The 53,453-nt window shown below is 71.6% G+C and carries 54 protein-coding genes and 1 tRNA gene; 24 read left to right on the top strand and 31 right to left on the bottom strand.

Annotated elements, in window-relative coordinates; all coding sequences use genetic code 11:
* The 3 genes from LEL83_RS13160 to galU form a co-directional block, all read right to left on the bottom strand.
* The coding region (locus LEL83_RS13160; RefSeq protein ID WP_225559151.1) for a hypothetical protein at nt 1–967 on the bottom strand (967 nt) is incomplete at its 3' end.
* Between the two features lie 99 nt (nt 968–1,066).
* On the bottom strand, nt 1,067–1,726 hold the full coding sequence (locus tag LEL83_RS13155; RefSeq protein ID WP_225559150.1) for a GNAT family N-acetyltransferase: 660 nt from the start codon (nt 1,724–1,726) through the stop codon (nt 1,067–1,069).
* Nucleotides 1,727–1,813: 87 nt separating this feature from the next.
* Entirely contained in the window at nt 1,814–2,704 is an 891-nt protein-coding gene (gene galU, locus LEL83_RS13150) for a UTP--glucose-1-phosphate uridylyltransferase GalU (RefSeq protein ID WP_198656799.1), read from the bottom strand.
* Between the two features lie 113 nt (nt 2,705–2,817).
* Here galU and LEL83_RS13145 point away from each other — a divergent pair, with 113 nt between their 5' ends.
* The 3 genes from LEL83_RS13145 (at nt 2,818) to mscL (ending at nt 4,279) form a co-directional block, all read left to right on the top strand.
* Nucleotides 2,818–3,402, top strand: coding sequence for a 5-formyltetrahydrofolate cyclo-ligase (locus LEL83_RS13145; RefSeq protein WP_225559149.1), 585 nt, complete (start codon nt 2,818–2,820; stop codon nt 3,400–3,402).
* A 1-nt stretch (nt 3,403) separates the two neighbouring features.
* Nucleotides 3,404–3,703 (top strand): FmdB family zinc ribbon protein, encoded by a 300-nt coding sequence (locus LEL83_RS13140; RefSeq protein ID WP_225559148.1) that lies wholly within the window; start codon nt 3,404–3,406, stop codon nt 3,701–3,703.
* Between the two features lie 75 nt (nt 3,704–3,778).
* Entirely contained in the window at nt 3,779–4,279 is a 501-nt protein-coding gene (gene mscL / locus LEL83_RS13135) for a large conductance mechanosensitive channel protein MscL (protein ID WP_225559147.1), read from the top strand.
* A gap of 158 nt (nt 4,280–4,437) precedes the next feature.
* On the opposite strand, the gene LEL83_RS13130 is transcribed toward mscL, so the two are convergent.
* Together LEL83_RS13130 and LEL83_RS13125 are read right to left on the bottom strand one after the other, a co-directional pair.
* Nucleotides 4,438–5,025 carry a CDP-alcohol phosphatidyltransferase family protein gene (locus tag LEL83_RS13130; RefSeq protein ID WP_225559146.1) on the bottom strand — a complete coding sequence of 196 codons (588 nt, stop codon included), beginning with the start codon at nt 5,023–5,025 and terminating at the stop codon, nt 4,438–4,440.
* Nucleotides 5,026–5,445: 420 nt separating this feature from the next.
* The gene (locus LEL83_RS13125; protein ID WP_372454460.1) at nt 5,446–9,303 is read right to left on the bottom strand and encodes an AAA family ATPase; all 3,858 of its coding nucleotides are present in this window, start codon (nt 9,301–9,303) and stop codon (nt 5,446–5,448) included.
* Nucleotides 9,304–9,411: 108 nt separating this feature from the next.
* Here LEL83_RS13125 and LEL83_RS13120 point away from each other — a divergent pair, with 108 nt between their 5' ends.
* From LEL83_RS13120 to LEL83_RS13110, 3 genes are read left to right on the top strand one after another with little or no spacing between them, the layout of a single operon-like run.
* A complete protein-coding gene (locus LEL83_RS13120; RefSeq protein WP_225559145.1) occupies nt 9,412–10,284 on the top strand; it encodes an HpcH/HpaI aldolase/citrate lyase family protein in 873 nt (290 codons plus the stop codon).
* Nucleotides 10,285–10,294: 10 nt separating this feature from the next.
* Nucleotides 10,295–10,768 (top strand): DUF6264 family protein, encoded by a 474-nt coding sequence (locus LEL83_RS13115; RefSeq protein ID WP_372454459.1) that lies wholly within the window; start codon nt 10,295–10,297, stop codon nt 10,766–10,768.
* Between the two features lie 54 nt (nt 10,769–10,822).
* Nucleotides 10,823–11,701: an aldo/keto reductase gene (locus LEL83_RS13110; RefSeq protein WP_225559144.1), complete on the top strand. Its 879-nt coding sequence runs from the start codon at nt 10,823–10,825 to the stop codon at nt 11,699–11,701.
* Nucleotides 11,702–11,801: 100 nt separating this feature from the next.
* On the opposite strand, the gene LEL83_RS13105 is transcribed toward LEL83_RS13110, so the two are convergent.
* Both LEL83_RS13105 and LEL83_RS13100 read right to left on the bottom strand, forming a co-directional pair.
* Nucleotides 11,802–12,272 carry a hypothetical protein gene (locus LEL83_RS13105; protein ID WP_225559143.1) on the bottom strand — a complete coding sequence of 157 codons (471 nt, stop codon included), beginning with the start codon at nt 12,270–12,272 and terminating at the stop codon, nt 11,802–11,804.
* Nucleotides 12,272–12,679, bottom strand: coding sequence for a hypothetical protein (locus LEL83_RS13100; RefSeq protein WP_198656809.1), 408 nt, complete (start codon nt 12,677–12,679; stop codon nt 12,272–12,274). Before LEL83_RS13100 ends, LEL83_RS13105 begins: the two co-directional genes overlap by 1 nt.
* A gap of 112 nt (nt 12,680–12,791) precedes the next feature.
* Here LEL83_RS13100 and LEL83_RS13095 point away from each other — a divergent pair, with 112 nt between their 5' ends.
* Nucleotides 12,792–13,757, top strand: coding sequence for an NAD(P)H-quinone oxidoreductase (locus LEL83_RS13095; protein ID WP_225559142.1), 966 nt, complete (start codon nt 12,792–12,794; stop codon nt 13,755–13,757).
* On the opposite strand, the gene LEL83_RS13090 is transcribed toward LEL83_RS13095, so the two are convergent.
* From LEL83_RS13090 to LEL83_RS13065, 6 genes are all read right to left on the bottom strand, one after another.
* Nucleotides 13,754–14,515 (bottom strand): amino acid ABC transporter ATP-binding protein, encoded by a 762-nt coding sequence (locus LEL83_RS13090; protein WP_225559152.1) that lies wholly within the window; start codon nt 14,513–14,515, stop codon nt 13,754–13,756. The two genes, LEL83_RS13095 and LEL83_RS13090, sit on opposite strands and share 4 nt — an antisense overlap.
* 50 nt (nt 14,516–14,565) lie before the next feature.
* Nucleotides 14,566–15,444, bottom strand: a complete 879-nt coding sequence (locus LEL83_RS13085) for an amino acid ABC transporter permease (RefSeq protein ID WP_225559141.1) — start codon at nt 15,442–15,444, stop codon at nt 14,566–14,568.
* A 4-nt stretch (nt 15,445–15,448) separates the two neighbouring features.
* Nucleotides 15,449–16,273: an ABC transporter substrate-binding protein gene (locus tag LEL83_RS13080; RefSeq protein WP_225559140.1), complete on the bottom strand. Its 825-nt coding sequence runs from the start codon at nt 16,271–16,273 to the stop codon at nt 15,449–15,451.
* A gap of 81 nt (nt 16,274–16,354) precedes the next feature.
* Complete coding sequence (locus LEL83_RS13075) at nt 16,355–16,873, bottom strand: cupin domain-containing protein (RefSeq protein WP_225559139.1); 519 nt, start codon at nt 16,871–16,873, stop codon at nt 16,355–16,357.
* Nucleotides 16,870–18,255 carry an amidohydrolase family protein gene (locus LEL83_RS13070; RefSeq protein WP_225559138.1) on the bottom strand — a complete coding sequence of 462 codons (1,386 nt, stop codon included), beginning with the start codon at nt 18,253–18,255 and terminating at the stop codon, nt 16,870–16,872. The genes LEL83_RS13075 and LEL83_RS13070 overlap by 4 nt, the downstream gene beginning before the upstream one ends.
* The gene (locus LEL83_RS13065) at nt 18,252–20,018 is read right to left on the bottom strand and encodes an adenosylhomocysteinase (RefSeq protein WP_225559137.1); all 1,767 of its coding nucleotides are present in this window, start codon (nt 20,016–20,018) and stop codon (nt 18,252–18,254) included. The genes LEL83_RS13070 and LEL83_RS13065 overlap by 4 nt, the downstream gene beginning before the upstream one ends.
* A 49-nt stretch (nt 20,019–20,067) precedes the next feature.
* Here LEL83_RS13065 and LEL83_RS13060 point away from each other — a divergent pair, with 49 nt between their 5' ends.
* The 6 genes from LEL83_RS13060 (at nt 20,068) to LEL83_RS13035 (ending at nt 24,241) form a co-directional block, all read left to right on the top strand.
* The gene (locus tag LEL83_RS13060; protein ID WP_225559136.1) at nt 20,068–20,340 is read left to right on the top strand and encodes a glutaredoxin family protein; all 273 of its coding nucleotides are present in this window, start codon (nt 20,068–20,070) and stop codon (nt 20,338–20,340) included.
* A 125-nt stretch (nt 20,341–20,465) separates the two neighbouring features.
* Nucleotides 20,466–21,320 (top strand): amidohydrolase family protein, encoded by an 855-nt coding sequence (locus LEL83_RS13055; RefSeq protein WP_225559135.1) that lies wholly within the window; start codon nt 20,466–20,468, stop codon nt 21,318–21,320.
* Nucleotides 21,321–21,362: 42 nt separating this feature from the next.
* Nucleotides 21,363–22,277: a fumarylacetoacetate hydrolase family protein gene (locus LEL83_RS13050; protein WP_225559134.1), complete on the top strand. Its 915-nt coding sequence runs from the start codon at nt 21,363–21,365 to the stop codon at nt 22,275–22,277.
* A complete protein-coding gene (locus LEL83_RS13045; RefSeq protein WP_225559133.1) occupies nt 22,277–23,092 on the top strand; it encodes an SDR family NAD(P)-dependent oxidoreductase in 816 nt (271 codons plus the stop codon). Before LEL83_RS13050 ends, LEL83_RS13045 begins: the two co-directional genes overlap by 1 nt.
* 100 nt (nt 23,093–23,192) lie before the next feature.
* The gene (locus tag LEL83_RS13040) at nt 23,193–23,870 is read left to right on the top strand and encodes a FadR/GntR family transcriptional regulator (RefSeq protein ID WP_198656818.1); all 678 of its coding nucleotides are present in this window, start codon (nt 23,193–23,195) and stop codon (nt 23,868–23,870) included.
* Nucleotides 23,871–23,965: 95 nt separating this feature from the next.
* Nucleotides 23,966–24,241 carry a GlsB/YeaQ/YmgE family stress response membrane protein gene (locus LEL83_RS13035; RefSeq protein WP_056071734.1) on the top strand — a complete coding sequence of 92 codons (276 nt, stop codon included), beginning with the start codon at nt 23,966–23,968 and terminating at the stop codon, nt 24,239–24,241.
* A gap of 92 nt (nt 24,242–24,333) precedes the next feature.
* On the opposite strand, the gene LEL83_RS13030 is transcribed toward LEL83_RS13035, so the two are convergent.
* The 7 genes from LEL83_RS13030 to LEL83_RS13000 all read right to left on the bottom strand — a co-directional run bounded on the left by LEL83_RS13030 (nt 24,334) and on the right by LEL83_RS13000 (nt 31,657).
* The gene (locus tag LEL83_RS13030; protein ID WP_225559132.1) at nt 24,334–25,296 is read right to left on the bottom strand and encodes an aldo/keto reductase; all 963 of its coding nucleotides are present in this window, start codon (nt 25,294–25,296) and stop codon (nt 24,334–24,336) included.
* A complete protein-coding gene (locus LEL83_RS13025; RefSeq protein ID WP_225559131.1) occupies nt 25,293–25,613 on the bottom strand; it encodes an L-rhamnose mutarotase in 321 nt (106 codons plus the stop codon). The genes LEL83_RS13030 and LEL83_RS13025 overlap by 4 nt, the downstream gene beginning before the upstream one ends.
* Nucleotides 25,613–26,938: an alpha-L-fucosidase gene (locus LEL83_RS13020; protein ID WP_225559130.1), complete on the bottom strand. Its 1,326-nt coding sequence runs from the start codon at nt 26,936–26,938 to the stop codon at nt 25,613–25,615. Before LEL83_RS13020 ends, LEL83_RS13025 begins: the two co-directional genes overlap by 1 nt.
* A 121-nt stretch (nt 26,939–27,059) precedes the next feature.
* Nucleotides 27,060–27,962: a carbohydrate ABC transporter permease gene (locus tag LEL83_RS13015; RefSeq protein ID WP_225559129.1), complete on the bottom strand. Its 903-nt coding sequence runs from the start codon at nt 27,960–27,962 to the stop codon at nt 27,060–27,062.
* Nucleotides 27,955–28,923, bottom strand: coding sequence for a carbohydrate ABC transporter permease (locus tag LEL83_RS13010; RefSeq protein ID WP_198656824.1), 969 nt, complete (start codon nt 28,921–28,923; stop codon nt 27,955–27,957). Before LEL83_RS13010 ends, LEL83_RS13015 begins: the two co-directional genes overlap by 8 nt.
* A 91-nt stretch (nt 28,924–29,014) precedes the next feature.
* Nucleotides 29,015–30,250, bottom strand: a complete 1,236-nt coding sequence (locus LEL83_RS13005; RefSeq protein WP_225559128.1) for an ABC transporter substrate-binding protein — start codon at nt 30,248–30,250, stop codon at nt 29,015–29,017.
* Nucleotides 30,251–30,319: 69 nt separating this feature from the next.
* Nucleotides 30,320–31,657: an enolase C-terminal domain-like protein gene (locus LEL83_RS13000; RefSeq protein WP_225559127.1), complete on the bottom strand. Its 1,338-nt coding sequence runs from the start codon at nt 31,655–31,657 to the stop codon at nt 30,320–30,322.
* A gap of 193 nt (nt 31,658–31,850) precedes the next feature.
* Here LEL83_RS13000 and LEL83_RS12995 point away from each other — a divergent pair, with 193 nt between their 5' ends.
* Nucleotides 31,851–32,306 (top strand): hypothetical protein, encoded by a 456-nt coding sequence (locus LEL83_RS12995; protein WP_225559126.1) that lies wholly within the window; start codon nt 31,851–31,853, stop codon nt 32,304–32,306.
* Between the two features lie 33 nt (nt 32,307–32,339).
* On the opposite strand, the gene LEL83_RS12990 is transcribed toward LEL83_RS12995, so the two are convergent.
* Both LEL83_RS12990 and nadE read right to left on the bottom strand, forming a co-directional pair.
* On the bottom strand, nt 32,340–33,785 hold the full coding sequence (locus tag LEL83_RS12990) for an SPFH domain-containing protein (protein ID WP_198656828.1): 1,446 nt from the start codon (nt 33,783–33,785) through the stop codon (nt 32,340–32,342).
* 118 nt (nt 33,786–33,903) lie between these two features.
* Nucleotides 33,904–34,731 carry an NAD(+) synthase gene (nadE, locus tag LEL83_RS12985; RefSeq protein ID WP_225559125.1) on the bottom strand — a complete coding sequence of 276 codons (828 nt, stop codon included), beginning with the start codon at nt 34,729–34,731 and terminating at the stop codon, nt 33,904–33,906.
* 106 nt (nt 34,732–34,837) lie between these two features.
* Here nadE and LEL83_RS12980 point away from each other — a divergent pair, with 106 nt between their 5' ends.
* A complete protein-coding gene (locus tag LEL83_RS12980) occupies nt 34,838–35,275 on the top strand; it encodes a MarR family winged helix-turn-helix transcriptional regulator (protein ID WP_198656830.1) in 438 nt (145 codons plus the stop codon).
* Between the two features lie 265 nt (nt 35,276–35,540).
* Nucleotides 35,541–36,983: an MATE family efflux transporter gene (locus LEL83_RS12975; RefSeq protein ID WP_225559124.1), complete on the top strand. Its 1,443-nt coding sequence runs from the start codon at nt 35,541–35,543 to the stop codon at nt 36,981–36,983.
* A gap of 98 nt (nt 36,984–37,081) precedes the next feature.
* On the opposite strand, the gene LEL83_RS12970 is transcribed toward LEL83_RS12975, so the two are convergent.
* The 3 genes from LEL83_RS12970 to argG all read right to left on the bottom strand — a co-directional run bounded on the left by LEL83_RS12970 (nt 37,082) and on the right by argG (nt 39,590).
* The gene (locus tag LEL83_RS12970; protein ID WP_225559123.1) at nt 37,082–37,672 is read right to left on the bottom strand and encodes a copper resistance CopC family protein; all 591 of its coding nucleotides are present in this window, start codon (nt 37,670–37,672) and stop codon (nt 37,082–37,084) included.
* Between the two features lie 41 nt (nt 37,673–37,713).
* Entirely contained in the window at nt 37,714–37,881 is a 168-nt protein-coding gene (locus tag LEL83_RS12965; protein ID WP_198656833.1) for a hypothetical protein, read from the bottom strand.
* Nucleotides 37,882–38,147: 266 nt separating this feature from the next.
* The gene (gene argG, locus LEL83_RS12960; protein WP_198656834.1) at nt 38,148–39,590 is read right to left on the bottom strand and encodes an argininosuccinate synthase; all 1,443 of its coding nucleotides are present in this window, start codon (nt 39,588–39,590) and stop codon (nt 38,148–38,150) included.
* A gap of 225 nt (nt 39,591–39,815) precedes the next feature.
* Between argG and LEL83_RS12955 the strand changes: the two genes are divergently transcribed.
* Entirely contained in the window at nt 39,816–40,100 is a 285-nt protein-coding gene (locus tag LEL83_RS12955; RefSeq protein ID WP_198656835.1) for a hypothetical protein, read from the top strand.
* Nucleotides 40,101–40,211: 111 nt separating this feature from the next.
* Here the strand turns inward: LEL83_RS12955 and LEL83_RS12950 are convergent.
* The 4 genes from LEL83_RS12950 to LEL83_RS12935 form a co-directional block, all read right to left on the bottom strand.
* Nucleotides 40,212–40,286, bottom strand: a tRNA-Arg gene (locus LEL83_RS12950).
* A gap of 162 nt (nt 40,287–40,448) precedes the next feature.
* The gene (locus LEL83_RS12945) at nt 40,449–40,943 is read right to left on the bottom strand and encodes an HNH endonuclease (RefSeq protein WP_198656836.1); all 495 of its coding nucleotides are present in this window, start codon (nt 40,941–40,943) and stop codon (nt 40,449–40,451) included.
* A 352-nt stretch (nt 40,944–41,295) separates the two neighbouring features.
* Nucleotides 41,296–42,336, bottom strand: coding sequence for a C40 family peptidase (locus LEL83_RS16295; RefSeq protein ID WP_308009911.1), 1,041 nt, complete (start codon nt 42,334–42,336; stop codon nt 41,296–41,298).
* A gap of 177 nt (nt 42,337–42,513) precedes the next feature.
* Nucleotides 42,514–43,209, bottom strand: a complete 696-nt coding sequence (locus tag LEL83_RS12935) for an iron-dependent transcriptional repressor DtxR (RefSeq protein WP_198656838.1) — start codon at nt 43,207–43,209, stop codon at nt 42,514–42,516.
* A 207-nt stretch (nt 43,210–43,416) separates the two neighbouring features.
* Between LEL83_RS12935 and serC the strand changes: the two genes are divergently transcribed.
* Nucleotides 43,417–44,535 (top strand): phosphoserine transaminase, encoded by a 1,119-nt coding sequence (gene serC / locus LEL83_RS12930; protein ID WP_225559122.1) that lies wholly within the window; start codon nt 43,417–43,419, stop codon nt 44,533–44,535.
* 100 nt (nt 44,536–44,635) lie between these two features.
* Here the strand turns inward: serC and LEL83_RS12925 are convergent, their stop codons facing one another.
* Nucleotides 44,636–45,430 carry a DUF3027 domain-containing protein gene (locus LEL83_RS12925; protein WP_225559121.1) on the bottom strand — a complete coding sequence of 265 codons (795 nt, stop codon included), beginning with the start codon at nt 45,428–45,430 and terminating at the stop codon, nt 44,636–44,638.
* A 4-nt stretch (nt 45,431–45,434) separates the two neighbouring features.
* Nucleotides 45,435–45,812, bottom strand: a complete 378-nt coding sequence (locus tag LEL83_RS12920; protein ID WP_198656841.1) for a cold-shock protein — start codon at nt 45,810–45,812, stop codon at nt 45,435–45,437.
* A gap of 55 nt (nt 45,813–45,867) precedes the next feature.
* On the opposite strand from LEL83_RS12920, the gene LEL83_RS12915 reads away from it, so the two are divergent.
* From LEL83_RS12915 to LEL83_RS12890, 6 genes are all read left to right on the top strand, one after another.
* Complete coding sequence (locus LEL83_RS12915; protein ID WP_225559120.1) at nt 45,868–46,167, top strand: hypothetical protein; 300 nt, start codon at nt 45,868–45,870, stop codon at nt 46,165–46,167.
* A 28-nt stretch (nt 46,168–46,195) separates the two neighbouring features.
* Nucleotides 46,196–47,959: a helicase-associated domain-containing protein gene (locus LEL83_RS12910; RefSeq protein ID WP_225559119.1), complete on the top strand. Its 1,764-nt coding sequence runs from the start codon at nt 46,196–46,198 to the stop codon at nt 47,957–47,959.
* A gap of 46 nt (nt 47,960–48,005) precedes the next feature.
* Complete coding sequence (locus tag LEL83_RS12905; protein ID WP_225559118.1) at nt 48,006–49,700, top strand: DNA repair helicase XPB; 1,695 nt, start codon at nt 48,006–48,008, stop codon at nt 49,698–49,700.
* A gap of 143 nt (nt 49,701–49,843) precedes the next feature.
* The gene (locus LEL83_RS12900; RefSeq protein WP_079237230.1) at nt 49,844–50,539 is read left to right on the top strand and encodes a response regulator transcription factor; all 696 of its coding nucleotides are present in this window, start codon (nt 49,844–49,846) and stop codon (nt 50,537–50,539) included.
* Between the two features lie 78 nt (nt 50,540–50,617).
* Complete coding sequence (locus LEL83_RS12895; RefSeq protein ID WP_225559117.1) at nt 50,618–52,303, top strand: sensor histidine kinase; 1,686 nt, start codon at nt 50,618–50,620, stop codon at nt 52,301–52,303.
* 191 nt (nt 52,304–52,494) lie between these two features.
* Nucleotides 52,495–53,445, top strand: coding sequence for a hypothetical protein (locus LEL83_RS12890; RefSeq protein WP_225559116.1), 951 nt, complete (start codon nt 52,495–52,497; stop codon nt 53,443–53,445).
* Nucleotides 53,446–53,453 lie beyond the last annotated feature (8 nt).

The raw sequence follows: 53,453 nt of genomic DNA, 5'->3' as shown, positions 1-53,453 counted from the left end.
CGGCGGTCGGCGCCGCCGGAGCCGCCGGAGCCCGGAGCCCGAGCCGCTCGGCCAGGCGCCCCTGGTCGTGCGCGGACAGCGACGCGGCGGCCTCCTCGAGCTCGGGCCGCATCCGGGACACGCGCGCCAGCGACGGGTCGGACTCCCCCGCACGGATGGCTGCCGCTTCGGCCTCGGCCTCGGCCTTGGCGGCGGCGACGCGCTCCTTCAGACGGGCGGCGAGCTCTGCGGACGACTCCGGCGAGGCGGCCGGTGCCGTGGGGCGCTCGACGTACAGCGGCTTCGGCACGCGGTTCGGCGTCCAGGTGCGGTCCGCCGTCGGTGCGGCGGGCTGGTCGGTGGAGAGCGGCGGGGCCGGATCCGTCCAGGTGGTCGTCGGCCGGGAGGCGCGGCTCGCGCCCGCCTCGGACGCCGCGATCCGCTGCTTCCGCGCCGTCGCCACCTGGTGCAGCTGCGCGAGGACCGCTGCGGATCCCCCCGCGGCGACCAGGCCCGCGACGCCGATGAGCCAGAGCGACGGTGCCACGACGAAGGTGACGAGCGCGACGACGACACCGAGGGTGCCGAACAGGGTCGCTCCGAGCCGGGACCGGCGCATCCGCATCGCGGTCAGTGCGGGTACCGAGGACGCCCGCTCGAGCACGGGCGCCTGCTCGGCGAGGCGACGGGTGATCTCCCGCTGGCGAGCGGCCTCGTGCGCGCGGACGATCGCGGTGCGCTTCGCCTCTTCGGACCGGGCGACGCGCTGCGCCTCGGCCAGGGACTTCGCGTTGAGCTCGACGCGGACCTCGTCGGGCAGCTCGGCCGTCTGCGCGAGGATCCGCAGGGTCTGCTGCAACCGGATCGCGTTCCGCTCGGTGGCGAGGTACTGGCGACGGGCGGCCCACGACGGCATCAGGTAGACGAGCCAGAGCACGGCCGCGACGAGCAGGACGATGCCGCCACCCCACGAGCCGATACCTGCCATGCGAACACGGTAGGGGCGGGCACTTCCCTGTCGCGTGATTGCCGGACGCGTGTTGCGCGTGTCGCGGCGGAATCCGTGGGACGTGCCCCGGGCCTCCCGTCAGAGCCGCGGTGTCGTGTGGATCGGCAGCGACGCCTCGTCGCGCGCACTGCGCGGGACCGAACCGACCCCGGGCGGTACGCGGCCCTGCACCCAGCGGTCGAGCACGCCCTCGCGGACCTCCTCGGCGACGAGGGCGAAGCAGAAGTGGTCGCGCCAGTCGCCGTTGATGTGGATGTACCGGCGGCGCAGCCCCTCGTACCGGAAGCCGAGCTTCTCGACGACGCGCAGGCTCGGGGCGTTCTCGGGTCGGATGCAGATCTCGATCCGGTGCACGCCGAGCGACCGGAAGCAGTGGTCGACGGCGAGGGCGACCGAGATCGGGGTGACGTTGTGCCCGGCGGCGCCCTCGACCACCCAGTAGCCGATGGACGCGCTCGCGAGTGAGCCGTAGGTGATGCCGGAGACGTTGAGCTGGCCGACGAAGCGGCCGTCGAGCTCCATCGCGAACGGCAGACCGAGACCCGCGCGGGCGTTGGCCTGGAGCGCGCGGATGCTGCCGCGGACGTCGGTGGAGGCATGCCCGGAGGGGTTCGTGGCCTCCCAGGTGCGGAGCCACGAGCGGTTGGTCGCGAGCGCCGCGTCGAGGTCGCGGGTGTCGCGGAGCCGGAGGGGGCGGATGGTGACCCGCCCGTGGGACAGGGTCGGGATCGTCGTCATCGCTTGCTTCCTCCGGGGTCCCGCCGCTGTGCGGGGCGGGGAGTCCCGCCCGGGTCCGGGTGCACCGAACCCGAGCGGGATGGCCGACTATTCGCCCGCGTTGAACTCCTTGAGCCACGACTTGAGGTCGGGGCCGAGGTCGTCGCGGTCCGAGGCGAGCTGCACGATCGCCTTGATGTAGTCCAGCTTGTCACCGGTGTCGTACCGGCGTCCACGGAAGACGACGCCGTACACGCCGCCGGTCCACTCCTCGGCGCTCGCCATCTTCATGAGCGCGTCGGTCAGCTGGATCTCGCCGCCCTTGCCCGGCTCCTGCTTCTCGAGGACGTCGAAGACCTCGGGACGGATGACGTACCGGCCGATGATGGCCAGGTTCGAGGGCGCCTCGCCCTGCGCCGGCTTCTCGACGAGACCGGTGATCTTCACGACGTCGTCGGTGTCGGTCTGCTCGACCGTGGCGATGCCGTACAGGTGGGTCTGCGACTCGGGGACCTCGAGGAGGGCCACGATGGTCGCGTTCTTCTCGCCCTGGACCTCGATCATGCGCTGGAGCAGCGGGTCGCGGGCGTCGATGATGTCGTCACCCAGGAGCACGGCGAACGGCTCGCGGCCGACGTGCATCTTGGCGCGGAGCACGGCGTGACCGAGGCCGAGCGGGTCGCCCTGGCGCACGTAGTGCATGTCGGCGAGGTCCGTCGACTGGTTCACCTTCTGCAGCTTCTCGTGGTCGCCCTTCTTCTTGAGGGTCTCCTCGAGTTCCGACACGTGGTCGAAGTGGTTCTCGAGCGCGTTCTTGTTGCGCCCGGTGATCATCAGCACGTCGGTGAGCCCGGCACCGACTGCCTCTTCCACCACGTACTGGATGGCCGGCTTGTCGACGACGGGGAGCATCTCCTTCGGCATCGCCTTGGTCGCGGGGAGGAAGCGGGTGCCCAGGCCAGCGGCCGGGATCACCGCCTTCGAAATCTGGAAGCCCATGCTCAGACCGTATCCGATCCCCCTTTCCAGGGCATGTCATCGCTCCTGGGGACACGCGTTCGGCGCGGTTCCCGGCGGGAAGCCGCAATGCGAGCCTCGGTAGACTCCTGCGCATGACCGCCGATCTCGGGAACGAGAAGCGCGCCCTGCGAGCCGAACTCCGGCAGCGGCGGCGCACCCGGACCACGACCGAACGCGACGCGGACACGCTCGCGCTCACCGAGACCCTGCAGCGCTTCGCCGAGGAGCGGCAGGTCGAGTCGATCGCGCTGTACCTGTCGGCGTCGGACGAACCGAACGTGCGGCCGTTTGTGAACTGGGCGTTCGAGCGGGGCATCCGTGTCCTGCTGCCGATCACCCGCGAGGACGGACTGCTGGACTGGGCGGTCGGCGACGGAACCTCGGAGACGGAGAGCCTGCTCGGCCTGCCCGAGGTCGTCGGCGAGGTGCTGTCCCCCCTGGCGATCAACGGTGTCGACGCCATCCTGACCCCCGCCGCAGCGGTCGGACACGACGGCGTGCGGATGGGCTGGGGCCGCGGCTACTACGACAAGACCCTCGGGTCCATGGCGAACCGGCCGCCCGTCTATGCTGTGATCTTCGACGCGGAGTACCTCGACGAGGTCCCGCGCGAACCCCACGACGAACCCGTCGACGGCATCATCACGCCGTCACGCATCATCACGTTCCGGAGCTGACGTGCCCACCTACTCGTACCGTTGCACCGAGTGCGACAACGCGTTCGACATCAAGCAGTCGTTCTCCGACGCCACCCTGACGGAGTGCCCGGTGTGCGGCGGCGCGCTGCGGAAGGTGTTCTCCCCCGTCGGCGTGACGTTCAACGGCGGCGGCTTCTACCGCACCGACTCCCGCGCGACGCCGAAGGCCGAGGGCTCGTCGTCGTCCGCTTCGGCATCGTCGTCCGACGCGAAGTCGTCCGCGTCGACGCCCGCGAAGACCGAGTCGAAGCCGAGCACGCCGAAGCCCGCAGCGTCCTGACGAGGGCTGCGCTCCCCGGATAGGTTGGGCGCGTCGCCACCCGGCGGCCGTCCTCGACCCGGAAGGAGTCCCTGCATGAAGGGCTTCAAGGAGTTCCTGCTCCGCGGCAACGTCATCGACCTGGCGGTCGCCGTCGTCATCGGTGCGGCGTTCACCGCGATCGTCACCACGATCGTCAACGCGCTGATCAACCCGCTCATCGGCGCCGTGTTCAACGCGTCGAGCCTGGATCGGGCCCTCATCGTGAAGATCCCCACGGTGTCCGGCGGGAACGCCGAGATCCTGTTCGGCGCGATCATCGGTGCCGTGCTGAACTTCGTCATCGTCGCGGCCGTCGTGTACTTCGCGCTCGTCGTGCCCGTCAACCACCTGAAGAAGGCGGCGTTCGAGCGGGTCAAGAACGACGAGCAGCAGACCCCGCAGGACGTCCCGCCCACCGACGTCGAGGTGCTGCTCGAGATCCGCGACCTGCTCCGGCCGCAGAGCGCCGGCAGCACGGGGACCGGTACGGGTGCGCACATCGCCCCGTCGACCGCGCCCGAGGGCCCCGGCATCGGCGGCTCGACGAAGCTCTAGCCGCGTCGTCCCCGGCGACGGCGCCGTGATCGCGCCCTGCCACGGTCATCGCGCCCCGACTCTTCGGGGCGCGATGCCCGTTCGGGGGCGCGATCATGTGCCACCGACCGCAGCCGGCGACAGAGGCGGCAGCGGCAGCGGCGGCAGCGCCGCCAGCGTCAGCGCGCGACGGGGGCGGCGCGGCGCTTCGCGAACATCGCCACCGCGTACTGCACACCCGCGAGCACGTGCCCCACGGTGCCGAGGTACACGAACACCAGGGCCACGACCCGGACCCACGGCGCGTTCTCGTCGACGGTGTGCACCGCCGAGAACAGCAGCACCGGCAGCCCGACGAACAGCAGGGCCGAGCGGATCTTGCCCGTCCACGTGACGTCGAGGTCCGGGTTGCCGTGGAACAGCACGCTCGACAGGACCACGAGCACCAGGTCGACCAGCACCACGACGGCGACGACCCACCATGGCAGCAGCCCGACGAGCACCAGGGACAGCACGGTCGCGATGATCGCCAGGCGGTCCGCCACGGGGTCGATCGCCTTGCCGAGCTTCGACCCTTGGTCGAACCGGCGTGCGATGAAGCCGTCCGCCCAGTCGCTCACGCCGATGACGACGAGCGTCACGAGCGCCCAGCCCGGGTGGCCGGCGACGACGAGCCACACGAACACCGGGATCAGCAGCAGCCGGATCAGCGAGATCAGGTTCGGCCAGGTCTGCCAGTCGGGGCGCTGCCGCGCGGTGTCAGTCATCAGGGGTCAGGCTACCGGTTACCAGTGCGGGGGGACGTCGCGCCGGAGCTGGTCGTCGTTCTCGCCGTCGCGGTGCCGCGCCGGTTCCGGCGGCGGTGCCGGGTCGTAGCCCGCCACCGGCTGGGTGGTGACGCGCCTGCGGCGCCGCACCGGGCCTCCCGACGGGGTGTCCGTCTCGCCTCCGTCAGCGGTGGGGCGAACGGGAGGCGCGGCTGACGACGCGTCGTCGGCCCGCGTCCACGACCCCACCAGCTGGTCGGTCTCCGGCGTCACCGGACCGGCGGGCCGCGAGGCCCGGCGGCTCGGCCGGGCCGTCACCGGCGTGCGGGGCCGATGACGGGCACGCGGGGATCGAGATCCTGCGTGGTCACCGGCGTGCGGGGCCGATGACGGGCACGCGGGGATCGAGATCCTGCGTGGTCACCGGCGTGCGGGGATCGGGGGGATCGAGATCTCCTGCGTGGCCCCGCGGTCGACACCGAGCACGGCGGCGACGGTGTTCGCGACGCGGTCCGGGTCGGAGAACAGCTGGAACGCGTGCACGCGCACGTAGTGCCAGCCGAGTCGGCGGAGCACCTCGGGGCGCAGGCGCAGCGACTCCCGCAGCGAGCCCTTCACCAGCGACGCGTCGGTCTCGATCGTCACGCAGACCCCGCCGTGCGCGGCGACCAGGCCGAGCTTGCCGCGGTGGCCGAGCGCGACCGGGATGCCGCGCATCTCGAGGCGCCGGGCCAGGTCGACGAGCAGCGGGTCGGAGTCGTCCGGCACGTACTCGGCCGTCGTGCGCGCACGCACCTCGGCCAGGATCTCGGCGAGGGCGACGGTGCCGTGACCCATCCGCTCGGCCTCGATGTCCGACGGCTGGAAGCAGGTCACGATGACCATCGACCGGCGCGCGCGCGTCATGGCGACCGCGAGCAGCCGCTCACCGCCGGGCTTGCCGAGCGGACCGAAGTCGCGCAGCACACGGCCGTGCGGGGTCCGGCCGTAGCCGATGGAGAACACGACGCGGTCGCGGCTCTGCGCCACCGACTGCTCGAGCGTCGCCACGATGAACGGCTCGGCGCGGTCGCCGATGACGAACTCGGTCAGGTCCTTGTGGCCCTGGGCGGCGGTGAGCACGGCCTGCTCGACGCGGACGGCGTGCTTCGCCGACGCGGTGATGACCATGAGGGACTCGGTCGGACGGGTGCGGGCGTGGTCGAGGACGAGCCGGACCACGCGGTCCACCTCGGCGTCGACGCTCTCCACCGCACCGGACTCGGGGTCGGGCACGGCCTTGCCGTCGCTGACGTAGTCGAGCGCGATCGAGCCGTGGCCCAGGAACGAACCGGCCCAGGGCAGCGACTCGATCCGGCCGCCGTAGAAGCGACGGTTGACGAGCTCGGCCAGGTCCTCGCCGCCGGCGCGGTACGAGCGCGTGAGCGACAGGGTCGGCAGCAGCGTCGACAGCTTGGCCAGTGCGGAGTCGGCGTGGAACGCGTCGAGCGTGCCCTCGTCGACCTGCAGGGCGCGGTGCTCGGGGTCGACCGCGATGCGGAACGGCGACGGGGTCTGCGTGACCGGGTCACCGAACACGACGGTCTGCCGGGCTCGACGGACGGCGCCGACGGTCTCGGCGATCGTCACGGCACCGGCGTCCACCAGGATCACGGTGTCGAACGGCATGGTGTCGGCGATCTGCGAGACCTCGTACGGGCTCGCGAGCCAGACCGGTGCGATCGACCGGGACAGGTGTGGCGCCGAGTCCTGCAGCAGCCGTGAGGTGATCGCACCCTCGCGCAGCTGCGTCTTGAGCGCCGTCGCCTCGTCCGGCCAGTCGACGAGACCGACCTTCCAGTTCTCGGCGAGCTGCCACGCCAGCCCCTGCGAGACGCCGGCGGCGTGGGCGTCGTCGACCAGGCGGAAGTCGGCCTCGACCCGGTCGAGCATGTCCGTGTTGGCGCCGAGCAGGGCGCGGTCGGACTCGAGCATCGTCTCGAGCGCGGACTGCCACCAGGCGAGTTCGAGTTCGGCGGGCACCTGCACGTCCGGCACGTGCCGGTTCGCCAGGTCGGTGATGAGCGGCTCGAGCTGCAGGTCGCGGAGCGTCTGCATGAGCTCGGTGCGCTCCTGCAGGTTGTGCAGGACGTCGGACTCGGCGGCGAGCTCGGCGACGGTCGGCACGAGCTGGTCGACGGGCGTGTTGGCGAGCTGGCGGTCGCGGTCGGTGCGGCCCAGCGGTTCGTCCAGGCGCGCGAGGTCCTCGGCGACGTTCGAGAACAGCACCTGCACGTCCGCGATGCCGGTGGGCACCTCGGGGTTCACGCCGGCGGCGACGTAGCGCTGCCACAGCACGCGCTGCTGCTGCACGCGGGTCAGGGCCTCGTGCAGGTCGGAGACGTGCACGCCCGGGCGGACGTACTCGCGGGCGAGCTTCTTGAGCCGGCGGCGGTTCGTCGACGACATCGGGGCGCCCTCGCCGCGGGGTGCGGTGGCGGCCACGAGCTCGGACACCGAGCGGTCGAACACCACCGGCAGGAACCGGTCGAGCGTGTCCCGGATCTCGGTGAGCAGACGCAGGTAGATGCCGAGCTCGTTGATCGTCGTGAACTGCCGCATGTGGGTCGTCGCCACCAGGTCGTGAGCGCGGCGGAGCAGCGTGGGCAGGCCGTCGGCGTCCAGGTCCTTCGCGATGCGGTGGGCGCGCTGGGCGCCGTCGCTCGACGAGAACTTCGCGCCGTACCAGGGCGAGTCGTCGGGGCCGTAGCGGAACTCACCGAGGTTGGCGGCGCTGACCATGGTCTCGGCGACGCGGGAGCGACCCTCGACCATGCTCGCCACCGAGGTGCGTGACAGGCGTGCGGTCGTCGACGGCGGCACCGGCAGCAGGGACAGCCGCGAGAGCTCGACCAGGCAGTCGAGCACCGAGACGCCGAAGTCGGCGTCCTTGCGGGTGAGCGAGCCGCGGTAGTCGGTGAGCACCTTGCGGAGACGGACGAGGGCGTCGTCGACCTCGCGCAGGTTCGGTCGCGCGGCCTTCTCGTTGCGGGCGATGGCCCGGACGACGTCACGGCGCAGGGTCGACGGCGTCACCGCGACGCCGGGCAGCTGGACCTCGCCGAAGCGGGCGGCGATCCCACGGAGGGTCGCGCGGCGCGGGCTGACGACGAGCACGCGCTTGTTCGCGGCGACGAGTCCGCCGAGGGCGTTCACGATGGTCTGCGTGCCGCCCGTGCCCGGCAGGGTCTTCACGACGATGGAGTTGCCGGCCGCGATCTGCGCGATCACGTTCTCCTGCTCGTCGTCGGCGTCGAGCAGCAGCGTGTCGGTCTCGGGGCTGCGCTCGTCCGACGGGGTCTGCTCGACCGGGTGGTACGACTGCTCGACCTGCCACTTCGCGCTCGGGTTGCCGGCCAGGGCGTCGAGCACGGGGTGCGACAGGTCGCCGGTGTCCTCGACCATGCCGGTCGCGACCTCGGCGAAGGTGGACACCACGAGGCGTGCGTACACCGAGAATCCCGGGATGTGCGCGGTCAGGCCGCGCAGGCGGTCGATGACCGGGTTCGGCGTGAAGGAGCCGTCCTGCTGCGCGAGCGCCACGAAGGACTGCGCGTCGAGGATGACCCCGAACTGCTCGTGCAGCGCGTCGGCGAGGCCCGGGTTGAGCACCGGCTCGCCGAGCAGCCGGACCTCGAAGTCGCGGCCGTGCCGGCGGATCGCCAGGGGGCGCAGGAGCACCGGGCCGCGGAACTGCTCGTCGCCGTGCTGCCAGTCGGCCATGCCGATGCCGAGCTTCACGGCGTCGATCCCGCGCACGGTGGCGAGCTCGGTGCCCTTCGCCTCGACGTGTCCGGCGGCCACGCGGGCGGCGCGGAGCGCCACCTCGTCGCGGATCAGGCTGGACAGCAGGGTCGTCTTGCCGGTGATGAACTGCGCGAGGCCGCCGGGGTGCGTGGTGGACAGCTCGATGCGGGCCCGCGGGTGGTCGCTGAAGTGCGTGAGCGGGCTGGTGCCGCCGACCCCGGTCAGCTGGGTGCGCCAGCCGTCCCACGTCGGCTCCGCCGCGTTGCCGGCCTGGAGGCGCGGATCGCCCAGGCTGATCGCCTGCGGGCTCGTGAGCTGCAGCTCGGGTCGCAGGGTCCGGTCCGGTTCGTCCGTCACGGCGCGCTCTTCCTGCTGTCCCCGTCGGTCGTCCTGGTCCCCCTGGTCGTCGTCGGCGTGCTCCTGGGCACCCTCGACGGGGACGTCGTCGTTCACGTCGTCCTCACCGTCGGTCGCCCTGTCCGCTCGCCACACATCCGACACTGTAGGCGGAACCGGACGGCGTCTCTGGCAATGAACCGAGGTTTCGGGGTTTCCGCGTGCAGACGGCGCGCGTCGCGTCCGATGTGGTACCAACGGGGCATGGCCATCGACGACCGCACCACACCGTCCGCCCCCACGCCGAACCGGCGTCGATCGGTCCCCGCCGAGATCTCGCGCTCCTGGTTGCTCGTCTCCGGCACCGCGACCGACCGCTTCGAGAAGTCGCAGCGGTCCCGTGCCGACCAGATCATCCTGGACATCGAGGACGCCGTCGACCCGGCCGCGAAGCCCTCCGCCCGACAAGGGGTCGCCGCGTGGCTGGCCGGCGGCGGCGAGGCCTGGGTCCGGATCAACGACGTCACCACCGACTTCTGGGCCGAAGACGTCGAGGAGCTCCGCGGCCTGCCGGGCCTGCAGGGCGTCATGCTCGCGAAGACCGAGTCCCCCGCGCAGGTCACCGACACCTGGCACCGGCTGGGCGGGCAGACCCCCGTGATCGCCCTGGTCGAGTCCGCGGTGGGCATCGAGGAGTCGGTCTCCATCGCGAAGGCGCAGGGTGCGTTCCGCCTGGCCTTCGGCTCCGGGGACTACCGCCGCGACACCGGCACGAGCGCGGACACCCTGGCGATGGCGTACCCGCGGTCGAGGCTCGTCGTCGCCTCGCGCGTGGGCGACCTGCCCGGCCCGATCGACGGCCCGACGGTGGGCTCGTCGCACCCCATCCTGCGCGAGCAGTCGCAGGTGGCGGTGTCGCTCGGCCTGACCGGCAAGCTCTGCCTGGACACCGAGCAGCTGCCGGTGATCAACGAGGTCATCTCGCCCACGCCGACCGACGTGGCCTGGGCGCAGGACTTCCTCGACGACTTCGACGCGCGCGGCGGGGTCATCCGCGACGGTTCCGACCTGCCGCGCCTGGGCCGGGCCCAGAAGATCCAGCGCCTCGCACAGGCGTTCGGGGTCGAGGCGCGGTAGGACTGCACCCATGACCTGGTCCAACGTCCCCGGCCGCCCGCCGCAGTCCTCCCCCGGTCCCTCCGACGCGCAGCGCGCCGAGTGGGAGCGCGGCGGCACCACGCTGTTCCCGCCGGCGAAGCTCGCCGACCGGATCTCCACGGTGCTGCTGCTGGTGTTCGGCGCCGTGATGACGGTCGTCACCGCGGTGGTCGGCATCGTCGCGGTCGCGTCGGTCACCGCCTCGTGCGACGCCGAGGCCGGGTGCACCCCCGGCGGGGCGATCGGCGGTGCGGCCATCGCGGTCGGGGGTGCGTTCGTGCTCGGGGCCGCGACGATCGTGCTGTCGATCGGTGCGTGGATCCGTCGGAAGCCGTCGTGGTGGATCGCCGCGATCGGCTTCGTGCTCGCGATCGTCGTCATCGCCTGGGGTGGCGTCGTGTTCGCCGACGCCGTCGACAGCGGCGCCGGGTCGTCCTCGTCGGTGTCGGCGGCCAGCGCCTGAGCCCGGCCGACCCCGCCTGAGCGTGCGTCCGTGCCCGCGGCGCATGCTGGGCCGATGAAGCAACGAGTCATCGGAGACGTGTCGGTCGGCGCCATCGGACTGGGCGGCATGCCCATGTCGATCGAGGGCCGGCCCGACGAACGACAGGCCATCGCGACCATCCACGCGGCGCTCGAAGCGGGCGTCACGCTCATCGACACCGCCGACGCGTACCACGTGGGCGGTGCCGACGAGGTCGGGCACAACGAGGAGCTCATCGCCCGTGCCGTGCGGGAGTACCACGACGACACCTCGGCCGTGCTCATCGCCACGAAGGGCGGTCACCTGCGCCCCGAGGCGGGCGGCTGGACGCAGAACGGCCACCCGGAGTACCTGAAGGAGGCCGCGAAGGCCTCGGCGAAGCGGCTCGGCGTCGAGTCGATCGGGTTGTACCAGTTCCACCGTCCGGACCCCGCGGTGCCCTACGCCGACTCGGTCGGGGCGCTCGCGGAGCTGCTCGACGAGGGCGTCATCCGCATGGCCGGCATCTCGAACGCCGACCCGGACCAGATCCGCACCGCGAACGAGGTGCTCGGCGGACGCCTGGCATCGGTGCAGAACCAGTACTCGCCGAAGTTCCGGTCGAGCGAACCGGAGCTCGAACTGTGCGACGAGCTCGGCATCGCGTTCCTGCCGTGGAGCCCGCTCGGCGGCATCGGCAGCGCGGCCGACCTCGGCACGGCGTTCGAGGACTTCGCGTACATCGCCCGTGACCGCGGCGTCACCCCGCAGGTGATCGCCCTCGCGTGGGAGCTGCAGAAGAGCGACGTGGTCGTGCCGATCCCCGGTGCGTCGCGCCCGCAGTCCATCCTCGACTCGGCGACGGCCCCGACCATCAAGCTCGGCCCGGACGACGTCGCCCGTCTCGACGCGGCCCGCGCGGCCGACGACTGACCCGACCGACGACCGGCCCGACCGGCCGGGACGACGACGCCCCGCAGCTCCGATGGGAGCGGCGGGGCGTCGTCGTCCTGCCCGGACGGGTGCGGGTCGCTCAGCCCTTCGCGGGGCAGACCGTCGAGACGCGGTCGAGCGTCTTCTCCACGTCGGCCTGTGCGTCCTGCACGGCGGTGTCGTCGGTCGACCCGCTGGCGCGCACGGCGGAGGCGTAGTCCTTCGCGGCACCGGTGAAGTCCTCGAACGTGTCGTGCACCTGCTCGTTCGTGACCTTCGGCAGCGCGGCGTCGAGCCGGTCGGTGAACTCGCCGATGAGCTCGGCGCGGGCGGCCGGCTCGGCGGGCGCCGACGACGAGCCCTGCTCCTTGAGGAACGACGCGAGTTCGTCCTCCAGGAACGTGCAGGCCTCGGTCTTGGTCTGGGCCGGGGCCGCCTCGGCGGTCTTCGTCGCCGACGGTGCGCTGGACGACCGGGCGGTGTCGTCGCCGGACGCGCCACCGCCCGAGCAGCCGGCCAGCAGCGTCACGGCCACGAGCGCGGTCGTGACGGCGGTGATGGTGCGACGCATCAGGAGTTGCACTCCTTCTGGAACGCGTTCCCGGCGTCCTGCACCTTGGTGCTCGACTTCGTCAGACCCGAGACGTCCGCCGACTGCGGGTCGTCGGCGATGTCCTCGATGTCGTCGACGAGGTCGCCGTAGGCCTCCTCGAACGCCTCGCCCTTGTCCTGCAGGGCCTCGTCGGACAGGTCGTCGACGCCGTCCGAGATCTTGCCGTCGAGCTCCTTGAGCTTGGTGACGGCGGCGTCCGGGTCGGACTGCAGCTTGGTCGCCTCGGACTGCACGCCCTCGGCGGCGGTCTTGACGGTCTTCTCGAACTGCTCGCACTGCTCGGCCTTCGACGGCCCGGTCGAGCACCCGGCGAGCAGCGTGAGTGCGAGCCCGGCGGTGGCGAGCGCGATGAACTTCTTGGGCATGGTGGAGGGTCCCCTCGATCTGTCCGCACTCCCCCGGATGAGGTGCAGATCCGTCGCCGAGCGTACATGGGTCGCTCACCGGATGACCGGCCGCCGGGCGTACCGTCGAGGGATGCGCGCCATCACGTTCGACGACTCCACCATGTCCGTGACCGACCTGCCCGACCCGACGCCCGCCGCGGGCGAGGTGCTCATCGAGGTCGCCGCGGCCGGCGTGAACAACGCGGACCTGCAGCAGCGGGCGGGGAACTACCCGCCGCCGCCCGGTGCCTCCGAGATCCTCGGGCTCGAGGTGTCCGGCACGGTCGCGGCGCTCGGCGACGGCGTCACCGGGTTCGCCGTCGGTGACCGCGTGTGCGCCCTGCTGTCCGGAGGCGGGTACGCCTCGCTCGTCGTGGCCCCCGCGACCCAGGTCCTGCCCGTCCCCGACGCCGTCGACCTGGTCGAGGCGGCCGGACTGCCCGAGGCGGCCTGCACGGTCTACTCGAACATCGGCATGCTCGCCGGGCTCCGTCCCGGGCAGACGCTGCTGGTGCACGGCGGCACCGGCGGCATGGGCTCCCACGCGGTGCTGTGGGCGAAGGCCCTGGGCGCGACCGTCATCGCGACGAGCGGCGGCGAGCGGAAGGTCCGGGCCTCGCGCGACCTCGGCGCCGACGAGGTGATCGACCACCGCACCGAGGACTTCGTCGAACGGGTGCTCGCGGCCACCGGCGGCGTCGGGGCAGACGTCGTCCTCGACGTCGTCGGTCCGTCCTACCTGGAGCGGAACCTGCAGGCCCTCGCCCCGAACGGCCACATCGCCGTGATCGCTGCCGGCAGCGGCTCCACCGCGGAACTCGACTTCGGTGCGCTCATGCGCAAGCGCGCCACCATCAGCGGCACGACGCTGCGCGCCCGTCCGGTGGACGAGAAGGCCGCCATCGTCGCCGCGGTCCGCGAGCACGTCTGGCCCTTCGTGGCCGACGGCAGCGTGCGCCCGGTGGTCGACGCCGTGCTGCCGCTCGCCCAGGCCGAGGAGGCCCACCGCCGGGTCCGCGACGGCGAGGTCGTCGGCAAGGTGCTGCTGACGCCCTAGGCGTGCACGCGGGACAGGAACTCGACGAGCGCGGGGTGCTGCGGTGTGTCGAGGACGTCGGCGGGGCTGCCCTGCTCGACGACCTCGCCGCGGTGCAGGAACACGATCCGGTCGGCCACGTTCCGCGCGAAGTGCATCTCGTGCGTGGTCATCAGGATCGTCGACCCCTGCCGCTTCAGCTCGGTGACCAGGTCGAGCACCTCGCCCACGAGCTGCGGGTCGAGCGCGCTCGTGACCTCGTCGAGCAGCAGGAGCTCCGGGTCCGACGCGATCGCCCGGACGATGGCGACACGCTGCTGCTGGCCGCCGGACAGCCGGTCGGGGTAGGCACCGGCGAACGACGCGAGGCCGATCCGGTCGAGCAGCCGGCGCGCGGTGTCCTCGGCCTGGGTTCGTGCGATGCCGTGCACCTGGCGGGAGGCGAGCGTGACGTTGTCGAGCACGCTCATGTGCGGGAACAGGTTGAACTGCTGGAACACCACGCCGATGCGTGCCCGTACCGCGTCGACCGGGATGCGCGGGTCGGCGATGTCCGTGCCCTGCAGCAGGATCTCGCCGTCGTCGATGCCCTCGAGCAGGTTCACCGTCTTGAGCAGCGTCGACTTGCCCGATCCCGATGCCCCGATGACGCAGATGACCTCGTGGCGGTGGACCGTCAGGTCGATCCCGCGCAGGACCTCGTGCTCGCCGAAGGCCTTGCGCAGGCCGCGCAGTTCGAGGACCGCAGCGTCCGGACCGGACGCACCACGGCCCTCCAGTCCGTCGGCCGGACGGGAGGCGCGGGTCGCGCCCGCCTCGGATCGCTCGCTCACACGGTCCCTCCGATCTGCTCACGCCGCTGCTGACGACGCGCGATCGCGTCCGTCACGCGGATCAGCGGCAGGCTGATGAGCACGAACAGCAGCCCCGCGACGAAGTACGGGGTGAAGTTGTAGGTCTCCGCCTGCGCGATCTGGGCGGACCGGACCGCGTCGACGGCACCGAGGATCGACACCAAACCGACGTCCTTCTGCATCGACACGAAGTCGTTCATCAGGGCGGGCGTGACCTTGCGGATCGCCTGCGGCAGCACGACGAGCCGCAGGGTCTTGGCGTGCGAGAGCCCGAGCGACCGGGCGGCCAGACGCTGCGAGGGGTGCACGGCCTCCATGCCGGCGCGGAGCACCTCGGCGATGTACGACGAGTAGGTCAGGGTGATCGCGATCGTGCCCCAGACCTCGGCGGGCAGGCGCGGGAAGACCCCGAGGCCCGGGATGCCGTAGCCGACCAGGTACAGCACGATGATCAGGGGCAGTCCCCGGAACAGGTCCGTGTAGCCGGTCGCGAGCATCCGCAGCGGGAAGAACACCGGGTTGCGCAGACCGCGCACCACCGCGAGCAGCGTGCCGAACACGGCGACCCCGATGGCGCTGAAGAACAGGATCCGCACGTTCAGCCACAGCCCCAGCAGGATGTCCGGGAACGTGTCGATCGCGGTCTGCGGGTCGAAGAACGACTGCTGGACCGCGGCCCAGCCGGGGGTGTTCACGACGCCGAAGTACACGACCGCGAGCACGACGAGCGTCGACGCGACCGACACGACGACGGACCGCCGCCCGCGCTGCCGACGGTAGAGCCGACGCTCGAGCTCGACCTGGCTCGGCGCGGGAGCGGCCACCGGTGTGCCGGCGCCTGCTGGCACGGTCATGTGACTACTTCAGGATCGGGGTGTCGGTCTCCGCGGAGAGCCACTTGGTCTGCAGGTCCTCGAGGGTGCCGGCGTCCTGCAGCGAGGCGATGGCCGTGTCGACCTTGCTCGTCAGCTCGGAGTCCTTCGGCAGGACGAAGCCGAACTGGTCGCCCTCGCCGTCCTGGGGGAACTGCGCCGACACGGTGCCGTCGTCGACCTGGGCCGAGGCCATGTAGAAGGCCGTCGGCAGGTCGGTGACGATCGCGTCGATCTGCCCGGACGTGAGTGCGAGCACGGCGTCGTCGTTGGAGTTGAACACCTGCGGCGTGACGCCGAGGACGTCCTTGACGCTCGCGATGCTCGTCGAACCGGTCGCGACGCCGATGGCGTCCTGCTTCAGCGCGGCGATCGTGGTGTCGTCGGCGGCCTTCGACCCGGACGTCGTCACGACCGCCTGGGTCGTCGTGTAGTACGCGGTCGACATGTCGACGGCCTTCTTGCGCTTCGCGTCGATCGAGAACTGCTGGACGTTGAGGTCCCAGTCCTTCGGGCCGGGGGCGATGGCGCTGTCGAAGGTGCTGCGCTTCCACACCACGTCGGACCGGCTGTAGCCCATCTCCTTCGCGACGGCGTAGGCGACCGCGGACTCGAAGCCCTTGCCCGACTCCGGGTCGTTGTCCTCGATCCACGGCGAGTACGCCGGGTCCCCGGTGGCGATCGTGAGCTTGCCGTCGGTGACGGTGCCGTCGGCGTTGCTGCTGCTGCCGCCGGCGGAGCACGCCGACAGGGCCAGGGCGGCCACCGCGGCGGAGGCGACGGCGAGGGTGAAGCGGAGGGAACGGGTCACGGTCGTGCCTTCGTGCGAGGGGTGGGGGCAGGTCGCAGTGTACTTCGCGGTGGGATACCAGCGCGAAACGGGGACAGCGGGCTACGCGGTGCCGTCGGCGTCCGCGTCGGCCATCGTGAAGTCGTCGAACGAGAAGCCCGGCGACACCAGGCAGCTCAGCAGCACCTCGCCGTCGCCCGGGATCGTCCGCTGCCACACCCCACCGCGCACGAACGCCTGCGCGTCGTTCACCCGGTCGCGTCCGGCGTCGGGGCCCAGCGTGATCGTCGCACCGGGCTCGGGCTGCTCGCCGTCGCCACCGAGCTGCAGCTCGACGCTGTCCGGCCCGTGCCACATCCAGATCTCGTCGCTCGTGACCCGGTGCCAGGCCGAGGCCTCGCCCGGGGGCAGCAAGAAGTGGATGAGGGTGGCGGCGGGCCGGTCCCCGGCGGGCGTCGTCACCGTGGCGGGCGACGTCCAGGTGCGGACGTACCAACCGCCTTCGGGGTGCGGCTCCATGCCGAGGGCGATCGCCCGCTTCGGCACGTCGAGCCACTCGATCAGCTCGCCGTCGACGGTGCGACGGGCGGCCATGCCGGGGCGGGGTGCGGTCTCGGTCATGATTCCTCCACAGGGATGAGGGGGCGGTCGGGCGATGACGTGGGCACGCCGGTCAGCGCTCCGTCGACGGCGCGGACGATCCCGCGGATGACGGTCGCCGACGCACGACCGGCGCCGTCCTCGACGAGTTCGGCGAGCGCGTCGGGCACGGTGCGGGCGTCGACGTCGAAGACGGCCAGGTCCGCGCGGGCCCCCACGGCGAGGTGCCCGATGCGGTCCGGTCCGACGGCGAGCCCCATCGCGTGGGCACCACCGAGGGTCGCCGCGGCGAGCAGTCGCTCGTGCAGGTCGCGGTGCCCGTAGCCCTGGGCGCGCGCGATGCGGTGCAGCGCGGTGACGTCGGCCATCAGGTCGAGGGACGGCGACGACGACAGCGAGTCGGTGCCGATCGCGATGGGGCTGCCCTCGCGCAGGTAGTCGGCGACCGGCGGCGGGTCGAGCCCGATGACGGCGTTCGACCGGGGGCAGAGCGCCACCGCGGTGCCGCGGGCACGCAGGAGCGCCCGGTCGGCGGCGGTCATGTAGACGCCGTGCGCGATGTGGCAGTCCGGCCCGAGCACGCCGAGGCGGTCGACGAACGCGGTCGCGCTGGCGCCGAAGCCGAGCGCTCGCATGGCCCGGAACGACGGCACGTTCGCCAGGTGCCAGTCGCTGGTGTGTCCGACCCCGTCGACGCCGTCGAGGCCCGGCACCGGAGCGAGTGCGATGCGTTCCCCCTCGAACGCGGCCTCGCCCAGGTGCAGGTGCAGCCGGAGCCCGCGTTGGCGGACGATGTCGGGCAGCTCGAGCAGCGGGGCGACGTCGAGCGAGTAGGGCGCGTGCGGCGAGAGGCCGGCACCGGGCGTGGTCGGGATCCGGGCGAGTTGGTCGAGCACCTGGTCGCGACCGTGCGTCTGCCAGGCGTCGTTCTCCCAGTCCATCACCTCCCAGTAGGCGATGCCGCCCAGGCCGGCGTCCTGCAGGGCGGTCGAGGCCTCGATGTCGGTGACGATGTCGGCGATGCTCGTCACGCCGGCCAGGATCGAGGCGCGGGCGCCGTCGGCGGCCTCGGCACGCCAGTCGTGCGGTTCGGCGTAGTCGACGTTGAACGCGGCGGCCCAGTCCTCGAAGCCGTCGTACTGGCGCTGGCCGACCCCGGACATGCCGGTGTACTGCAGGTGCGAGTGGGCGTTCACGAGCCCGGGCAGGAGCGCCCCGCGCCACTGCCGCTCCGTGAACGGTGCACCCGACGCGGTCAGCTGGTCGACGACCCACGAGCGGTCGCCCACGTGCAGGATGCGGCCGTCCTGCACGGCGACCGCGCCGTCGGCGATCGGGGGTGCGGTCATCGGCACGACGACGCGCGCCGAGTGCACGACGACCGGGCGCGACCCGGCGCTCACGCCGGGTCCCCGAACCGGTGCGTCCGGACGTCCGGCTCGCGGTCCGCAGGCTGCTCAGGAAGGCGGACTGGGCCCACGCCGCCGGTTCCGGGCTGACGCGCCAGCGGCAGCCCGGCCGTGCCGGTGGGGAGAGGAACGGCTGGGCTCCCGAAGGCGGCGAGCGCCGCGCGGGCGGTCACCTCGTCCACCGCGGGGTCGATCGGCACGACGGCACGGTCCAGTTCGTCGCCGTGCTCGAGCAGCATCCGGACGGCCCCGAGCTGCACGGCGAACGACAGGTCCATGATCTCGACCGGGTTGCCCTCGGCCGCGGTGATGTTGATGCAGCCGCCACCGTCGAGCACGATCGGCCCGCCGTCGGCCTCCGGGAACACGAAGCGCTCGGCCTTCGGCCCCACGGGCCGGCGTTCGGCCCCGGCAGCGAGGGCGTCGTCGACGGCGACCTCCTGGTCGACCCCGCCGGCGACGGCGACCACGGCACCGTCCGCACAGGCACGGAGCACCGCGACGTCGATGGTGTCCGGCACCCCGGTGGCGCTCATCACGAGGTCGGCGTCTCGGACCGCCTCGACGAGCGGGGCCACGGCGTACCCGGCGAACCGCGCCTGCAGGGCGCGGACGGGGTCCACGTCGGCGACGGTCACCCGGAAGCCGAGGGCGGTGAGCACCAGGGCGACCCCCTCGCCGACGTGCCCGAACCCGGCGACCACCGCCGAGCCTCCCGGGACGACCCGGTGTGCACCGGACGTGAGCCCATCCACCAGGTCGAGCACCGCGAACACCGTCGACTGCCCGGTGCCGTACCGGTTGTCGAAGAACGTCTTGGTGCGGGCGTCGTTCACCGCGACCACCGGGATGCCGAGGTCACCACGCGCCGCCATGGTGCGCAGCGGGCGGAGGCCGCTCGTGGTCTCCTCGGCCGCACCGAGCATCGTCGGTAGCAGGTCCGGGCGTTCCTGGTGAGCGAGCCGGATGACGTGCGACCCGTCGTCGAGCAGGATGTGCGGCCGGGTGTCGAGCATCGCGAGGGCGAGCCGCTGCTGCTCGGGGAGCGTCGCGGTGCTGCTCGCGAACACCGTCAGACCCGCGGACCGCAGTGCGTCGGCGACGGCGTCGTCGGTCTCGTCGGCGTGGGCGTAGACGACGACCTCGGCCCCGGCGTCGCGGAGCAGCAGGCTCAGCACGGCGGTCTTCGGCTCGAGGAACATCGCGACGCCGACGCGCGTGCCGCGCAGGAGTCCGCCGTCGCGCAGTTCGGCGGCGACCGAGCGGGCCACGGGCATCGAGCGGCGGGCCCAGCGCAGGCGGGCCTCGGCGGCGGGGTCGTCCTCGGGGTCGCGGCCGGTGGAGACGAGGAAGACGTCGTCGGACAGCACCGGGACGGCGAGGACCCCGGGGCGGGCGGGTGCGACGGGGCCGAAGGCGTCCTCGTCGACGGCGGGCAGGTGGCGGCCGGCGTCGACGACGATCAGGGTCGCGCCGCGGGGGCGGTCGGCGGCCTCCTCGACCGCGGGGGTCGACTCCTCCGGCGTGCCGAGGCACCAGAGCTGGTCGACGAGGTCGGGGCGGTCGGCGCGGCCGGGAGGCTCGGCCTCGTGCGCACCGAGCGCGGTCAGCAGGTGCCGGAGCGCCGCGGCGTCACGTGGATCGCCACCGACGATGCGGAACCGCCGGGCGGCGACGAGCAGGTTCGTCGCGGCGGCGAAGCGCCGGACGGCCGCCGAGGCCCACGCCAGCGTCTCGGTGTCAGGGGCTGGCGGCATGGGTCAATCGTAGGGAATACGACGGGGCCGTCCGACGTAGGGTCTGGGCATGAGCGATGCGACGACCCAGACGTTCGACAAGGTGACCATGTTCGGTGCCGACTGGTGCCGCGACTGCCGACGGTCCAAGGCGCTGCTCGACACCCTCGGCGTGGACTACGAGTACGTCGACGTCGAGCAGGACCTGTCCGCTGCCGACCGTGCCGAGGCGATCAGCGGGCGGAAGAACATCCCCGTCGTGGTGCTGCCGAACGGCAAGCACTTCGTCGAGCCGTCCGACGCCGAGCTGCGCGCCGAGCTCGAGGCCTCCGGCGCGGTCTGAGCGGCGAACGTTCGCGCCCCGCGACAGGTCACGCCGGCGACCGCCCGTGACGTGTCGCTCAGCGCGAAGAGTCGTCGGACACTCCGCCCCGGCCGGACATCGGATGAATCGGGCATGATGAGCGCGTGATCATCGACGCTCACCACCACCTGTGGGACCCTGCCGACCGGCCCTACCCCTGGATGGACGACTCGGTCGCCCCGATCCGCCGCCGGTTCGACGTGGACGACCTCCGCGCCGCCACCGGGGGTACCGACGTGACGGGCACGATCGTCGTGCAGGCCGTGCACGATCCCGATGAGACGGCGTGGCTGCTCACCCAGCCCGCCCCCGTGCTCGGTGTGGTCGGGTGGGTCGACCTGACCGCGCCGGACGTCACCGAACGGATCGCCGCGGTCTCCGAGCTCCCCGGCGGCCACCGGCTGGTCGGCATCCGCCACCAGGCGCACGACGAGCCGGACCCGGACTGGCTCGCCCGCGACGACGTCGCCCGCGGTGTCCGGGCACTCGCCGCGGCCGGACTCGTGTTCGACCTGCTCGTCCGAGCCCGTGAGCACCGCGCAGCCCTCGCCCTGGTCGACGCCGTGCCCGAGGCGTCGTTCGTGCTCGACCACGCCGGCAAGCCCGACGTCGACCACGGCGACCCCGGGTGGTCGGACCGGATGACCGATTTCGCTGCCCGGCCGAACGTCGTCTGCAAGGTCTCCGGCCTGTTCACCGAGGCCGGGCCGGACTGGCGCGACCGGCCCGTCGACCGGTACGCCCGCGCGGTGGTCGAGCACTTCGGCCCGGATCGCTCGATGGTCGGGTCGGACTGGCCGGTCTCCACCCTCGCCGCCCCGTACGACGACGTGCTGGCCCGCACCACCACAGCACTGGCGGACCTCGACACGAGCGACCGGCAGGCCGTCCTGGGCGGAACCGCGCAGCGCGTGTACCTGGGCGGTCGATCCCTTGCCGCAGGAGCACCGCAGACATAGGATGTCTGCGGCTGCAGTGGTGCGGCCGGAGAGCGAGGAACGATGAAGTTCGCACGACTCGGCCCGGTGGGCAGCGAGGTCCCCGTTGCCATCGACACCGACGGCGCGGTCCTCGACCTGCGGGGGCTCACGACCGACATCACGGGCGCGTTCCTGGCGTCCGAACCGGGGCCGGCGGCGCTCGTCCGGCAGGCCCGCGAGGCCGGCGACCTGCCCGTGCTCGACGGTGCCGAGGGACACGATGCCGAGCGACACGGCGACGAGGGACTCGGCGACGAGGGACACCGCGCCGGCCGACTCCGACGCGGCGCACCCGTCGCCCGCCCCGGCAAGGTCGTCTGCATCGGCCTGAACTACCGCGACCACGCGGCCGAGACCGGTGCCGAGATCCCCACCGAACCGATCGTCTTCATGAAGGACCCGATGACGGTGATCGGCCCCGACGACCAGGTGCTGATCCCCCGCGGCAGCACCAAGACCGACTGGGAGATCGAGCTGGCCGTGGTCATCGGCCGCACCGCCCGGTACTGCGCGACCGACGAGGACGCAGCAGCCTGCATCGCCGGGTACGCCATCGCCAACGACGTGTCCGAGCGCGCCTTCCAGCTCGAACGCGGCGAGCAGTGGGACAAGGGGAAGTCCTGCGAGACCTTCAATCCGCTCGGCCCGTGGCTGGTCACCCCGGACGAGGTCGACCCCGCCGCCATCCCGCTCCTCCTGACCGTCAACGGCGAGCGCCGGCAGGACGGCACCACCGCCGACATGGTCTTCCGGCCGGCCGAGATCGTCCGGTACCTGTCGCAGTTCATGGTGCTGTACCCGGGCGACGTCATCAGCACCGGCACCCCGGCGGGCGTCGCCCTCGCCGGGCACGCCCCCTACCTGCGACCGGGCGACGTGGTCGAGCTCACCGCCGACGGCCTCGGATCACAGCGCCAGACCGTCGGAGCTGCCTGATGACCGGAGCAGCCGACGCGGACCGTACGCCCGGCGCAGCGGACCCGACGGACGCCCCCACCGCACGCGCCGCCAGCCACACCGGCGTCCGCGCCATCGTCACCGGCGGCGCGTCGGGCATCGGAGCGGCGGTCGTCGCCGCCCTCCAGCAGCGCGGCGCCACGGTCGCCGCCCTCGACCTGCAGCCCGCGACCACCGCCGGGGTCGTCTCCGTCACGTGCGACGTGGGCGACGACGCCTCGGTGCGCGCGGCCGTCGCGACCGCCGTCGACCGGCTCGGCGGCCTCGACGTGCTGGTCAACAACGCCGGCATCGGCGCGCAGGGCACCGTCGAGGACAACCCCGACGACGAGTGGCGCCGCGTGTACGAGGTCAACGTGCTCGGCACCGTCCGGGTGTCCCGTGCGGCGCTCCCCCACCTGCGTTCCTCCGGCAACGCGAGCATCGTCAACACGTGCTCGATCGCCGCCACGGCCGGGCTCCCGCAGCGCGCGCTCTACTCCGCCACCAAGGGCGCGATCGCGGCCCTGACCCGCGCGATGGCCGCGGACCACCTGCGCGAGGGCGTCCGCGTCAACGCCGTCAACCCCGGTACCGCCGACACACCCTGGGTGGCACGACTGCTGTCGTCCGCCGACGACCCCGACGCCGAACGCGCAGCGCTCGAGGCGCGACAGCCGCACGGCCGCCTGGTGCAGGCCGACGAGGTCGCCGAGGCGGTCGCGTACCTGACGAGTCCGCTCGCCCGGTCGACGACGGGTGTCGACCTGGCGGTCGACGGCGGGATGCAGGCGCTCCGGCTGCGGCCGGCCTGATGGTCGCGCACCGGCTCCGCCGCTCCGGTCCGGAGGCGCGACACCGGTATCGTCGGCACGTCCGGTCGCGCACGCGGCCGGCTCCCCAGGAGGTGGTGACGTGGCGTCGTTGACCGACGATGCGATCGCACGCATCCAGCAGATGATCGTGAGCGGCGAGCTCCAACCCGGGCAGCGCCTCCCACCCGAGAAGGAACTGAGCGAGTCGCTCGGTCTGTCGCGGAACAGCCTGCGCGAGGCGGTGAAGGCCCTCGAACTCATCCGCGTGCTCGACGTCCGACGCGGCGACGGCACCTACGTGACCTCGCTGGAGCCCGCGGTCCTGCTCGAAGCGGTCTCGTTCGTCGTCGACATGCACCACGACCGGTCGCTCGTCGACCTGCTCGAGGTCCGCCGCATCCTCGAACCGGCGTCCGCCGTGCTCGCGACCGCACGGGCCTCCGAGCAGCAGATCGACGAGCTCGCCACCCTGATGCAGTCCGTCGGCGAGGACACCGGCGTCGAGGACCTGGTCGCCCACGACCTGCTGTTCCACTCCACGATCGCGGGCATCGGCGGGAACCAGTACCTGTCCGGGCTGCTCGACGCCCTGTCGAGCAAGACCGTGCGGGTGCGGGTGTGGCGTGGCCTCACGCAGAACGGCTCGGTGCAGCGCACGCTCGACGAGCACGCCGCCATCGTCGAGGCGATCCGGCGTCGGGATCCGCAGCTCGTGCAGTCCCTCGTGGTGGCCCACGTCGAGGGTGTGGAGCGCTGGCTGCGGCGCTCGCTCGACTGAACCTGGCAACACGCTGAGGGGCACCGGGCAAGATCGGTGGTCGGCCCTGACTCCGGCAACCATGCCGCGGCAACCGCACCCACGAGGAGGACACCGTGCTCGGTCTCATCATCAGCTTGATCATCATCGGACTCATCGCCGGCGCCCTCGCCCGGCTCATCATCCCCGGCAAGCAGAACATCGGCATCCTCATGACGATCGTCCTGGGCATCGTCGGCTCGTTCGTCGGCGGGTTCCTCGGCTACCTGATCTTCAACCACGACGGCAACGACGGGTTCTTCCAGCCCGCCGGCATCATCGGCTCGATCATCGGTGCCGTCATCGTGCTGTTCATCTACACGCGCGTCGCCGGCCGCGGCTCGCGCCGCTAGGCACCACCGCTGCCGGTCCGACCGGCGCACCACCGGGGTCACCCCGGACCATGCAGCCGCGTGGTCCGGGGTGACCTTCGTCGTGGGCGGGGTCAGCCGGCGAGCAGGTCCGCCGCGCGCAGGTCGTCCCACAGGGCGTCCGGCACCTCGGCGGCGGCCCGCGCGACGTTCGATCGCACCTGCTCCGCCGACTGGGCACCGAGCGCGATCGCGGCGACCGCCGGGGCCCGGCGCGGGAAGGCCAGCGCGGCCTCGGGCAGGGTGACCCCGTGCCGCTCGCAGACGTCCGCGACGGCGTTCGCCCGGGCGACGAGCGCCGCCGGTGCCGTGGCGTAGTCGTAGGTCGCGCCCGCTGCGGGCCGCTCCTGGCCGAGCAGCCCCGAGTTGTAGACCCCGACGGCCACGACCGCGACGCCGAGCGACGCGCACCGGTCGACGAGCGCCGCAGCCGGCTGCTCGAGCAGCGTGTACCGGCCGGCGAGCATGACCACGTCGCAGAGCCCGGTCTCGACGGCTGCCGACAGCGCCTCGACCGAGTTCGACCCGACCCCGACCGCCCGCACGACGCCCTCGTCCCGCAGCTCGGCGAGTGTCGGCAGCGCCTGGGTCAACCCGTCCGTCAGCGAGTAGACGTCCGGGTCGTGCAGGTAGGCGACGTCGACGTGGTCGAACCCGAGGCGGCCGAGCGACTCGTCGAGCGAGCGCCGCACGCCCGACGGTGACGGGTCCCACTGCCGCACGGTGTCGTCCGGCACCGCGAACCCGCCGGAGGCCAGGTCGTCGCCGTCGCCACGACCGGGCACGAGCAGCCGTCCGACCTTGGTCGACACCAGGAACGACTCCCGCGGGCGCCCGGCGAGCGCCGCCCCGAGCCGCCGCTCGGACAGCCCGAGGCCGTAGTGCGGCGCCGTGTCGAAGCCACGCACACCGGCGTCCCACGCCGCGTCCACCGTGGCCCGGGCGTCGTCGTCGGACACCGGCCGGAGCAGGTTGCCGATCCCGGCGCCGCCCAGCCAGAACGGTCCGCGGTCGAGCTCCTGGGCGAGGGTCGTCATGCCTGTCCTTCCAGGGTCCAGACGAGCGGGATCCCGTCGTCGTCGCCCGAGTAGTCGTCGTCCGCCTCGAGCAGGGGGTTGATCACCGCCTGCCAGTCCGCGTTGACCGGGTCGTCCGCCAGTGCGCGGCGCATCGCACGGTAGTCCTCGACCTCGATCAGGTGCACCAGGTCCTGCCCGTCGCGCCAGATGCTCCAGTTGGCCACCCCGGCGGACCGCAACCGGTCGGCCAGCGCCGGCGGGATGGCCGCGTGCGCCTGCTCGTAGTCGGACTCCCGTCCGGCACGCAGCCGGGTCCGCGAGAGGATCCGCTGCATCAGTCGCGCAGGAACAGCTCGACGACCGGCACGGCGACGTCGGGCCGCACGATCGGCAGCGTCAGGGTCAGCGTGCCGGCCGGCTGCCCGCCGAGCCCGGTGTTCTGCGCCCGGGTGCCCGGCGGGATCTCGCGGAAGTGGATCTCCGACGCGTCGTTGAGCAGCTGGGCGTAGGCGACGCGGCCGGCCAGGTCGGGCAGGTGCACGTGCTCGAACGGCCACGCGAACAGGTGCAGGTACAGCCGGTCGCCCCGCTGCGTGTACACGGTGTTCCGCGGCGCCACGAACTGCGACGGTCCGGCGCCGTACACGGAGCGGGCATGCTGGTGCATCCACGTGCCGATGCCGTCGAGCGTCTGCCGCGACACCCCGTCGAACTCGCCGCGGCCCGTCGGCCCGATGTTGAGCAGCATGTTCCCGTTGTTCGAGACGCCGTCGACGAGCATCCGGACGAGCATGTCGACCGGCTTCAGGTTCACGTTGTCGCGGTCGTAGCCCCACGAGCCGTTCAGCGTCTGGCATGCCTCCCACGGCACGGGCGCCCCGTCGACCTCCATGGGCTTGTCCGGCTGGTACTGCTCGGGGGTGACCAGGTCGCCGGGGATGTCCAGGCGGTCGTTGACGATGATCCCGGGCTGCAGGCGCTTCGTCAGTGCGAGCAGTTCCTCGGATCCCCAGTCGTCGCGGCCCTTGCCGCCCCAGATGTCCTCGTGGTCGTTGTCCCGGTACGAGAAGTCGTAGAACAGGTAGTCGATCTGCCCGTAGTCGGTGAGCAGTTCCTCGACCTGGCCGTGCAGGTACTCGCGGTACCGGGCCATGTCCCGGCCCTCGTTGAACGCCGCGATCGCCTGCTCACCGTCGTCACGGCGCGGGTGCACGCCGTCGACGGTGAAGTCCGGGTGGTGCCAGTCGATGAGCGAGTGGTAGAAACCGACCCGCAGCCCCTCGGCGCGGACGGCGTCGACGAACTCGCGCACGATGTCGCGACCGAAGCGGGTGTTCGTGGACTTGTAGTCGGTGAGCGCGCTGTCCCACAGGCAGAAGCCCTCGTGGTGCTTGGTGGTGAGGACGACGTACTTCATCCCCGCCTGCCGTGCGCGTCGGGCCCAGTCGGCGGCGTCGAACAGGTCCGGGTCGAAGTGGTCGAAGTACCTCTGGTAGTCCTCGTCGGTGATCCGCTCGCGGTTCTTCACCCACTCGTGCCGGGCCGGCAGGGCGTACAGGCCCCAGTGGATGAACATGCCGAACCGGTCGTGGGTGAACCAGGCGGGCAGGCCGCTCGCCTCGGTCGCGGTCTGCGGCTCTGCAGGTGCGGTGATGGTCATGGGGCGGGTTTCCTTTCGTACGGGAGGAACGGTGCGGGTGTCCGGGGCGGCCTCCGACCCGGCGTGGTCGCGACCAGGGCGCGGTGTGGCCTGGTCGGCGCCGGTCGCGGGTCGGCGCCGGTCAGCGGCCGCCGAGGCCGCTGGTGACGATGCCCTTGACGAGGTGCTTCTGCAGCAGGACGAGCAGGACGACGGTCGGCAGCATCGAGATCACCGACGCGGCCATCACCAGGTTCCACTCGGACCCCTGCTGGCCGAAGAACTGCTGCAGGCCGAGCGGGATCGTGCCCCGGGCCTCGACGTCGTTGACGATGACCAGGGGCCAGAGGAACGAGTTCCAGTAGGAGATGAACGAGAAGACCGCCAGGACGGCCATCGTCGGCCGGGCGAGCGGCAGCATCACCGAGAAGAACGTGCGGATCGCGCCGGCGCCGTCCACCCGGGCCGCGTCGTCGAGCTCCTGCGGCACGGTCAGGAAGAACTGCCGCACCAGGAACGCGCCGAGCGCGGTGAACGCCCACGGGATGATGAGCGCCTGGAACGTGTCGACCCACCCGAAGCCCTGCATCATGACGTACATCGGGATGACCAGGACGTCCTGCGGGATCATCAGCGTCGCCAGGAACAGGATGAACACCATGTTCCGGCCCCGCCACCGCAGCCGTGAGAACGCGTACCCGGAGAGCACGGCGACCGCGACGTTGATCGCGGTGCCGGCCGCGGCGACGATGATCCCGTTGAGGATGAAGCGGGCGAACGGCAGGTACGTGAACGCCTGGGCGTAGTTGCCCCACTCGATCGACGACCCCCACAGCGTCGGCGGCGTCGTGAACACGTCGGCCGAGGGCTTCAGGCTCGTCGCCACCATGTAGACGAGCGGCGAGACGAACAGCAGTGCCACCAGGCAGAGCAGGACGTAGCCGATCGCGTGCCGGACGCGTCCGGTGCGCCGGTGCGGTGCGCCCGAGGTGCGGGGCAGTGCCCGCGGGTTGATCGTCCGGTTGGACGAGGTCAGCTCAGTCATAGTGCACCCACCGCTTCTGTCCGAGGAACTGGATGGCCGTGATGCCGAGGATGATCACGAACAGCACCCACGCGCCGGCCGACGCCAGTCCGAGCTGCTGCGTCTGGAAGCCGGTGTTGTAGATGTACTGCACGAGCGTCTCGGTCGCGGTGCCGGGCCCGCCCTTCGTCAGGACGAACGGTTGGACGAACACCTGGAACGACGTGATGAGCGTCATCATCGTGGCGAAGAAGATCGACGGCGAGATGAGCGGGAACTTGATCCGCCAGAACATCTGCCAGGCGTTCGCACCGTCGAGCTGCGCGGCCTCGAGCTGGTTCTCGGGCACCGAGTCGAGCGCGGCCGAGAAGATCAGCATGTTGTAGCCGAAGCCCTGCCAGACGCTCATCGCGACGACGGCGAGCATCGCCCAGTCGTCGTCGGCCAGGAAGTTCGGAGCGTTCACGCCGACCGTCGACTGCAGGGTCGCGTCGATCGCGCCCCCGGGCTGGTAGAGCATCCGCCAGACGACGACGTTCGCGACGATCGGCGTGATGGTCGGGATGAAGAACAGCACCCGGAACACGTGCCGGTGCCGGATCTTCGGCGTGAGCCAGGCGGCGAGCCCGAGCGACACGACCAGGTTGAGCGGCACGTAGAGCACGACGAACAGCACGGTGTTCAGCGTCACGGTGCGGAAGATCGGGTCGGAGAACAGCTGCGCGTAGTTCGACAGGCCGGCCCACGAACGCTCGCCGAGCATCGGCCAGTTCATGAAGCTCACGACGAGCGACGCGAGGATCGGGAACGCCGTGAAGACCACGAGTCCGATCGAGTGCGGGGCGGCGAACGCGGCGCCCCACCAGGAGCGGCGGCCGAGCTCGGCGTCGGTGCCGCCGCCCTTCCGGCGCGGCGCCGCGGCAGCGGCGACCGCGGGTGCGGCCACCGGGGCCTGGGCGGGTGGGTCCTGGATGGTGGTCATTGCGACGACCTCCTCGTCGTTCGCGCGGTCCTGGTCAGGAGATGGGTCGAGCGGGAGGCGCGGGGCGGGGCCGACCCGCGCCTCCCGGGCGTCACTGCGAACCGAGCTGGCTCGCGATGGACGACATGGTCTCCTTGCCCGAGGTCTGGCCGTTCACGGCCTGCAGGGCGTACTGCGCGAAGAGCTGGTTGAGCTGGTCGCTCTGCTTGTTGCCGGGCAGCGGGGTGGCGTCGTCCAGGGCGGTCTGCAGGGCGTCCTCCACCCCGTCGATGCCCGCGTTGTCGTACCAGGCCTGCTGCGCCGCGGTCCGTGCCGGGAAGGCACGGCCCTGCTCGGCGAGCGAGGTGAGCGTGGCCTCGTTCGTCATCGTGCTGATGGCCGCGAAGGCCTGCTCCGGGAACTCGCACTGCTTCGAGATGCCGAAGCCCGACCCGGCCGCGTACGAGCTCGGTCCGTCGGTGCCGGACGGCATCGTCGTGATGCCGAGGTCGAACTGCACCTTGGCCTTCTGGCTGATGATCGACCACGGCCCGTCGCTGTACATCGCGACGTCGCCGGACACGAACGCGTTGTCGTCGGCCGACGGGTCGGTGCTCGCCTGCGTGGCGTAGCCGTCCTCGACCAGACCGCCGATCCAGTCGAGCCCCTCGGCGAAGTCGGCGTTCTCCGCGTCGAGTCCGCCGTCCTCGTCGATGACCCGGCCGCCGTTGTACCCGAGGATCATCGACTCGAGCGGGATGTCCTCGACGCTCGTGCCCCAGATCGGGGTGCCCGCGGCCTTGAGTTCCTCGGCGGCGGCCTCGAAGTCGTCGACCGTCCAGCCGGGCTTCGGTTCGGCGACGCCGGCCTTCTCGAACAGGTCCTTGTTGTAGAACATGAGCATGGGGCCGGTGTCGTAGGGCAGCCCGTAGAGCTCGCCGTCGACCCGCATGCCGTCGAGTCCGGTCTGGTCGTACTCGCTCAGGTCGAGACCGGCCTTCTCCACCATGTCGTCGATCGGCACCAGCACGTCGGTGTAGTTCGCGGTGCGGAGCGACTGGATGCTCACGATGCACGGGGCGGTCCCCGTCGAGAGCTGGGTGCGGAGCTTCGTCCAGTAGTCGTTGAACGGTGAGCCCTGGATGGTGACGTCGACGTCGTCGTCCGTCTGCACGGTGTCGGCGACCTCCTGCCAGGCGGCCTTGTCCTCCTTGCCGGCGATCCACATCGCCCAGGTCAGGGAGTCTTCGGACTGGCTGTCGCCGGCACTGGTGCCAGCGGAACAGCCGGTGAGCACGAGCGCCGCAGCTGCTGCTGCCGCGAACCCGGCGGTGAATCGTCGTTGCATCGGTGTCTCCACTTCGTCGTGGTGATCGGGATCGGGTGGGGTGTCGTACTGGTTCGGGGGACGAGCGGGTCAGGCGACGCGGACCGCGTCGGGGACCGTCTCGGTGTCGGCGGCGGTCCAGACCGGGCCGCCGGGGAACGCGTGCGCGTCGAGGGAGCCGGCGAGCATCTCGGTGCCGGCGCCGGGGGCGGTGGGCGGCCAGTACCGGCCGTCGTGCACGTCGACCGGTGTCACGAAGTGCTCGTGCAGGTGGTCGACGAACTCGATGCTGCGGGTGTCGAGGTCACCGGTGAGCGCGACCGCGTCGAACATCGACAGGTGCTGGACCGCCTCGCACAGGCCGACGCCGCCGGCGTGCGGACAGACCCGGACACCGTGCTTGGCGGCGAGGAGCAGGATCGCCAGGTTCTCGTTGACCCCGGCGACCCGGGTGGCGTCGATCTGCAGCACCGACGTCGCACCGGCCTGGATGAGCTGCTTCGCGATGACGCGGTTCGCCATGTGCTCCCCCGTCGCGACGGGGATCGGGGCGATGCGCCGGGCGATCTCGGCGTGGGCGAGGATGTCGTCGGGGCTCGTCGGTTCCTCGACCCACGCGATGTCGAAGGGGCGGAGCCGGTCCACCCACGCGACCGCCTCGTCCACGTCCCACCGCTGGTTGGCGTCGATCGCGATCCGGATGTCGGGGCCCACCGTGGTGCGTGCGATGCCCATCCGGCGGACGTCCTCGTCGACGTCGCCACCGACCTTGAGCTTGATCTGCGCGAAGCCCTCGTCGACCGCCTCGCGGCAGAGCCGGGCGAGCTTGTCGTCGTCGTAGCCGAGCCACCCCGGGGTCGTCGTGTAGGCGCGGTAGCCCTCCCGCTCCAGGCGCTCGCGGCGTGCGGCCCGCAGGGGTTCGGCGGCGCGGAACAGCTCGAGCGCCTCGGCGGGGGTGATCGCGTCGGTCAGGTACCGGAAGTCCACCAGGTCGACGAGTTCCTCGGGGTCCAGGTCGGCGAGCAGCGCCCAGAGCGGCTGTCCCGCCCGCTTCGCGCGGAGGTCCCACAGGGCGTTCACCACGGCGCCGATCGCCATGTGCATGACGCCCTTCTCGGGCCCGAGCCACCGGAGCTGCGAGTCGTGCACCATCGCGCGCCAGGTCCCGCCCATGTCCGCCAGGACCGCCTCGGCGTCGGCCCCGACCACGTGTCCGCGGAGGGCGGCGATCGCGGCCTCCTGCACCTCGTTGCCGCGGCCGATGGTGAAGACGAAGCCGGTGCCGACCAGGCCGTCCAGGGCGTCGGTGGTGATCTCGACGTAGGCGGCGGAGTAGTCGGGTGCGGGGTTCATGGCGTCGGATCCGTCGTGCTCCCGCGAGGTCGGGAACCGGATGTCGCGCACGTGCAGACCGGTGATGCGGCTCATTCGTGTCTCCTGCCGTCCGGTCTCCGTCGACCGAACGAGGCAATCAAAACATCCGATGTCTCGGCCGTCAAGAGCGATCTGTGTCCTTTTCTGGTGACGCTACCGCTCAATCCGTCCGATGAATGTGGTCGCGGTCGAGCAGGTACCCCGTCCGTCCAGCGCGCGTGCCACAACGGGGCGTACGGTCCCCCGCATGGCAGATGAGCACCGCACGGAGCGTCCCGAAGACGACGCAGCACGGCTCGGTCTCATCGTCGTCGGCGAGGCAGCAGCGCTGCACTCCGGTGACGAGGCAGCACTGGACGCGAGCGAACAGAACATCCGGGACACCATCGACGAGCTGGTCGACGAGCCCCTGACCCCGCGTCAGGAGGAGGTCGTCGAACGTCTCGCCGCGGCCGGGGGCACCCTGACCGCTGGCCTCAGTGGCGCGCTCGCCGCACAGAGCGGGCGACCCGTGGACGACGTCCTCGAGGGTGCGGCGCGCAGCGTGGTCTGGCAGCAGCGCCTGGCGAACGAACGTGACGACGCCGACGCCGACGCAGCGCACCGCGAGGACGCTACGCAGCGCGAGGACGGCCCCCAGCGCGAGGACGCCGGCGGTCAGCAGCGCGATCGCCGCGACGAGAACGGGCGCGCCGAGGGCTGACCCCCGCCGCGCCCGCCAGGACCGGCGGACCGCCTACTCGGTCGCGTCCGCCTGCTCGCGCACGACCGCGCGGGCGGCAGCCTGCCCGGTCGTGGTGCTCTTCACGATGTCGCTCAGCGTGAAGCCCGCGGTGGTGCCGAGCAGCGCGTCGACCTCGCTGAACTGACTGACGACACTCTTCGACAGCGCGCCCGCACCGTCGGACGACACGACCGTGAGCTTGTCGATGTTGCCCATCGGGGCCGCGAGCTCGCGGGCGATGCTCGGCAGCGTCTCGATGGCCTTGACCCGCAGGACGGCCTCGGAGTGCTGGGCCAGGGCGTCCGCCTGGGCCTTCGTGGCGTCGGCCTCGGCCTGCCCCTTCGCGCGGATCGCGTCGGCCGCGGCCTGCCCCTCGGCCCGTGAGGCGTCGGCGGCGAGCTTGCGGGCCTCGGACTCGGCCTGGGCCTCGGCGGCGATCGCCTCGGCGGAGATCCGCCGGGCTTCGGCCTGGGCGCGGGCGGTCTCGACCTGCGCTGCGGCGGCAGCCTCGGCCTCGACGCGGGTCTTGCGCGCCTGCGCCTCGGCCACGGCGGAGACCTCGGACTCCAGTTCGGCACGACGCAGTTCCGCACGCTTCTGCGCGGTCAGCTGCTCCTGCTCGACGACGCCCTGGGCGGCGCGAGCCTGGGCCAGCGGGCCGGCGGCGGCCGCCTCGGCGGAAGCGCGGTCGGCGTCGAGCTGCAGGGCCGCACGACGGATGGCCAGGGTGTTCTCGGCCTCGGCGATCGCCTGGTCGGCGGTCGCACGGGCCTCGCGGGCTTCACGGTCGGCCTGCGCTTCGGCGTTCTCGGCCTCGAGCCGCACCCGCGCACGCTCGGCACGGCCGAGGTCGCTGATGTACTCGTTGCGGTCCGAGATGCCCTTGATCTCGAACGAGTCGACGTCGAGACCCTGGCTGTGCAGCGCGTCCTGCGCGACGGTGAGCACGGCGACGGTCAGCTGGTCGCGGTTCCGGATGATCGTCGACACGTCGGTCGCACCGATCGAGGCACGGAGAGAACCGGACAGGACCTCGCGCGCGAAGTCGTCGATCTTCTTCTCCTGCCCGAGGAAGCGCTGCGCGGCGGCGCGGATCGAGGAGTCGGCCTCGCCGACCTTGACGAGCGCCACCGCCTCGACGTCGATCGTCACGCCCCGGGAGTCCTGCGCGTTCACGTTGATGTCGATCGCGCGCGAGCTCAGCGACAGCTTCGCGACCTTCTCGAAGAACGGGCGCACGAGCACACCCGCCCCGAGCACGACCTTGATGCCGGACTCGACGGTCTCGGTGCCGTCCGCGTTCTTCACCTTGCGCGAGCGCTTGCCCGTGATGATGAGGGCTTCGTCGGCGCCGGCGTTGCGGTACACGACCTTGGCGTAGATGAGCGCCACCACGGCGAGGACGATGATCCCCACGATGATCAGCGGGACGGCTCCGAGCGCGAACAGGACTTCCATGACTCCCCCTTGCGGACCAGGCGTCGGCCTGGATTCCGTATCTGTCGTACTGTCGCTCCCATCCTAGGAGAGCGCTCGGACAGACAGGAGGCCGGGGTCGCGTCACGCGCTCACGCGCTCACGCGCCGGCGCGCCACCAGTCGTCGGAGGGCGTCGCCGGCACCCGGCGCTTGTGCTCGGTCGCGCGGTACCGCGCCTCGATGGCCTCGGCGACCTCGACCGGCACGTCGTGTCCCTGCAGGTAGGCGTCGATCTCGGCGTAGGTGAGCCCGAGGTTCGCCTCGTCGGTCTGGCCGGGCAGCTCGTCGAGCAGGTCGGCGGTCGGCGCCTTCTCGTACAGTCGGGCGGGCGCCCCGAGGTGCTCGAGCAGCTGGCGCCCCTGGCTCTTGGTGAGGCCGGTGAGCGGGGTGAGGTCGACGCCGCCGTCGCCGTACTTGGTGAAGAAGCCGGTGACCGCCTCGGCCGCGTGGTCGGTCCCCACGACGAGCAGGCCGCGCTGACCGGCCACGGCGTACTGCGCGACCATGCGCATGCGCGCCTTGACGTTGCCCTTGACGAAGTCGCTCAGCTCGACGCCCGACGCGGCGGTGTCCTGCACGACGCCGTCGACACCGTGCTCGATGTTCACGGTGATGCCGGGGTCGGCGGCGATGAACTGCAGGGCGAGCTGCGCGTCGTCCTCGTCGGCCTGCACCCGGTACGGCATGCGCACGGTGGTGAACTCGGCCGGATACCCCTCGGCGCGGAGCGACTCGACGGCGAGCTGCGTCAGCCGGCCGGCGAGGGTGGAGTCCTGGCCGCCGCTGATGGCGAGCACGTACCCCTTCGCGCCGGTCGTGCGCAGGTAGTCGCGGAGGAACCCGACACGACGGGCGACCTCCTGCTCCGGGTCGATGGTCGGCTGGACGTCGAGGTCCGCTGCGATGGCGGCTTGGAGTTCACGCACGATCCCAGTATCGCGCCGATCGGGCTCCCCTGACCGGAACCGGCCTGAACGGTCTCCTGCGGACCCATCGTTGACAGTTTGATCTCTAACAGTTAGCGTTCTGATCATGCAGGCACCGGATCTCACCACCCCGCTCGAACTCATGCGGTGGATCGGCTGGGCACAGCGCAAGGCGGCCGACGAGTGGGTCCGGTCGCGCGACCTCACCCGCGAGCAGTCGTTCGTGCTCGGGTACCTGCAGCAGAACCCCGGCGCGATCCAACGGGACATCGCCGAGGTCACCCGGACCAGCGCAGCCAGCGTCTCGAGTCTCCTGCAGGGACTCGAGCGGCGTGGCCTGGTCGAACGACGGACGGACGCCGCGAACGGTCGGACGAAGACGGTGCACGCCACCCCGGCGGGCATCGACCTCATCGCCGGCTTCACCGACGCGATGGTCGCCCTCGACGACTCCCTGCTCGCGCCGCTCGACGCGGACGAGCGCGCCACCCTGCGGCGCCTGCTGCAGAAGGTGACCGCGGAACTCGCCCCGCCGAGCCGCTAGGCACGACGACCGCACCACCCGCTCGACGCCCCCGCCTCACCCGCCAGCACCTCCCGCTCGACGCACCCGCACCACCCGCTCGACGCTCCACGCGCCCGTCGGCCCGATCCGCCGGCGCGCCCGCACGAGACGGCAGCCGCCGACCGTGCCGCCCGCGACCCGCCCCGTCCGCCGCGCTCCCGCGTGGCCCCGCCGGTCGCGCGCTCCACCCTGCCGTGCCGGCGTCCGTCGGCGCGCCCACCGCCATGCCCGGAAGGGAACCGCCATGAGCACCACCAACGCCTCCACCCCCTCGACCGCCGCGGCGACGAACCGCTGGTACCTGTCCGCCGCCCCCATCGCCAGGGCGCTCGTGCACCTGTGCGTGCCGATGGCCGCCGCGATGGTCGTCAGCGCCCTGTACAACGTGATCAACGCGGGCTTCATCGGCGCGCAGCACGACACCTCCCTGCTCGCCGCCATCACCTTCGGCACGCCCCTGCTCGGTCTGGTCATGGCGGTCGGCGGCGTGTTCGGCGTGGGCGGCAGCGCCCTGATGTCCCGGTTGCTCGGGGCCTCCGAACACGACCCCGACGCGGCACGGCAGATCAAGCACGTCGCCTCGTTCGCGCTCTGGGGAGCCGTCGTCACCGGCGCCGTGCTCGGGGCCGTCGGGTTCGTGCTGCTGCGACCGCTCGTCGCCGTCCTCGGGGCGGACACCGCCGCGGTCCCCGCCACCAGCGAGTACGTCGCCGTGATGCTCGCGTTCGTCCCCGTGCTCGCCGCGTCCTTCGCCCTCGAACAGATCGTGCGCTCCGAGGGGGCCGCCCGCCAGGCGATGATCGGCCTCGTCCTGTCCACGGTCGGCAACCTGGTGTTCGACGTCCTGTTCATCCTGGTGCTGCGCTGGGGCGTCGGCGGCGCCGCCCTGGCCGTGGGACTGGCGAACGTCGTCTCGATCGCCTACTGGGTGACGTGGCTGCAGCGGCACAGCGAGAACGTCAGCTTCGCGCCGAGGTGGTTCACCCTGCGCCGGGACGTGCTCGGACCCGTGTTCGGCATCGGTGTCGGTGAGCTGCTGCAGTCCGCGTTCCTCATCGTCACGACGCTCGTGCTCAACAACCTCGCCGCCGCCTACGGTGACGACCCGCTCGCCGCGATGGGCGTCGCGGTCCGCATCGCCCAGGTGCCCGAGTTCCTCGTGATGGGCGTGACCATCGGAGCGCTGCCCCTGCTGGCGTACGCGTTCGGCGCGGGGGACGCAGCCCGGCTCCGGTCGGCGCTGCGGGCGGCGGCCGTCACCGTCGGAGCGATCGTGCTCCTGTTCTCCGGCACCGTGTTCGTCCTCCGTGAGCAGGTCTTCACGATCTTCTCCGGCGACCACGCGGTCCTCGCGATCGGACTGACGATCCTGACGGCACAGCTCGTGGCCACCGTGGTGAACGGCTTCACGGGTCTGCTCACCTCGCTGTTCCAGGCGACCGGGATGGTACTGCCCGCCATGGTGCTGTCACTGGCGCAGGGGGTGCTGTTCGTCCCGATCGTCATCGTCGGCAACGTGTGGTTCGGTCTCGCCGGGATCATCTGGGCGCTCACCGTCACCGAGGTCGTGGTCTTCGTCGCGGCCGTCACGCTCTGGCTGGCGACGCGCGGCAGGATCGCCCGCGGCCTCGCAGAGGGCAGCGAGGCCCGCGCCGACGCGGCACTCGAAGCCACCCCCGCGGGGTGACCCCGGCCGCCTGGACGACCAGCGCTCCGTGAGCAGGAATGGTCGGGTCCGCCTGGGCGACCCGACCATTCCTGCTCACGAAGTGGGCTGTGCCGGGGTCACGCGCTGCGGGTGCGGCGGACCAGGAGCACGACGACGGCGCCGGCCGCCAGGACGGCACCCAGCCCGAGGGCCAGCCCCACGGCCGGGGCGATGCCCGACGACGACGGTGCCCCGTCGGATGCTCCGGTGGCCGTCGCCGTGGCGCTCGGTGTGGGAGCGGCGCTCGGCGTCGGCGTGACCGTCGCGCTCGGGGCCGGGGCGGCAGCAGCGGGTCGGTAGTCGAACGCGAGCGTGCCCTCGATCGGGTGGCCGTCCGGCGACACGTACCGCCAGAGCACCGAGTAGGCCCCGCGCTCCAGGTCGACCGCACGGCTCATGGTCGTGCCCGACACCGTCACGGCACCGGAGGCGACGTCGGTGCCGTCCGCGTCCGTCACCTCGATCCGCAGACCGGCGTCGAGCCCGGCGAGCGGCGCCTCGGAGAAGGTCAGGTCGACGCTGTCGAGCGGTTCGGTGAGGACCGCTCCGTCGGTGGGGCTGCTGCTCGTCAACGTCGAGTGGGCTGAGGCCGGCTGGACCCCGACGGACGTCAGCAGACCAGCCGCCACGATCGCCAGTGCCGCCGCGGTGGTCCGGGCTGTACGCATGGACAGAACCTACACGCGCCCCGGCATCGGCTGTCGGCGGGTCAGATCTGCTCGCCGAGGAAGTCGGCGTAGGACGGCTCGTACCGGGTGTCGCCCGCGCTGACGAGCTGCTGGTCGGAGCCCTCGAGGCGTTCGGCCACGAGCGCGGCGAGGTCTTCGGGTGAACGGAGTCCGTGGCGGTGCCAGTCGTTCGGCATTCTGGGGGTCATCGTGACCACCCCTTCATCGAGATGATGCGCATCTCGGTTCCGACCGGGTCGGCCCGCTGTGCCAGACCCCACAGGACGTGGGGAGCATCGTGACGACGGGACCGTGATCATCGACCCGGTGCTGCAACGCTATGGGCTGCGCTGCGCCGCGTCGAACGCAGTGCGCTTCTCGGCCGACCGGCCGACGACGGACGGGAGGCACGGTGCCAGCTGGCACCGTGCCTCCCGTCCGCAGGTGGTCGCGCCCAGGGCGCGCGCCCGTCCGCTCAGTCGGTGCCGGAGTCGAAGGCTGCGCCCTCGGACGCCAGGTCGGTCCGGCGGCCGAGCGCGTCCTCGGCGTCCGACGCGACGATCGCGCCGCCCAGGATCTCCTCGGCCTCGCCCGCCTCGAGCTGTCCGACGAGCTCGCCCGTCGCACCGCCGATGAGACCGGCCGCGTGGTACTGCTCGAGCCGCGAGCGGGAGTCGGCGATGTCGAGGTTCCGCATCGTGAGCTGCCCGATGCGGTCGTCGGGGCCGAACGCGGCGTCGCCGACGCGCTCCATCGACAGCTTGTCCGGGTGGTACGACAGTGCCGGGCCGGTGGTGTCGAGGATCGTGTAGTCGTCCCCGCGGCGCAGACGCAGCGTGACCTCGCCCGTGACGGCGGAGGCGACCCAGCGCTGCAGCGACTCGCGGAGCATGAGCGACTGCGGGTCGAGCCAGCGGCCCTCGTACATCAGGCGCCCGAGCCGGCGGCCCTCGTTGTGGTACGACGCCACCGTGTCCTCGTTGTGGATCGCGTTGAGCAGGCGCTCGTACGCGATGTGCAGCAGGGCCATGCCCGGTGCCTCGTAGATGCCGCGGCTCTTCGCCTCGATGATGCGGTTCTCGATCTGGTCGGACGCACCCAGGCCGTGGCGGCCGCCGATGGCGTTCGCCTCGTAGACCAGCGCGACGGCGTCGGTGTACTCGACGCCGTTGATCGCGACCGGACGGCCGGCCTCGAAGCGGACGCTCACGACCTCCGTCGCGACCTCGACGTCGTCACGCCAGGCGGCGACGCCCATGATCGGCTCGACGATGTCCAGGCCGCTCGACAGCTCTTCGAGACTCTTCGCCTCGTGCGTCGCGCCCCAGATGTTCGCGTCGGTCGAGTAGGCCTTCTCGGTGGAGTCGCGGTACGGGAACCCACGGGCGACGAGCCACTCGCTCATCTCCTTGCGGCCGCCGAGCTCCTCGACGAACTCCGCGTCGAGCCACGGCTTGTACACGCGCAGCCGCGGGTTCGCCATCAGGCCGTAGCGGTAGAACCGCTCGATGTCGTTGCCCTTGTAGGTGGAGCCGTCGCCCCAGATGTCGACGCCGTCCTCCTTCATGGCGCGCACGAGCATCGTGCCCGTGACCGCGCGGCCGAGCGGCGTCGTGTTGAAGTAGGTCTTGCCGCCGGAGCGGATGTGGAACGCACCGGTCTGCAGAGCGACCAGGCCCTCTTCCACCAGGGCGCTCTTCGCGTCGACCAAGCGGGCGATCTCGGCCCCGTACTCGTGTGCGCGGCTCGGGACGGCGTCGATGTCCGGCTCGTCGTACTGACCGATGTCGGCCGTGTACGTGCAGGGGATCGCCCCCTTCTCGCGCATCCAGGCAACGGCGCAGGAGGTGTCGAGACCCCCTGAGAACGCGATGCCGACTCGTTCGCCGACGGGGAGACTGCTCAGGACCTTGGACACGGGTCAATCGTACGGGGCCAGCGGGCCGCACTACCGTCCGGGTCGACGGTTGTGGAGAACCGGCGCTGACCGCCGCCCCGCCCTCTTCCGTTCTCGCACGCCGCGCCTATATACGCGGTTCCGCGGCGCGTCTAGCCCCGAACCGCAACTTAGCAATTCCTAAACGAATCCTGAGCGCATGCTTACGGCGCAGGCACTCGTCTGCACCAACAGGAAGAAGTCCACGTGACGAACGCACCGCACACCGCTCGAACCGTCGAGACCCGTCGCACCGTCTGGTCCGAGACGAAGTCGGCCCTCAAGACGACCGAGTTCTACGCCTGGCTCGTCGTGTCCATCGCGATCCTCATCGCCGCAGCCGTGACCGACGACGGCGAGGACGGCCAGCGCTTCGGTGCGGACCACGCCTGGATGTACGTCGCCATCGTGACCGCGGCCTACGTCATCAGCCGTGGCATCGCCAAGGCAGGCACCCGCCACGACGACCACCAGGACGACGACCGCTCGTAGTCCGGGCCCCATCGAGCCGCCACTGCCTCACAGGGCAGGGCGGCTTCTTGCTGTCCGCCCGCACCCGCTCGGCGACGGCTCCGCCGCCGAGGCGCGCGGGTCACATCATCTTGGTGCCCCTGGAGGGACTCGAACCCCCAACCGTTTCCTTAGGACGGAACTGCTCTTCCATTGAGCTACAGAGGCTGGCCCGTCCACTCTAGCGGCGCACGATCGCACCAGCGCGACCCCGCGACGGACGGGAGGCCCGGGAAGACGCCGCCAGGGGCCTCCCGTCCGCCACCGGGTGAGCAGAAGACGACGGGTCGCCATCCGCGACCCGTCGTCTTCTGCGCACTGGGTGCGCCGCTACGCGGCCACGAGGTACTCGTCCCACTCGGCCTGCGGGCGCTCGATGCCGCGCACGACCCACGAGGCGCCGTGCGGGACCTTCGGGCGGAACCGGAGTCGCCACCCCATCTCCTGCGGGGTGCGGTCGCCCTTCGTGTTGTTGCACGCGAGGCAGCAGGCCACGAGGTTCTCCCACGAGTCCTGCCCGCCCCGCGACCGCGGCTGCACGTGGTCGATCGTGGTCGCGTGGCGGTCGCAGTACGCACAGTGGTTGCCGTCCCGCCGCAGGACGCCGCGGCGCGACACCGGCACGAGCCTCGAGTGCGGGATCCTGACGTAGCGGGTCAGGATGATGACGGACGGACGGTCGTAGGTCGACGTCGAACCGGTGACCGGGTGGTCGAGGTCGGCGGCGATGATGGCGGCCTTCTGGTTCATGACCAGCACGAGGGCCCGACGGTCCGAGATCACCGCGAGGGGCTCGTAACCGGCGTTGAGGACGAGAGTGCGCATGGGTTCCCTTTCCGTCGTGCCTGGACGGCTTCCAGGCGCTGCGGGTGCGTCGGCCGGCGACGACGAACGGGTGACCACGACCTGCGCACACCCCTGGAACCACGAAGAGCACCACCCGGATGGGCAGTGCTCTCGTCATGCAGGGGCGTGCTCGTGCACACAGGCTGTGGTCGACCAGCTGTCGACACGCGCGCGCCGACCCATGGTGCGGGTCGTGCGGAACGTCGACATCAGGTCTCCTGTTCGCGCCGGTACGGACCGGTGCAGCGTCAGGTTAACCCAAGAACCGGCCCGGCACGAGGGTGCGCGGGCCGGTTCGGGTGAAGTTCACACGCCGGAGGGACGGTGGTCGCTAGACCCCGAAACGGACGATGTGGTAGTCGCTGGTCCAGATCGGACGGATCTGCACCGAGCCACCGGGCTTCGGGGCGTCCATGATCATCCCGTTGCCCATGTAGAAGCCGTCGTGCGCCCCGTTGTTGAAGATGACGACGTCGCCGGGCTGCGCCTCGGACTCGGGGATCGTCGTGCCGGCCTGGTCCTGCAGCGGCACCGAGTGCGCCAGGTCGATGCCGTGCTGGGCGTACACGAACATGATGTAGCCCGAGCAGTCGAAGCCGGACGGGTCGGCGCCACCGAAGACGTACGGGGTGCCGATGTACTGCTTCGCGGTCGCGACCACGGCGGGCAGTGAGAACGGGGTGTCCGCAGCGCTGGAGCTCGCCGCGTACTCGGCGGCCGAGGGGCCGGAGTACGACGCGTACTGCTCGGCGGTCTCGGCACGGGCGGCCTCGGTCTGCGCAGCCCGCTCCTCGGCGCGGTCGGCGGCGGCGGCGCGGTCGGCTGCTGCCTGTTCGGCGGCCGCAGCGGCAGCCTTCTCAGCGTTCAGCGTGGCGGTCGAGGTCGCACCGTAGCCGTCGCGGCTCGTGTCGGCGAGGGCGACGGCGTCGGACACCGACAGCTCCTGGCTCTGCGCGGCACGGGCCTGCCGCTCGGTGGCGGCGTCCGCCTGGGTCGAGGCGGAGGTCGCCGCGAAGGCCGGGGCCACCGCGACGGTGCCGAACATGCCGGCGGCGACGGTGAGGACGACGGGTGCCAGGAACCTGCGCTTGCGCGAGGTCGAGCTGGCCTCCGCGGCACGTGCGGCGGCGGCGGCCTGGGCGGCACGACGACCCCCGGGCAGCGGCGCGGTCTTCACGGGCACGACCGGGCGGGTCGTACGCCCGTCGGCTGCACGAGCGGCCCGCCGGGTGAGCGGGGCGTCGGTGGCGTTCACGGTGTTCGTCGGGTTCGCGGGCGTCTGGGCGTCCGCGGCGGAACCGGTCTGCGTCAAGAGGTGGATCTCCGGCGTCTCGTCGACGTCGCCGTGGGTGTCCGGCGCCGTTCGACCCATCCGTTCGTCATCGTTTCCGATCAGGCAGGAGACGGGTACGAGACGTCCTGCCACGGGTCACCGGCTCTGGGGCAGCGCGGCGACTCGGACGAGCCTACGGAGCCGTCGTTACCGTGTCGAGATGAAACGGCCTCTTGGTAACGAATCGGTAAACACTCTCAGGGAGCGCTCGGACTGTCAGGTCCGCTCGATGTAGACGTGCTGCGCGACCTCGGACGGCAGCTCGATCCCGGCGTCCTCGCCCTCGACGCGCACCGCGACGTAGGCTCCCGCGCGCTGCACGCTGGCGACCCGGCCGGGCATGACGCCGGCGGTCCGGAGCTGGTGCAGGAGCTCGGGCTCGAACTGCACGGGCTCACCCAGCCGACGCACGACACCGGTGGCGACGGCGTCGGTGCCCTCGGTCGCGGCGACGATGTTGTGCACGCCGTCGAGGAACCCGGCGGCAGCGGGGCCACCGATCTCTGCCAGACCCGGGATCGGGTTGCCGTAGGGCGACTCGGTCGGGTTGCCGAGCATCTCGAGCAGGCGGACCTCGACCTGCTCGCTCATCACGTGCTCCCACCGGCAGGCCTCGTCGTGGACGAACGCCCAGTCGAGTCCGATGACGTCGGCGAGCAGGCGCTCGGCCAGACGGTGCTTGCGCATCACGTGCGTCGCGCGCGAGCGCCCTTCGTCGGTGAGCTCCAGGTGCCGGTCACCCGACACGACGACGAGCCCGTCGCGCTCCATCCGCGCGATGGTCTGCGAGACCGTGGGACCGGAGTGTCCGAGGCGCTCGGAGATGCGGGCACGCAGCGGCACGATCGCCTCCTCCTCGAGGTCGAGGATGGTGCGAAGGTACATCTCCGTGGTGTCGACGAGATCGGTCACGGTCCGCCTCTCATGTCTGGGCCCAGCGGCGACCACACTACTTGTTCGGACCGACGAACACCGACCGGGGCCCGCAGGACGTGGAGAACGGGCCGCTGCACGCGGTCCCGAGCCAGCCCCGCCCGGCCGCTGCACGCGGTCCCGAGCCCGTCCCGTCCGGCCGGTGCAGGGCACGGGCACCGAGGGCCCCGTCGGTAGGGTTGCTCCATGGCAGACATCGTCATCCCGGCCGAACTCCTCCCCACCGACGGTCGCTTCGGCTGCGGCCCGTCCAAGATCCGCGGCGCACAGCTCGAGTCCCTCGTGACCCGGGGCGCGACGCTCCTCGGCACGTCCCACCGGCAGAAGCCGGTGAAGGACCTGGTCGGCAGCGTCCGCGCCGGTCTCGCCGACCTGTTCCAGGTGCCCGACGGCTACGAGGTCGTGCTCGGCAACGGCGGCTCGACCGCGTTCTGGGACGCCGCGGCCTTCGGGCTCATCGAGCGCCGTGCCGAGAACCTGTCCTTCGGCGAGTTCGGGGCGAAGTTCGCCAAGGCCGCCGCCGCCCCGTGGCTCGAGGCGCCGCACGTCGTCCAGACCCCCGGCGGCTCGCTCGCCGCGCTCGAACCCGTCGAGGGCGTCGACGTCTACGCCTACCCGCACAACGAGACGTCGACCGGCGTCATGGCCCCCGTCGTCCGCGCAACCGGTGACGCCGGCGCACTCACCGTCGTCGACGCGACGAGCGCCGCCGGCGGTGCGCTGTTCGACGTCAGTGCCACCGACGTCTACTACTTCGCGCCGCAGAAGAACTTCGCGTCGGACGGCGGGCTGTGGCTCGCACTATTCTCCCCGGCAGCGATCGAGCGCGTGGAGCGCATCGCCGCCTCGGACCGCTACGTCCCCGAGTTCCTGTCGCTCAAGAACGCCGTCGACAACTCGCGCTTGGACCAGACGCTGAACACCCCGGCGATCGCCACCCTGCTGCTCCTCGACGAGCAGGTGCGGTGGATGAACGAGTCGGGCGGTCTGGCGTGGGCGGACCTGCGCACGAAGACCTCGTCGTCGACCGTCTACGACTGGGCCGAGTCGGTCGACTACGCGACGCCGTTCGTCACCGACCCCGCCGCCCGGTCGCAGGTCGTCGCCACGGTCGACCTCGACGACTCGATCGACGCGAAGGCCGTGGCCGCGACGCTCCGCGCCAACGGCATCGTCGACACCGAGCCGTACCGCAAGCTCGGCCGGAACCAGCTGCGCATCGCGACCTTCACCGCGATCGACCCGGACGACGTCGCGAAGCTCGTGCGTGCGATCGCCTTCACCGTCGACGCCCTGCGCGGTTGACGGACTGACCCCACGACGGACGGGAGGCGCGGTGCCAGCTGGCACCGCGCCTCCCGTTCGTCGTGGGGTCGCGTCGACGCCGGGGCGTCGCGCTGGTCCGTCAGGACCGGTGGTGGTCGGGGTCGACCTCGCCCGGGTCGAGCCGGTCGACCTCGAGGTCGGCGTCCGGGTCGACGGGCCGGACCCGCTGCGCACGCCGGCGGGTGGTCCGTGCGGGCGGCGCCTCGACGGGCTCGTCGGTGCCCGTCTCGTCGGTGTCGGTGTCAGTGTCGGCGTCGGCGTCGGCGTCGGCGAGCGCGTCGACGTCCACGCCCTCGATGTCGTCGTCGTCCGACTCGTCGAGGTCGTCCTCGTCGGCGTCGAAGTCCTCGTCGTCGTCGGACGCGTCGTCGTCGGACTCGTCGTCGTCCGCGTCGTCGTAGTCGGCGTCCTCGTCCGACTCGTCGTCGAAGTCGTCGTCGTCCTCGTCGTCCTCGTCATCGGACTCGTCGTCGTCGGACTCGTCGTCGTGCTCCTGCGCCGCGCGGTACTCGGCCAGCCGCTCGGACCACGGCACCCACTCCGGCGCGACGAGCGCTCCGTCGCCGGGCATGAGCTCGACCTCGAGCACGGTCGGGTCGTCGTCGCCGACCTTGGCGACGCTGACGGTCCACCGCCACCCAGGGTAGCCGGGCAGGCGGTTGGCGAACAGGACGGACACCACGCCGTCCCCTTCGTCCACGGTGCCGACGGGTGCGCCGACGGTCGACTCGGGGGTGACCTCGAGCAGCGCCGCGCGCGCCAGGTCGGTGTAGTCGACGGACGCTGCGTCGACGGACGCTGCGTCGACGGACGCTGCGTCGGTGGACGCTGCCTCGGGAGCCCTCTCGGCCCCGGTCGTCTCGGACTCGCTCATGGGGTCACGCCTCCAACTGGTCTGCGACGTGCCGCAGGATGGCGGCGATGCGATCGCCGTTCTTCGGGTAGCGGCCGTGACGCAGGTCGCCACTGATGCGGTCGAGTTCCTTCACCAGGTCCTCGACGATCACCGCCATGTCGTCCGCCGAGCGCCGCGTCATCCGCGACAGCGACGGCTGGGGCTCCAGCAGCCGCACGGACAGCGCCTGCGACCCCTTCTTCCCCTGCACGACGCCGTACTCGAGCCGCGTCCCTGCCTTGACGGTCACGACACCCTCGGGCAGCGAGGACGCGTGCAGGAACACCTGGTCGCCGTCGTCTCCGGTGATGAAGCCGAATCCCTTGTCGTCGTCGTAGAACTTGACCTTGCCGGTGGGCATGCGTGGACTCCTCGAGGTCGTGGTACGGCCGTGGTGCGTCGGATATCCTGGGTCGATGGCCAAGCCGACCCGGTCGACCGGGAACCCGCAGGACTCCGCCGAGATCCCGGTGACGTTCAATCGTACCGAACGTGCTCTGGCGTTCATGATCGGCGGGATCATCATCCTCGGGCTCCTGTGCTTCGTCGCGATGATCGTCATGTGGCTCACCGCCCCCGAGGCCCAGGGCTCGATGCCGTGGCCGGTGATCATGGCCATCCCGATGTTCGGGTTCCCGATCGCCATGGTGCTGGTCTTCACGCTCCTCGGGATCACCTGGACGCGTCGCGCACGGGCGAACCGGACGGCTCGCTGACGTCCCCCGCGGACGCTGGCACCGGACGATGACGACCACCGCCGACCTCGCCGCCCGGCTCCGGGCGATGCCGGACGACGCGCTCGAGCGCCTCGTCGCCGCGCGACGACTGCCCACCGCGGCACTCGCCGAGACCGGACCGCAGCACATCACCGACTTCTTCGACCTCGCCGAGGCGCTCCGCACCGACGAAGCCGTCGACGCCGCGGTCGAGCACCTGCCGCGCGCCACGGTCCTGGCCCTGCGTGACGGCGGTGCCGTCGACGCGCTCGGCCCCGCGATCGAGCTCGGCCTCGCCGACGAGGACGGCGCTGTCGACGACGCGGTCGCCGCACGCGTGGCCGCCCACCCCGACCTCACCACGCTCGACCGCCCGGGAGGTCCGGACCGGCCCCGTCCCGCAGCACCCGGACCCGACGCGGCCGACCAGGACCGCGCCCGCGGCACGGGCGCCGAGCAGGCGTTCTCGACCATGACCGTGCTCGCCGAACTGCTGCGCGCGGTGGACGCCGGCGACGTCCGCGAACTCGTCAAGGGCGGCATCGGCACGCCGCTCGCCCGCACCCTCGGCGAACGCATCGGCGCCGACGCCGAGGTGGTGCCCGGCCGCCTGGAGCTGCTCGACCGGATCGGGTTCGCCGACCCGGACACCGGGCGGTGGGTGCTCACCGACGCCGGTCGCACCTGGTTGCTCGCGAGCTGGCCGGACCGCTGGGGTTCGCTGGTCTCGGCGTGGTCGGGCACCCTGCCGCCCGCCGTGCACGAGGTGCTCGCGCTCGCCGACGGCGACCTGCACGACCTCGTGCCGCTGGGACGCTGGGCGTACCCGGCCGGTGCCCGGTGGCTCGACGCGCTGCTGCTCGAGGTCGCCGGGGCCGCGGCCTCGCTCGGCCTGTCCGTCGACGGCGTGCTCACCGACACCGGACGCGCACTGCTCGACGGCGACACCGGGCCCGCCGCGCAGGACCTGCCCGGCACCGTCGACCGGGTCTACCTGCAGCACGACCTCACCGTGATCGCCCCCGGGCCGCTCGCCCCCGTGGACGACGACGCCCTGCGGACCGTGGCCGTGCTCGAGGCTCCGGGTCTCGCGGCCCGGTACCGCATCTCCGAGGACACCCTGCGTGCCGCCTTCCACGCCGGGAACTCCCGCGACGACCTGCTGGCGGTGCTCGGACGACTGTCGGCCACCGGGATCCCCCAGCCGCTGGCGTACCTGATCGACCAGGTCGCCGGGCGGAACGGCAGCATCGTGGTCGACCGCGGCCCGGGCGGTGTCGGCACCGAGGTGCGGGGCAGCGCCGACCAGCTCGACCTCGTCGGGGTGGACGCGGAGCTCCGGCAGCTCGCGTGGGAACGCCCCGACCTGACGACGCTCACCACCCGCTACCCACCGCACGTGGTGCACACCGCGCTCGAGGACCAGCGCTACCCGGCCGTGCTGACGACCGCGGCCCGCCCCGAGACGCACCACGGGCCTCCCGGCCGGCGCAGCCCTGCCGGACGCTCGCCGGAGCAGGCGGCGCACGCACTCGTGGAACGACTCCGCCTGACGACCCAGCGCGGCGACGCCGAACCGGAGCAGGAGTGGTTGGGGCGGCAGATCGACCTCGCGGTGCGGGGTCGCACGCCGATCCGGGTCACGGTGCGCATGCCGGACGGCTCCGAGCGGCCGTTCACGATCGTGCCGACGTCCGTCGCCGCCGGACGCGTACGTGGGCGCGACACCGGTGTCGACGTCGAACGCACCCTGCCGCTGTCGCTCGTGGTGTCCGTCGAGAGCGACGCCTGAGTCCGGGTCGCCCGCACGCAGGCATCGGCGTCTAGGCTGGCAGGTCATGAACGGACCGCTGATCGTGCAGAGCGACCGCACCGTGCTCCTCGAGGTCGCGCACCCCGACGCCGAGGACGCACGCCACGAGCTCGCGGCCTTCGCCGAGCTCGAGCGCGCACCCGAGCACGTGCACACCTACCGCATCACCCGGCTCGGCCTGTGGAACGCACGCGCCGCGGGACACGACGCCGAGAGCATGATCGGCACCCTCGAACGCTTCGCGAAGTTCCCGGTGCCGCAGAGCGTGACGGTCGACATCCGCGACACCGTCTCGCGCTACGGCCGGCTCGTGATCCGTCGCGAGGAGCGCCCCGACGCGCCGGCCGTCGCGAACTCCCCCACCGAGGAGCTCGAGCGCCTGCCCGTCCTGCTGCTCACCGCCGAGGACCCCTCCGTGCTCGCCGAGGTCATCCGGTCGAAGCGCATCAAGCCGCTGCTCGGCGACATGCGGTCCCCGTCCGAGGTCGAGCTGCAGCCCTGGGCGCGCGGCCAGATCAAGCAGGAGCTCGTCAAGCTCGGCTGGCCGGCGGAGGACCTGGCGGGCTACACGCCGGGACAGCCGCACCCGATCGACCTCGACACCGCCGAGTGGCACATGCGGCCGTACCAGGAGCAGGCCGTCGACACGTTCTTCGCGCAGGGCTCGGGCGTCGTCGTGCTCCCCTGCGGTGCCGGCAAGACCCTGGTCGGAGCGGGGGCGATGGCGACCGTCAAGGCGACCACGCTCATCCTCGTCACGAACACCGTCTCGGCGCGGCAGTGGCGCAACGAGCTGCTCAAGCGCACCACCCTGGCTCCCGAGGACATCGGCGAGTACTCCGGCACCGTCAAGGAGATCCGGCCGGTCACCATCGCGACCTACCAGATCCTCACCGCGCGCCGGAAGGGCGAGTACACGCACCTGTCGCTGCTCGACGCGCTCGACTGGGGCCTCATCGTGTACGACGAGGTGCACCTGCTGCCGGCCCCGGTGTTCAAGCTCACCGCGGACCTGCAGGCCCGTCGTCGACTCGGGCTGACGGCGACCCTGGTGCGCGAGGACGGCCGCGAGAGCGACGTGTTCTCGCTCATCGGCCCGAAGCGGTACGACGCCCCGTGGAAGGAGATCGAGGCCCAGGGCTACATCTCCCCCGCGGAGTGCTACGAGGTCCGCGTCGACCTGCCCCACGAGGACCGGCTCGAGTACGCGGCGTCCGGCGACGACGAGCGGTACCGCCTGGCCGCGACCTCACCGGCGAAGACCCCCGTCGTGCGGGAGCTCATCGAGAAGCACCGCGGCGAGCAGATCCTGGTGATCGGGCAGTACATCGACCAGCTCGACGAACTCGCCGCGTCGCTCGACGCCGCGGAGATCACCGGCGCGACCCCGGTCGACGAACGCGAGCGGCTGTACGACGCGTTCCGGTCCGGCGAGGTCGACGTGCTCGTCGTGTCGAAGGTCGCGAACTTCTCGATCGACCTGCCCGACGCGACCGTCGCCATCCAGGTGTCCGGGTCCTTCGGATCACGACAGGAAGAGGCGCAGCGCCTCGGCCGGTTGCTGCGACCGAACAAGGACGGCCTGCCCGCGTCCTTCTACACGCTCGTGGCGCGGGACACCGTCGACCAGGACTTCGCCCAGAACCGCCAGCGGTTCCTGGCGGAACAGGGGTACTCCTACACGATCCTGGACGCCGACCAGGTGGCAGCGCCGGTCTGACCGGCGCGACCCACGGACGGACGGGAGGCGCGGGGCGCGGCCGCCACGCGCCTCCTTTCCGGCTCATGGCCGCCGGTTCCGCTCATGGCCGCCGTACGAAAGGCTCCCAGACAACGACCAGGGAACCGTCAGAAGATGGAGCCATGAGCGATGGCCCCAAGATCCTGATCGTCGACGACGAGCCGAACATCCGCGACCTCCTGACGACCTCGCTGCGGTTCGCCGGGTTCGCCGTCCGCGCGGTCGGCAACGGCGCGCAGGCGATCTCCGCCGTGCTCGAGGAAGAGCCGGACCTCATCATTCTCGACGTCATGCTCCCCGACATGAACGGCTTCGGCGTCACCAAGCGCCTGCGCTCGTCGGGCTACACCTCGCCGATCCTGTTCCTCACCGCGAAGGACGACACCGAGGACAAGATCACGGGCCTGACCGTCGGCGGTGACGACTACGTCACGAAGCCGTTCTCGCTCGACGAGATCGTCGCCCGCATCAAGGCCATCCTCCGTCGCACCATGAACGACGAAGAGGACGCGATCATCCGCGCCGGCGAGCTCACGATGGACCAGGACACGCACGAGGTCACCATCGGCGACGCGCAGATCGAGCTCTCGCCCACCGAGTTCAAGCTGCTCCGCTACCTCATGCTCAACCCCAACCGGGTGCTGTCGAAGGCGCAGATCCTCGACCACGTGTGGGAGTACGACTTCAACGGCGACGCGGGCATCGTCGAGTCGTACATCTCGTACCTGCGCCGCAAGCTCGACCAGTACTCGGCCGAGCCGATCATCCAGACCAAGCGCGGCTTCGGCTACATGCTCAAGGCGACCAAGGCCTCGTAGCCTCGTCGGGTCTTCACGGCGGCCGTCCGGTTTCACCGGGCGGTCGCTGTCTATCGTTGGGGCAGAATGCACACGCGAATGAGTCACTGGTGGGACGGGATCTCCCTGCGCACCAAGATCACCGGGATCACGGTGCTCCTGGTCGCGCTCGGACTGCTCGTCGCCGGGCTCGGCACGATGACCGTGCTCTCCACCTACCTGATGCAGCAGCTCGACAACACGGTCAAGCAGACGACCGAGCAGCTCGAGGGCCAGAACATCAGCGACGGCGAGCAGTACTGCAAGCTCTCCGTCGTGGTGTCGCAGAGCGCCTACGTCGCCGCGTACGACGCCGACGGCGACCAGATCTGCGAGACGCCGGCGTCCAGCCGCCCAGACGTCCGCCAGGCGATGCTGGTCGACGCCGCCCGGACGAACCAGCGTGTCTCGCTCTACGACACCCAGCACAACCACGAGTGGCGTGCCCAGATCATCCCGGCGTCGCTGCAGAACCAGTCCGACGGCTCCACCGAGACCGGGTACGTGCTCATCGCCGTGTCGAGCGCCGGCACCGACGAGACCGTCGCCAAGTTCACCGCCATCTTCCTGGGCTTCGGCGCCTCGGTGATCCTGCTCGGGGCGATGCTCACCCGCCTGCTCGTCACGGCGACGTTCGACCCGCTGCGCGACGTCGAGGACACCGCCGCCCGGTTCGCCGCCGGTGACTTCAACCAGCGCCTCGAGGCCGACACCCCGAACACCGAGGTCGGGCGGCTGAACCGGTCGCTCAACGTCATGCTCGAGCGCATCGACTCGGCGTTCGAGGACCGCCAGCGCACCATCGACCAGATGCGGCGGTTCGTCGGCGACGCCTCGCACGAACTGCGCACACCGCTCGTGTCCCTGCGCGGGTACGCCGAGCTCTACCGGATGGGCGCCCTGCGCAAGGAGGAGGACGTCGCGCAGGCGATGGAGCGCATCGAGAAGGAAGCGCAGCGGATGGGCCTGCTCGTGCAGGACCTGCTGCAGCTCGCCCGCATCGACGAGTCGAAGCCGCTCGAGCTCGGCCCGGTCGACCTCGTCGCCATCGCGCGCGACTCCGCGCTCGACACCATGGCCTCGAACCCGGACCGCGAGATCCAGGTCCTCGTCGAGGACGCCCTGACCGGCGAGAGCGTGCCCCAGGCCGTGCGGCCGCCGGCATCCGCCTCGTCCGTCTCCTCCGCCGACACCGGCGAGGTGCCCCCGGGCTCACCCACCTCGGCGAACACGACGGGACCGATCGCGTTCTCGCGGCAGACGATCGCCCGGCTCCGGGCCCGTCGGACCCGTGCGATGAACATCGACGCGGGCGCGGCCCCCACCGACGAGACCACGCCGCTGCCCACGGTCGTGCTGCCGAAGCGCCCCCCGATCGTGCTGGCGGAGGAGAACAAGATCCGCCAGATCGTCACGAACCTGATGGGCAACGCCATGCGCTTCACGGAGCACGACGACCCGATCGAGATCGGTATCGGCGTGGACGACGAGCGCGGCATGGCCCACCTCGACGTGATCGACCACGGCGAGGGCATCCCCGCTCAGCTGCGCGAGAAGATCTTCCAGCGGTTCTGGCGTGCGGACACCTCGCGTGCCCGTGACACCGGCGGCTCGGGCCTCGGGCTCGCGATCGTGTCGGGCATCGTCGCGGCGCACCACGGCTCCGTCGAGGTCTTCGACACCGAGGGCGGCGGCGCCACGTTCCGCGTCTGGCTCCCCCTGCTCCCCCGCGACTTCGCCGCCTGACGCCGCGCGGGCGCGGCGCGCGCCGCGCTGCCGTGAAGTCGCACTTCGTCCCACATCCCGCCCGGCCAGCGGGGTCAAAGTGCGATCTCACGGTCGGTGGTTCTCCTGCACCGGGGCGTGCGGAGGATCGTCTGTCCACGGTGGACGGTGGCGGCCCTCGCCGACGTCGTTCCCGGAACCAGGCTGCGGTCATGCCTCGTCGTCCCGCCCCGCTCCCCAGCCGCTTCTCGAACACGCCGTTCCGCGTGGCCGACGCACTCGAAGCCGGAGTGGGGAGGAACCGCTTGGCGCGGGGCGATCTGACCATCCCCGCACGAGGGGTTCGGCTGCCGTCGGGCCAGGACGAGTTCGTGCACAGGGTGATGGCGCTCGGACTGCTGCTGCGACAGGACCAGCACGTGAGCCACGTCTCCGCCGCGCAGCTCTGGAGCTGTCCGCTGCCGCGCTGGGCCACGATCGACTCAGCGCCGATCCACGTCGCGACCGTCGGACTCGGGCCGATCGAACGCCGTGTCGGCATCGTCGGGCACCGGATCGCGACCGATCGCGCGTCGACTGCCGTGATCTTCGGCGTACGGGTGAGTAATCCCGCGTCGGCCTGGTACGAGTGCCGGACACTCCTCTCGGTCCGGGAACTCGTCGTGCTCGGTGACCACATGGTCGGCGTCGGTCGTCTGACCACCCAGGCTCAGCTGCGCGCCACGATCCGTCGAGGTGACCGCGGTGTCACAGCGGCTCGCGCGGCGCTCGAGCAGATCAGGGTCGGCTCCGAGTCGCCGATGGAGACGATCCTGCGGCTGATCGTGACGGACGCAGGGTTCCCGGAGCCGGCGTTGAACGTCGACGTGCACGATGCCGAGGGTCGGTTCATCGGCAGGGCAGACATGGCATGGCCGGAACTCCGCATCGCGCTCGAGCACGACGGCGACCATCACCGGACCGATCCGGCCACCTTCCACCGCGATCGCCAGCGCAGCAACGCGTTCACGTCGTCGGGGTGGTCGGTCATCCGGACGACGGCGCCCGACATCCGCGCCCCTGCGGCCTTCCTCGAGGAACTCCGGCGCGCGTTCGCTCGAGCACACGACAAGGTGGATCGAGCATCGCGTGAGGTCGCACTCGGGCCCGGTAGAGGGGCGTGATGACATGC

Origin of the sequence: Curtobacterium oceanosedimentum, assembly GCF_020297365.1 — a bacterium.
GTDB lineage: Bacteria > Actinomycetota > Actinomycetes > Actinomycetales > Microbacteriaceae > Curtobacterium.
The sequence above is the reverse complement of the archived record's forward strand: the minus strand, read 5'-3'. Positions and strand labels throughout refer to the sequence as shown.

Coding starts and splice junctions, on each gene's coding strand:
- LEL83_RS13155 (WP_225559150.1), bottom strand. CDS start 1,726: ATGACGACGATCCCGACCCTGTCCCACGGGCGGGTCACCATCCGCCCC.
- galU (WP_198656799.1), bottom strand. CDS start 2,704: ATGGGCTTCCAGATTTCGAAGGCGGTGATCCCGGCCGCTGGCCTGGGC.
- LEL83_RS13145 (WP_225559149.1), top strand. CDS start 2,818: ATGACCGCCGATCTCGGGAACGAGAAGCGCGCCCTGCGAGCCGAACTC.
- mscL (WP_225559147.1), top strand. CDS start 3,779: ATGAAGGGCTTCAAGGAGTTCCTGCTCCGCGGCAACGTCATCGACCTG.
- LEL83_RS13130 (WP_225559146.1), bottom strand. CDS start 5,025: ATGACTGACACCGCGCGGCAGCGCCCCGACTGGCAGACCTGGCCGAAC.
- LEL83_RS13120 (WP_225559145.1), top strand. CDS start 9,412: ATGGCCATCGACGACCGCACCACACCGTCCGCCCCCACGCCGAACCGG.
- LEL83_RS13115 (WP_372454459.1), top strand. CDS start 10,295: ATGACCTGGTCCAACGTCCCCGGCCGCCCGCCGCAGTCCTCCCCCGGT.
- LEL83_RS13110 (WP_225559144.1), top strand. CDS start 10,823: ATGAAGCAACGAGTCATCGGAGACGTGTCGGTCGGCGCCATCGGACTG.
- LEL83_RS13105 (WP_225559143.1), bottom strand. CDS start 12,272: ATGCGTCGCACCATCACCGCCGTCACGACCGCGCTCGTGGCCGTGACG.
- LEL83_RS13100 (WP_198656809.1), bottom strand. CDS start 12,679: ATGCCCAAGAAGTTCATCGCGCTCGCCACCGCCGGGCTCGCACTCACG.
- LEL83_RS13095 (WP_225559142.1), top strand. CDS start 12,792: ATGCGCGCCATCACGTTCGACGACTCCACCATGTCCGTGACCGACCTG.
- LEL83_RS13085 (WP_225559141.1), bottom strand. CDS start 15,444: ATGACCGTGCCAGCAGGCGCCGGCACACCGGTGGCCGCTCCCGCGCCG.
- LEL83_RS13075 (WP_225559139.1), bottom strand. CDS start 16,873: ATGACCGAGACCGCACCCCGCCCCGGCATGGCCGCCCGTCGCACCGTC.
- LEL83_RS13065 (WP_225559137.1), bottom strand. CDS start 20,018: ATGCCGCCAGCCCCTGACACCGAGACGCTGGCGTGGGCCTCGGCGGCC.
- LEL83_RS13060 (WP_225559136.1), top strand. CDS start 20,068: ATGAGCGATGCGACGACCCAGACGTTCGACAAGGTGACCATGTTCGGT.
- LEL83_RS13050 (WP_225559134.1), top strand. CDS start 21,363: ATGAAGTTCGCACGACTCGGCCCGGTGGGCAGCGAGGTCCCCGTTGCC.
- LEL83_RS13045 (WP_225559133.1), top strand. CDS start 22,277: ATGACCGGAGCAGCCGACGCGGACCGTACGCCCGGCGCAGCGGACCCG.
- LEL83_RS13030 (WP_225559132.1), bottom strand. CDS start 25,296: ATGACGACCCTCGCCCAGGAGCTCGACCGCGGACCGTTCTGGCTGGGC.
- LEL83_RS13025 (WP_225559131.1), bottom strand. CDS start 25,613: ATGCAGCGGATCCTCTCGCGGACCCGGCTGCGTGCCGGACGGGAGTCC.
- LEL83_RS13020 (WP_225559130.1), bottom strand. CDS start 26,938: ATGACCATCACCGCACCTGCAGAGCCGCAGACCGCGACCGAGGCGAGC.
- LEL83_RS13015 (WP_225559129.1), bottom strand. CDS start 27,962: ATGACTGAGCTGACCTCGTCCAACCGGACGATCAACCCGCGGGCACTG.
- LEL83_RS13010 (WP_198656824.1), bottom strand. CDS start 28,923: ATGACCACCATCCAGGACCCACCCGCCCAGGCCCCGGTGGCCGCACCC.
- LEL83_RS13005 (WP_225559128.1), bottom strand. CDS start 30,250: ATGCAACGACGATTCACCGCCGGGTTCGCGGCAGCAGCAGCTGCGGCG.
- LEL83_RS13000 (WP_225559127.1), bottom strand. CDS start 31,657: ATGAGCCGCATCACCGGTCTGCACGTGCGCGACATCCGGTTCCCGACC.
- LEL83_RS12995 (WP_225559126.1), top strand. CDS start 31,851: ATGGCAGATGAGCACCGCACGGAGCGTCCCGAAGACGACGCAGCACGG.
- LEL83_RS12990 (WP_198656828.1), bottom strand. CDS start 33,785: ATGGAAGTCCTGTTCGCGCTCGGAGCCGTCCCGCTGATCATCGTGGGG.
- LEL83_RS12980 (WP_198656830.1), top strand. CDS start 34,838: ATGCAGGCACCGGATCTCACCACCCCGCTCGAACTCATGCGGTGGATC.
- LEL83_RS12975 (WP_225559124.1), top strand. CDS start 35,541: ATGAGCACCACCAACGCCTCCACCCCCTCGACCGCCGCGGCGACGAAC.
- LEL83_RS12970 (WP_225559123.1), bottom strand. CDS start 37,672: ATGCGTACAGCCCGGACCACCGCGGCGGCACTGGCGATCGTGGCGGCT.
- LEL83_RS12965 (WP_198656833.1), bottom strand. CDS start 37,881: ATGACCCCCAGAATGCCGAACGACTGGCACCGCCACGGACTCCGTTCA.
- LEL83_RS12945 (WP_198656836.1), bottom strand. CDS start 40,943: ATGCGCACTCTCGTCCTCAACGCCGGTTACGAGCCCCTCGCGGTGATC.
- LEL83_RS16295 (WP_308009911.1), bottom strand. CDS start 42,336: ATGGGTCGAACGGCGCCGGACACCCACGGCGACGTCGACGAGACGCCG.
- serC (WP_225559122.1), top strand. CDS start 43,417: ATGGCAGACATCGTCATCCCGGCCGAACTCCTCCCCACCGACGGTCGC.
- LEL83_RS12925 (WP_225559121.1), bottom strand. CDS start 45,430: ATGAGCGAGTCCGAGACGACCGGGGCCGAGAGGGCTCCCGAGGCAGCG.
- LEL83_RS12920 (WP_198656841.1), bottom strand. CDS start 45,812: ATGCCCACCGGCAAGGTCAAGTTCTACGACGACGACAAGGGATTCGGC.
- LEL83_RS12915 (WP_225559120.1), top strand. CDS start 45,868: ATGGCCAAGCCGACCCGGTCGACCGGGAACCCGCAGGACTCCGCCGAG.
- LEL83_RS12910 (WP_225559119.1), top strand. CDS start 46,196: ATGACGACCACCGCCGACCTCGCCGCCCGGCTCCGGGCGATGCCGGAC.
- LEL83_RS12905 (WP_225559118.1), top strand. CDS start 48,006: ATGAACGGACCGCTGATCGTGCAGAGCGACCGCACCGTGCTCCTCGAG.
- LEL83_RS12900 (WP_079237230.1), top strand. CDS start 49,844: ATGAGCGATGGCCCCAAGATCCTGATCGTCGACGACGAGCCGAACATC.
- LEL83_RS12895 (WP_225559117.1), top strand. CDS start 50,618: ATGAGTCACTGGTGGGACGGGATCTCCCTGCGCACCAAGATCACCGGG.
- LEL83_RS12890 (WP_225559116.1), top strand. CDS start 52,495: ATGCCTCGTCGTCCCGCCCCGCTCCCCAGCCGCTTCTCGAACACGCCG.